53 protein-coding genes, 1 tRNA gene and 1 pseudogene (2 of these 55 cut by a window edge) are annotated in these 57,671 nt (G+C 46.6%); 23 read left to right on the top strand and 32 right to left on the bottom strand.

Annotation, left to right across the window (positions count from 1 at the left end; genetic code table 11):
• The 3 genes from GS501_RS04895 to GS501_RS04905 all read right to left on the bottom strand — a co-directional run.
• Positions 1-1,059, bottom strand: partial view of a hypothetical protein gene (locus GS501_RS04895; RefSeq protein WP_160830766.1) — the 5' portion only. The gene continues 78 nt to the left of window position 1, outside the view; 1,059 of the gene's 1,137 nt are visible here — the first part of the coding sequence; it begins with the start codon at positions 1,057-1,059; the stop codon falls past the left edge of the window.
• On the bottom strand, positions 1,059-1,679 hold the full coding sequence (locus GS501_RS04900; RefSeq protein WP_160830767.1) for a hypothetical protein: 621 nt from the start codon (positions 1,677-1,679) through the stop codon (positions 1,059-1,061). Before GS501_RS04900 ends, GS501_RS04895 begins: the two co-directional genes overlap by 1 nt.
• Before the next feature lie 167 nt (positions 1,680-1,846).
• Positions 1,847-2,617, bottom strand: coding sequence for a phage baseplate protein (locus tag GS501_RS04905; protein ID WP_160830768.1), 771 nt, complete (start codon positions 2,615-2,617; stop codon positions 1,847-1,849).
• A 98-nt stretch (positions 2,618-2,715) separates the two neighbouring features.
• On the opposite strand from GS501_RS04905, the gene GS501_RS04910 reads away from it, so the two are divergent.
• Positions 2,716-3,381, top strand: a complete 666-nt coding sequence (locus GS501_RS04910) for a hypothetical protein (RefSeq protein WP_160830769.1) — start codon at positions 2,716-2,718, stop codon at positions 3,379-3,381.
• A gap of 12 nt (positions 3,382-3,393) precedes the next feature.
• Here the strand turns inward: GS501_RS04910 and GS501_RS04915 are convergent, their stop codons facing one another.
• Positions 3,394-4,296: a hypothetical protein gene (locus tag GS501_RS04915; protein ID WP_160830770.1), complete on the bottom strand. Its 903-nt coding sequence runs from the start codon at positions 4,294-4,296 to the stop codon at positions 3,394-3,396.
• An 84-nt stretch (positions 4,297-4,380) separates the two neighbouring features.
• Between GS501_RS04915 and GS501_RS04920 the strand changes: the two genes are divergently transcribed.
• Entirely contained in the window at positions 4,381-5,061 is a 681-nt protein-coding gene (locus GS501_RS04920; RefSeq protein ID WP_160830771.1) for a hypothetical protein, read from the top strand.
• 4 nt (positions 5,062-5,065) lie between these two features.
• Here GS501_RS04920 and GS501_RS04925 read toward each other — a convergent pair whose 3' ends face one another.
• On the bottom strand, positions 5,066-5,947 hold the full coding sequence (locus tag GS501_RS04925) for a hypothetical protein (protein ID WP_160830772.1): 882 nt from the start codon (positions 5,945-5,947) through the stop codon (positions 5,066-5,068).
• 84 nt (positions 5,948-6,031) lie between these two features.
• Here GS501_RS04925 and GS501_RS04930 point away from each other — a divergent pair, with 84 nt between their 5' ends.
• Positions 6,032-6,697 carry a hypothetical protein gene (locus GS501_RS04930; protein ID WP_160830773.1) on the top strand — a complete coding sequence of 222 codons (666 nt, stop codon included), beginning with the start codon at positions 6,032-6,034 and terminating at the stop codon, positions 6,695-6,697.
• An 11-nt stretch (positions 6,698-6,708) separates the two neighbouring features.
• On the opposite strand, the gene GS501_RS04935 is transcribed toward GS501_RS04930, so the two are convergent.
• Complete coding sequence (locus tag GS501_RS04935; protein ID WP_160830774.1) at positions 6,709-7,341, bottom strand: hypothetical protein; 633 nt, start codon at positions 7,339-7,341, stop codon at positions 6,709-6,711.
• A gap of 353 nt (positions 7,342-7,694) precedes the next feature.
• Between GS501_RS04935 and GS501_RS04940 the strand changes: the two genes are divergently transcribed.
• On the top strand, positions 7,695-8,360 hold the full coding sequence (locus tag GS501_RS04940) for a hypothetical protein (RefSeq protein WP_160830775.1): 666 nt from the start codon (positions 7,695-7,697) through the stop codon (positions 8,358-8,360).
• Between the two features lie 12 nt (positions 8,361-8,372).
• On the opposite strand, the gene GS501_RS04945 is transcribed toward GS501_RS04940, so the two are convergent.
• From GS501_RS04945 to GS501_RS04990, 10 genes are all read right to left on the bottom strand, one after another.
• Positions 8,373-9,524, bottom strand: a complete 1,152-nt coding sequence (locus tag GS501_RS04945; RefSeq protein ID WP_160830776.1) for a hypothetical protein — start codon at positions 9,522-9,524, stop codon at positions 8,373-8,375.
• Entirely contained in the window at positions 9,521-9,820 is a 300-nt protein-coding gene (locus GS501_RS04950; RefSeq protein WP_160830777.1) for a phage baseplate plug protein, read from the bottom strand. The genes GS501_RS04945 and GS501_RS04950 overlap by 4 nt, the downstream gene beginning before the upstream one ends.
• Before the next feature lie 4 nt (positions 9,821-9,824).
• Positions 9,825-10,580 carry a phage baseplate protein gene (locus GS501_RS04955; protein WP_160830778.1) on the bottom strand — a complete coding sequence of 252 codons (756 nt, stop codon included), beginning with the start codon at positions 10,578-10,580 and terminating at the stop codon, positions 9,825-9,827.
• Positions 10,581-10,582: 2 nt separating this feature from the next.
• Entirely contained in the window at positions 10,583-11,962 is a 1,380-nt protein-coding gene (locus GS501_RS04960; RefSeq protein ID WP_160830779.1) for a hypothetical protein, read from the bottom strand.
• A 123-nt stretch (positions 11,963-12,085) separates the two neighbouring features.
• On the bottom strand, positions 12,086-12,547 hold the full coding sequence (locus GS501_RS04965; RefSeq protein WP_160830780.1) for a phage tail assembly chaperone: 462 nt from the start codon (positions 12,545-12,547) through the stop codon (positions 12,086-12,088).
• 9 nt (positions 12,548-12,556) lie between these two features.
• Positions 12,557-13,036, bottom strand: a complete 480-nt coding sequence (locus GS501_RS04970; RefSeq protein ID WP_160830781.1) for a phage tail fiber protein — start codon at positions 13,034-13,036, stop codon at positions 12,557-12,559.
• 2 nt (positions 13,037-13,038) lie between these two features.
• On the bottom strand, positions 13,039-14,202 hold the full coding sequence (locus GS501_RS04975; protein WP_160830782.1) for a DUF3383 family protein: 1,164 nt from the start codon (positions 14,200-14,202) through the stop codon (positions 13,039-13,041).
• Positions 14,199-14,783, bottom strand: coding sequence for an LIC_12616 family protein (locus GS501_RS04980; protein WP_160830783.1), 585 nt, complete (start codon positions 14,781-14,783; stop codon positions 14,199-14,201). Before GS501_RS04980 ends, GS501_RS04975 begins: the two co-directional genes overlap by 4 nt.
• Positions 14,784-15,485: 702 nt before the next feature.
• Entirely contained in the window at positions 15,486-17,780 is a 2,295-nt protein-coding gene (locus GS501_RS04985) for a hypothetical protein (protein WP_160830784.1), read from the bottom strand.
• Positions 17,781-18,281: 501 nt separating this feature from the next.
• The gene (locus GS501_RS04990) at positions 18,282-19,613 is read right to left on the bottom strand and encodes an MFS transporter (protein WP_160830785.1); all 1,332 of its coding nucleotides are present in this window, start codon (positions 19,611-19,613) and stop codon (positions 18,282-18,284) included.
• Between the two features lie 95 nt (positions 19,614-19,708).
• Here GS501_RS04990 and GS501_RS04995 point away from each other — a divergent pair, with 95 nt between their 5' ends.
• A complete protein-coding gene (locus GS501_RS04995) occupies positions 19,709-20,035 on the top strand; it encodes a hypothetical protein (protein WP_160830786.1) in 327 nt (108 codons plus the stop codon).
• 13 nt (positions 20,036-20,048) lie between these two features.
• On the opposite strand, the gene GS501_RS05000 is transcribed toward GS501_RS04995, so the two are convergent.
• The 5 genes from GS501_RS05000 to GS501_RS05020 are packed head-to-tail and all read right to left on the bottom strand — an operon-like array spanning position 20,049 to position 27,952.
• The gene (locus GS501_RS05000; RefSeq protein ID WP_202405321.1) at positions 20,049-20,834 is read right to left on the bottom strand and encodes an HpcH/HpaI aldolase/citrate lyase family protein; all 786 of its coding nucleotides are present in this window, start codon (positions 20,832-20,834) and stop codon (positions 20,049-20,051) included.
• On the bottom strand, positions 20,831-22,051 hold the full coding sequence (locus tag GS501_RS05005; RefSeq protein ID WP_202405322.1) for a type III PLP-dependent enzyme: 1,221 nt from the start codon (positions 22,049-22,051) through the stop codon (positions 20,831-20,833). Before GS501_RS05005 ends, GS501_RS05000 begins: the two co-directional genes overlap by 4 nt.
• On the bottom strand, positions 22,048-23,829 hold the full coding sequence (locus tag GS501_RS05010; protein WP_160830787.1) for an IucA/IucC family siderophore biosynthesis protein: 1,782 nt from the start codon (positions 23,827-23,829) through the stop codon (positions 22,048-22,050). The genes GS501_RS05005 and GS501_RS05010 overlap by 4 nt, the downstream gene beginning before the upstream one ends.
• Positions 23,826-25,013, bottom strand: a complete 1,188-nt coding sequence (locus GS501_RS05015; protein ID WP_160830788.1) for an MFS transporter — start codon at positions 25,011-25,013, stop codon at positions 23,826-23,828. Before GS501_RS05015 ends, GS501_RS05010 begins: the two co-directional genes overlap by 4 nt.
• 11 nt (positions 25,014-25,024) lie before the next feature.
• Positions 25,025-27,952, bottom strand: a complete 2,928-nt coding sequence (locus GS501_RS05020) for an IucA/IucC family protein (RefSeq protein ID WP_160830789.1) — start codon at positions 27,950-27,952, stop codon at positions 25,025-25,027.
• A gap of 271 nt (positions 27,953-28,223) precedes the next feature.
• Between GS501_RS05020 and GS501_RS05025 the strand changes: the two genes are divergently transcribed.
• A complete protein-coding gene (locus tag GS501_RS05025; RefSeq protein ID WP_160830790.1) occupies positions 28,224-30,395 on the top strand; it encodes a TonB-dependent receptor domain-containing protein in 2,172 nt (723 codons plus the stop codon).
• A gap of 32 nt (positions 30,396-30,427) precedes the next feature.
• On the opposite strand, the gene GS501_RS05030 is transcribed toward GS501_RS05025, so the two are convergent.
• The 4 genes from GS501_RS05030 to GS501_RS05045 all read right to left on the bottom strand — a co-directional run bounded on the left by GS501_RS05030 (position 30,428) and on the right by GS501_RS05045 (position 33,667).
• A complete protein-coding gene (locus GS501_RS05030; RefSeq protein ID WP_160830791.1) occupies positions 30,428-31,177 on the bottom strand; it encodes a hypothetical protein in 750 nt (249 codons plus the stop codon).
• Between the two features lie 141 nt (positions 31,178-31,318).
• Positions 31,319-32,161: a tetratricopeptide repeat protein gene (locus GS501_RS05035; RefSeq protein ID WP_160830792.1), complete on the bottom strand. Its 843-nt coding sequence runs from the start codon at positions 32,159-32,161 to the stop codon at positions 31,319-31,321.
• Between the two features lie 15 nt (positions 32,162-32,176).
• The gene (locus GS501_RS05040) at positions 32,177-32,512 is read right to left on the bottom strand and encodes a hypothetical protein (RefSeq protein ID WP_202405323.1); all 336 of its coding nucleotides are present in this window, start codon (positions 32,510-32,512) and stop codon (positions 32,177-32,179) included.
• Positions 32,513-32,632: 120 nt separating this feature from the next.
• Complete coding sequence (locus tag GS501_RS05045) at positions 32,633-33,667, bottom strand: CynX/NimT family MFS transporter (protein ID WP_237442433.1); 1,035 nt, start codon at positions 33,665-33,667, stop codon at positions 32,633-32,635.
• On the opposite strand from GS501_RS05045, the gene GS501_RS05050 reads away from it, so the two are divergent.
• The 3 genes from GS501_RS05050 (at position 33,666) to GS501_RS05060 (ending at position 36,069) form a co-directional block, all read left to right on the top strand.
• A complete protein-coding gene (locus GS501_RS05050; RefSeq protein ID WP_237442434.1) occupies positions 33,666-33,974 on the top strand; it encodes a MarR family winged helix-turn-helix transcriptional regulator in 309 nt (102 codons plus the stop codon). The genes GS501_RS05045 and GS501_RS05050 overlap by 2 nt on opposite strands.
• Before the next feature lie 350 nt (positions 33,975-34,324).
• Positions 34,325-35,515, top strand: a complete 1,191-nt coding sequence (locus tag GS501_RS05055) for an MFS transporter (protein WP_160830795.1) — start codon at positions 34,325-34,327, stop codon at positions 35,513-35,515.
• Positions 35,516-35,559: 44 nt separating this feature from the next.
• Positions 35,560-36,069 (top strand): hypothetical protein, encoded by a 510-nt coding sequence (locus GS501_RS05060; RefSeq protein WP_160830796.1) that lies wholly within the window; start codon positions 35,560-35,562, stop codon positions 36,067-36,069.
• A 12-nt stretch (positions 36,070-36,081) separates the two neighbouring features.
• On the opposite strand, the gene GS501_RS05065 is transcribed toward GS501_RS05060, so the two are convergent.
• Positions 36,082-37,161, bottom strand: a complete 1,080-nt coding sequence (locus GS501_RS05065) for an oxidoreductase (RefSeq protein WP_202405324.1) — start codon at positions 37,159-37,161, stop codon at positions 36,082-36,084.
• Between the two features lie 276 nt (positions 37,162-37,437).
• Between GS501_RS05065 and GS501_RS05070 the strand changes: the two genes are divergently transcribed.
• Positions 37,438-37,920, top strand: a complete 483-nt coding sequence (locus GS501_RS05070) for an Hsp20 family protein (protein ID WP_160830797.1) — start codon at positions 37,438-37,440, stop codon at positions 37,918-37,920.
• 338 nt (positions 37,921-38,258) lie between these two features.
• Positions 38,259-39,581 (top strand): DUF2130 domain-containing protein, encoded by a 1,323-nt coding sequence (locus GS501_RS05075; protein WP_160830798.1) that lies wholly within the window; start codon positions 38,259-38,261, stop codon positions 39,579-39,581.
• 119 nt (positions 39,582-39,700) lie between these two features.
• On the opposite strand, the gene GS501_RS05080 is transcribed toward GS501_RS05075, so the two are convergent.
• Both GS501_RS05080 and GS501_RS05085 read right to left on the bottom strand, forming a co-directional pair.
• Positions 39,701-40,105: a GNAT family N-acetyltransferase gene (locus tag GS501_RS05080; protein ID WP_160830799.1), complete on the bottom strand. Its 405-nt coding sequence runs from the start codon at positions 40,103-40,105 to the stop codon at positions 39,701-39,703.
• Positions 40,106-40,247: 142 nt separating this feature from the next.
• Positions 40,248-41,642, bottom strand: a complete 1,395-nt coding sequence (locus GS501_RS05085) for an ABC transporter ATP-binding protein (RefSeq protein WP_160830800.1) — start codon at positions 41,640-41,642, stop codon at positions 40,248-40,250.
• A 447-nt stretch (positions 41,643-42,089) separates the two neighbouring features.
• On the opposite strand from GS501_RS05085, the gene ada reads away from it, so the two are divergent.
• From ada to GS501_RS05105, 4 genes are read left to right on the top strand one after another with little or no spacing between them, the layout of a single operon-like run.
• The gene (gene ada, locus GS501_RS05090) at positions 42,090-43,178 is read left to right on the top strand and encodes a bifunctional DNA-binding transcriptional regulator/O6-methylguanine-DNA methyltransferase Ada (protein WP_160830801.1); all 1,089 of its coding nucleotides are present in this window, start codon (positions 42,090-42,092) and stop codon (positions 43,176-43,178) included.
• Positions 43,175-43,891 (top strand): 2OG-Fe(II) oxygenase, encoded by a 717-nt coding sequence (locus tag GS501_RS05095; RefSeq protein WP_160830802.1) that lies wholly within the window; start codon positions 43,175-43,177, stop codon positions 43,889-43,891. The genes ada and GS501_RS05095 overlap by 4 nt, the downstream gene beginning before the upstream one ends.
• The gene (alkB, locus tag GS501_RS05100) at positions 43,878-44,522 is read left to right on the top strand and encodes a DNA oxidative demethylase AlkB (protein WP_160830803.1); all 645 of its coding nucleotides are present in this window, start codon (positions 43,878-43,880) and stop codon (positions 44,520-44,522) included. The genes GS501_RS05095 and alkB overlap by 14 nt, the downstream gene beginning before the upstream one ends.
• The gene (locus GS501_RS05105; RefSeq protein ID WP_160830804.1) at positions 44,519-45,106 is read left to right on the top strand and encodes a DNA-3-methyladenine glycosylase I; all 588 of its coding nucleotides are present in this window, start codon (positions 44,519-44,521) and stop codon (positions 45,104-45,106) included. Before alkB ends, GS501_RS05105 begins: the two co-directional genes overlap by 4 nt.
• 21 nt (positions 45,107-45,127) lie before the next feature.
• Here the strand turns inward: GS501_RS05105 and GS501_RS05110 are convergent, their stop codons facing one another.
• Positions 45,128-46,078 (bottom strand): alpha/beta hydrolase, encoded by a 951-nt coding sequence (locus GS501_RS05110; RefSeq protein WP_160830805.1) that lies wholly within the window; start codon positions 46,076-46,078, stop codon positions 45,128-45,130.
• A gap of 213 nt (positions 46,079-46,291) precedes the next feature.
• Here GS501_RS05110 and GS501_RS05115 point away from each other — a divergent pair, with 213 nt between their 5' ends.
• The 4 genes and pseudogenes from GS501_RS05115 to GS501_RS05130 all read left to right on the top strand — a co-directional run bounded on the left by GS501_RS05115 (position 46,292) and on the right by GS501_RS05130 (position 49,120).
• Positions 46,292-46,699, top strand: a complete 408-nt coding sequence (locus tag GS501_RS05115; RefSeq protein WP_160830806.1) for a hypothetical protein — start codon at positions 46,292-46,294, stop codon at positions 46,697-46,699.
• A 272-nt stretch (positions 46,700-46,971) separates the two neighbouring features.
• On the top strand, positions 46,972-47,634 hold the full coding sequence (locus tag GS501_RS05120; protein WP_160830807.1) for an AraC family transcriptional regulator: 663 nt from the start codon (positions 46,972-46,974) through the stop codon (positions 47,632-47,634).
• 66 nt (positions 47,635-47,700) lie between these two features.
• A pseudogene (locus GS501_RS05125) lies at positions 47,701-48,177 on the top strand (DMT family transporter).
• Positions 48,178-48,214: 37 nt separating this feature from the next.
• Positions 48,215-49,120, top strand: coding sequence for a dihydrodipicolinate synthase family protein (locus tag GS501_RS05130; RefSeq protein WP_160830808.1), 906 nt, complete (start codon positions 48,215-48,217; stop codon positions 49,118-49,120).
• A 623-nt stretch (positions 49,121-49,743) separates the two neighbouring features.
• Here GS501_RS05130 and GS501_RS05135 read toward each other — a convergent pair.
• On the bottom strand, positions 49,744-50,208 hold the full coding sequence (locus GS501_RS05135) for a hypothetical protein (RefSeq protein ID WP_160830809.1): 465 nt from the start codon (positions 50,206-50,208) through the stop codon (positions 49,744-49,746).
• A 450-nt stretch (positions 50,209-50,658) separates the two neighbouring features.
• On the opposite strand from GS501_RS05135, the gene GS501_RS05140 reads away from it, so the two are divergent.
• The gene (locus tag GS501_RS05140; RefSeq protein WP_160830810.1) at positions 50,659-51,612 is read left to right on the top strand and encodes a hypothetical protein; all 954 of its coding nucleotides are present in this window, start codon (positions 50,659-50,661) and stop codon (positions 51,610-51,612) included.
• Positions 51,613-51,886: 274 nt separating this feature from the next.
• Here the strand turns inward: GS501_RS05140 and GS501_RS05145 are convergent.
• A tRNA-Cys gene (locus GS501_RS05145) sits at positions 51,887-51,960 on the bottom strand.
• A 165-nt stretch (positions 51,961-52,125) separates the two neighbouring features.
• Between GS501_RS05145 and GS501_RS05150 the strand changes: the two genes are divergently transcribed.
• Both GS501_RS05150 and GS501_RS05155 read left to right on the top strand, forming a co-directional pair.
• Complete coding sequence (locus tag GS501_RS05150) at positions 52,126-53,616, top strand: TolC family outer membrane protein (protein ID WP_160831088.1); 1,491 nt, start codon at positions 52,126-52,128, stop codon at positions 53,614-53,616.
• A gap of 87 nt (positions 53,617-53,703) precedes the next feature.
• Positions 53,704-56,397: a valine--tRNA ligase gene (locus GS501_RS05155; RefSeq protein WP_160830811.1), complete on the top strand. Its 2,694-nt coding sequence runs from the start codon at positions 53,704-53,706 to the stop codon at positions 56,395-56,397.
• 86 nt (positions 56,398-56,483) lie between these two features.
• Here the strand turns inward: GS501_RS05155 and GS501_RS05160 are convergent, their stop codons facing one another.
• Complete coding sequence (locus tag GS501_RS05160) at positions 56,484-57,002, bottom strand: phenolic acid decarboxylase (protein WP_160830812.1); 519 nt, start codon at positions 57,000-57,002, stop codon at positions 56,484-56,486.
• A 129-nt stretch (positions 57,003-57,131) separates the two neighbouring features.
• Between GS501_RS05160 and GS501_RS05165 the strand changes: the two genes are divergently transcribed.
• Positions 57,132-57,671 carry the 5' portion of a LysR family transcriptional regulator gene (locus GS501_RS05165; RefSeq protein ID WP_160830813.1) on the top strand. It continues 396 nt past the right edge of the window, so the window shows 540 of its 936 coding nt (coding positions 1-540); the start codon lies at positions 57,132-57,134; its stop codon lies off the right edge, out of view.

Below are 57,671 nucleotides of genomic sequence, written 5' to 3' on the forward strand. Positions count from 1 at the left end.
ATCTTTATTGGCAATCGGCAGACAGATAGGCGCCTGATATCGGCCAACAAGCCCGGCATCAATCGGGAAAGCTTCAATCGTAATCTTCGTATCCGCAAAAGCACCAGCAGGGCCAATATCGTTATAAATCCCCAAGGTCTCGCCATAACTACCCACACGCGCATCCCATTGCTTACGGGCAAGCCCTGCCGTCCCTTGCAAGACACCTTTCGCTGTCGGTAATGTCCCCCAAGAAAGAGTAGGGTTATTCGGGTCAGAATTTCCTGGATCAACCGCATAGGTAAAGGAGGTTTCATCCGCCCCTAAGAAAAGCGTGTAAAGCGGCTTCTCGCCTTTTGAAGGGTTACTACCGAAAGTCCCACTTACCGCGTTTTCTGTCACACCATGAAAGATGCCGTTCTGATCGGCCAAATAGATCGGGTCCCGGCGGTTTTGCTGGGTCCGCACCCCGGTTTTGACGATCGCCGTGTCATGGTAAATGTCAGAAGGGCTAGAGACAAAGTGATATTGAGGAATACCGTTATTCTGTAATTCACTATACCCCAACTCGCCCTTTTGGTTAAACGTCAAGTAAAGATCCGGCGCCGTCTGTGGAGCATTGGGCTGCTGAGCGGGTTTAAGGTGAATATACGTCCAAGAAGGACCTTGAGCATAGGTATCACCTACGCCAAGAGAGGTAGAAATCCCACCCGCATAGCTAAGGTAACCCTTAATCACATCGCCATCATTCACATGCCCTCTCGTCTCCCAGTCTGGGGAAAGGGGTACACTTACGATACTGTTCTGATGCTGAACCGTTGGCCCAGTAGGCCCTTGGTCCGTGGAAGGAGGGCGGTCATAAGGGGCAATCTTGTTCTGATACACTTCTTTAGGCGTCTGAGGCGACGCCATCAAAGCCGCCCAGGCATCATCTGTAATCGTGAGACGAACCGCCTGAAACCCCTGCGCAGCCTGATAAGGTGGGGAGGACATCGGCTGAGAAACCCACCCCAAAACAGGGGCCGGCTTTGATAAGTCATCAGTACTATTAACGATTGCGTAATAAGCCATTTGTTCCATTAATCAATACTCCCAATCGCCAATATCGCAATCTCACCCGGAACATTTGCGGATGTACCGTCAGTGTAAAAACGCGACAATCCAAAACCGTAACGATTTGTATGCGTAACCCCACATAAAGGCGGGGACCATGACCCAGACGAGGACGGCGTTTTTGGCGTGATAAACACCATCACGTCATCTGAGGTGTAATAACGGGGGAAGGGAATGGTATCCCCATCTTGAATATTTTCTGCCAAAAAGTTTTGCACCAACGTGCGGCGCTTTGTCGGCATTTCAGGGACAACATTCCCCATATTGGTTAAGTAAAGGTTTGAAGCATTACTTCCAAGTAAATTAGACGAATAGATTTGAGAAAATGACCCATAAAGCAAGGTAGGATAATCCCCTCCATCCCAATGCGCCCCTAAGGCTGGCAGAGATTGTGAGGTTAAATTCAACGTTCCCGATACAAACTCGGAAAGCATATCCGTTGTTGCCAGGTTAGGCGGAAGCGTCGCCGCCTTTCCAGGGGGAAGCTTAACGTTAACAGAAGTAACATTCCCATTTTCATCTTGTCCCAAAAAGGTCGCGGTGGACGCTTCCCCTGGGACAATAGGGGATTGTGATACAAGTTTCATGATGAATACCTTATTTCCGTAAAAGACCTATCATAGAGAAGGAAGAGAGAGCACGCGCAATAAATTCTACAAAACTCATTAAGTATTAATGGAGTAATTACTTGATATATACTAGGAATTATATGTATAAATTCTGATATAATGACATATCAATTTATGGATAGAATTTATTGCGGTGCCTCAGTTTTGTCAGTCCCAGCCTTCACACCAGGATGCACATGGTTGGTGAGGGAGATCTTGCCCGCCACAACGTCACCCGTTGCGTGGATATCCCCCAAAACGGACAGATTACAGCCAACCGTCATGGCAGAAGCCTGCACACTCACAGGCCCACCCGCCGTAACGGAGACAGTACCAAGCGCGGTCAAAGACGCATTGCCTTGAGCCGTGATGGACGCACTCCCTTGGGTTTGAATGGTCGCATCACCACCCGCCTGCACCTCAACCTTTCCAGGTGTGATAATGCGGATGCCTGTATCGGTAAAATGCACATATTGGTTCGGTCCGTCATTGAGAAAGCCCCCAACATATACACAATCTTGCACGGCAAAGAGGCGGGAAGAGGCCGGCGGGGCCGGGGCCCGGTTGACCACCACATGAGAGTGATCACGCCCAGAAACCACAATAAAGCCAATATCTCCCGGTTTAGGGTCCACAATCAGTGCAGAATTACCTCCCTGAATACGGAGATACGGCACATCATACACAATCCCACGTGGATGCGGCCGACCAAGTCCATCTTGTTGATCAATTAACAGACGGACATCGACTTTCCCAGTCAAAGCCACTCCACCACCATGCACAGCCTCCACACGCACCAACATAGAAGGGCCAATACTGCGTAAACTATCCGCAATAAGCGTATCAAGACTATCACTCAAATTACTACGCGCTGTATTACGATTGAGATAGGGAATATTATTGGATGAAGAAGACATCAGAACAACTCACATTCAATGATGAAGAGAAGAAAGACAAAAACGGCCAAACCCGTTAAGGATAGAAAGAGAAGGACGAAGAAGGAAAGGAACACGCCATGAAGAAGAAATTATTCGCCATGTCTACCATGGCGCTAGCCTTAATAGGGGTGGCGTGGCCGAATGTCGGGGCTGCACAATCCTATGATCAAATTAGAGCTATTCAACGTAGTAATGAGCTAAGATATGAGTCTGAGCTCCGTCAAATGGGGCTAGAGGCTCGCTTAGCGCATAATGCCATTTGGGCCATGAATAACGTGCCGGATTCAGCTTGTGCAACCACGGCTGGTATTCTCCTGATGGAATACGGCAAGTGGTCCGAGAGTAAAATGAATAGTGATCGCATTGCCAATATGGAAGCCGGTGGCGTCTGCGAAATGAGAGTCATCAAACGCCCCCCACCCAAAAAAGAACCTTATGATCCAAAGAAAGATAGTACGTATCAAGGAAAATTATTTTTTCAAAATCATCCTGAGGAAGCTTATGAGATATTTCTCAAAGAAGGTGTTTCACTTACAGAACTGAATAATATTGCCACACTTTTTGCCCATGGAACTTATTATTCTCCCGGATGCACAAACCTTGCCGGACAGATCCTTTTACTTATACATAGAGGAACAGGAGGTATGCCTCGCGAAGTAGACATGCCCCTTTATAGAGATAGTTTAGACGACCTTAAGGATGAAAGTGAAGTCATAGGCTGTAATCCTTATCATTATCACTAATCTAACCCCATATCATTTTTTCTCTTTCCCTTCGTCTTTAGGTTTATCCTTAGGAATATAGGCGGGACTTACATCGCTTCGTTGGCATTGCACATAGGTAAACCAATTGCCACCATCAGGGCCATCTGGTTTAAAAGCGACGGGATCAGCAACTTCGGAGGTCAGATAATAATCAATGCGCTTGGGAAGCCATAAACCATCAAAATTTTTATTAGCTGCTTGAATATTTTGCCCGTCTTGATTAGTTTTCGTGCCCTTTACTAGTTGCCATGCTCCAGGAATATAAGCACTATCGATATGAATAGGCCCGTAAAAAGAAATGTCGGGCCGGAAAAGGGTAAAAAAATTAATACCGCTTGCTGAATATTCTGGGTAACCAATCATTCCTGTGCTGGATGAAATAACGGGAATATTTTTATCATTTTTAATGTGCTCCTTGTCATCTCGTTCCTCATTATAATGAGGTCCCCATATAAGTAATTCTCCTACAGGAGAATTACTTATATCGCCTTCAGTCGCAGGGAATGGAATATAATTGAAAGTCGATTTTACGGCGGCAACAATTTTACTAATTTGTGTTAAAGCTGTGCCTTCACTGTAGTGGTTTGTCAGGGTTCGATTTTTCCAACCCCCATGATCTACCAATATTATATCAGCCCTTTTGCATATATCGGCTAAAAGAGAAGAAACAAGGACTGATCCTCGTCGACTGAAAGGAGGGGAGAGAGTTTTTGCAAGTAAATTAATTGTGCTGGCTTTTACTTTAAAGGTACTAGACCCTCCAGAAAAAGAAGCAAAAGCCTCGGTAATAACGCCATAAAAAACAGACACAAAGGTCTGCTTTCCTTCTTCTCCTGCCAAAACCGTAACGGTGGTTTTGGAAAAATCCCTTATCGTAACGATTTTCTCACCCATATTTTCCTTAACCAGCCACCATTTTATTTTCCTCTCTTTTGATCTATATAGAAAGTTCATGGAGCCTCTGGAAAGGAACACGCCATGAAGAAGAGATTATTCGCCATTTCTACCATGGCGCTAGCCTTAGTAGGGGTGGCGTGGCCGAATGTCGGGGCTGCACAGTCATTTTATGACCAAGTTCAAGCCAATGAACGATATGCCATGAAAAGAAGCGAAGTTGAACTTCGTCAAATGGGCTTAGATGCTCGACTGGCGCATAATGCCGTTTGGGCCATGAATAATTGGCCCGCTTCAGCCTGTGCTACATCAGCCAGTTTATTGCTTGGTGATTATGAAAGCCGGTCCACCATTTCACGTAGTATCAATTTTGATAATGACCGCGTTGCCGATATTGAAAGCAGTGGCGTGTGTGAGATGAAAGCTATCAAACGCCCCCCCCCCAAAGAAGAGCCTTATGATCCAAAGACGGACTCTCAGTATCAAGGAAAACTTTTTTTTCAGAACCATCCTGAGGAAGCTTATGAAATCCTTCTCAAAGAAGGCGTCTCACTTATAGAACTCAATAATATTGCTACAATTTTTACACGCTCAACATATCGTTCGTCTGGATGTACAACCCTTGCTGGCCTGATTATTTATCTCGCACGTAAAGGAAAAGGAGACACACCCCGCGAAGAAGACATGGCTCTTTATAGAGACAGCTTGGATGATCTTAAAGGAGCCCCTGAAAATAGGGGATGCAATCCTAATCATTATCCTTGATTTATCATTTTTTCTTTTCCTTATCATCTTTGGGTTTCTCTTTAGGAACGTAGGCCGGGCTAACGTCGCTACGCTGACACTCTATATAAGTGAACCAATTTCCACCAGCAGGCCCATCTGGTTTGAAAGCAACTGGATCGGCAACTTCAGAGGTTAGGTAATAATCAATGCGTCTAGGCAGCCATAAACCATCGTAATTTTTATGTGGTGCTTGTATCTTTTGCCCATCTTGGTTCATTCCCGTACCGCCTTTTACCTGCCATGCGACTGGAATATAACGGCTATCAATACGAATAGGCCTATAAAAAGAAAAATCAGAGCGAAAAAGAGTGAAAAAATTAATACCTTTTGGCGAATATTCTGGGTAACCAATCATTCCTGTAGTTGATGAAATAATAGGCGCATTCCTATTACTTTCATCAGTCATCTCATTATAATGAGGTCCCCATATATGTAATTCTCCCGTAGGGGCAGCACTGCCATTCTCTTCGGTCGCCGGTAACGGAATATAGTCAAATGTTGATTTCACAGACGCAATAATTTTACTAATCTGCGTTAGAGCAGAACCTTCACTATAATGGTTGGTTAAAGTTCGGTCTTTCCATCCTCCATGATCTACTAATGTTATGCCCGCCCTTTTACAGATATCAAACAAAAGAGAAGAAACAGAACCACGCCGACTATGGGGAGGAGATAGAATATTTGCAAGTAATGTAATGATATTTGCTTGCACTTTAAGTGTGCCAGATCCTCCAGAAAAAGAAGCGAATGACTCAGTGATGACACCATAAAAAACAGACACAAAGGTCTGCTTCCCTTCTTCTCCTGCTAAAACTGTAACAGTGGTTTTATAATAATCCCTTATCGTAACGATTTTCTCACCCATATTTTCCTTAACCAGCCACCATTTTATTTTCCTCTCTTTTGATCTATATAGAAAGTTCATGGAGCCTCTGGAAAGGAACACGCCATGAAGAAAAGATTATTCGCCATTTCTACCATGGCGCTAGCCTTAGTAGGGGCGGCGTGGCCGAACGTTGGGGCTGCACAATCCTATGATCAAATTAGAGCTATTCAACGTAGTAATGAGCTAAGATATGAGTCTGAGCTCCGTCAAATGGGGCTAGAAGCTCGCTTAGCGCATAATGCCATTTGGGCCATGAATAACGTGCCAGATTCAGCTTGTGCGACTACAGCAGGTATTCTCCTGATGGACTATGGCAAATGGTCCGAGAGTAAGATGAATAGTGACCGCATTGCCAATATGGAGGCTGGCGGCGTCTGCGAAATGAGAGTCATCAAACGCCCTCCACCCAAAAAAGAACCTTATGATCCCAATACAGATTCTCAATACCAAGGTAAGCTCTTTTTTCAGAACCACCCTGAGGAGGCTTATGAAATTCTCCTCAAGGAAGGGGTGTCGCAGGAAGAAATTAATCACATTGCCATAATTTTTACACGTGAAGGCTATCAAATATCTGGATGTACAGCCCTTGCCGGCTTAATCATTTATCTTGCACGTGAAGGAAAAGGAGATACACCCCGCGAAGAAGACAGACCCCTTTACAGAGACAGCTTATACCAACTCACTGGTGAACCTGAAAAAGTAGGATGTAATCCCAGGTATTTCCCTTAGTCTATTATCTTCTATTTTTTCTTTTCCTTGTCATCCTTAGCTTTATCTTTGGGAATGTAGGCTGGACTTACATCGCTACGCTGACACTCTACGTAGGTAAACCAATTTCCTCCATCGGGACCATCTGGCTTGAAAGCGACGGGATCAGCCACTTCGGAGGTCAGATAATAGTCAATTCGCCTGGGAAGCCATAAGCCGTCATAATTTTTATATGGTGCTTGAATATTTTGCCCATCTTGATTCATTCCCTTACGACCTTTTACTTGCCACGCACTTGGAATATAACGGCTCTCAATACGAATAGGCTTATAAAAGGAAAAATCAGGGCGGAAGAGAGTAAAAAACTTGATCCCGCTTGGGGAATATTCTGGGTAGCCAATCATTCCTGTAGCTGATGAAATAATAGGAATATTCGTATCATTTTTAATTTGCTCTTCGTCGTCTCGTTCTTCATTATAATGAGGCCCCCACACATGTAATTCTCCTATAGGAGAATTACTTTCGTTATTTTTTGTTACAGGAAATGGAATATAATTGAAGGTTGATTTTACAGCGGCAATAATTTTACTAATTTGCGTTAAGGCTGTTCCTTCACTATAGTGGTTCACTAAAGTTCGGTTTTTCCAACCACCATGATCTACCAATATTATACCAGCCCTCTTGCATATATCGGCCAAGAGAGAAGAAACAAGGACAGATCCACGCCGACTATAAGGAGGAGAAAGAGTTTTTGCGAGTAAATTAATCGTATTAGCCTTTACTTTAAAGGTACTGGACCCTCCAGAAAAAGAAGCAAAAGCCTCGGTAATAACGCCATAAAAAACAGATACAAAGGCCTGCTTTCCTTCTTCTCCCGTAAGACCGTAACAGTAGTTTTGGAAAAATCCCTTATCGTAATGATTTTATCACCCACATTATCCTTGACCAACCACCATTTTATTTTCCTCTCTTTTGATCTATATAGAAAGGTCATGGAGCCTCTGGAAAGGAACACGCCATGAAGAAAAGATTATTCGCCATTTCTACCATGGCGCTAGCCTTAGTAGGGGTAGCGTGGCCGAATGTCGGGGCTGCACAATCCTATGATCAAATTAGAGCTATTCAACGTAGTAATGAGCTAAGATATGAGTCTGAGCTCCGTCAAATGGGGCTGGAAGCTCGCTTAGCGCACAATGCCATTTGGGCCATGAATAACGTGCCCGATTCAGCCTGTGCAACCACGGCTGGTATTCTCCTGATGGACTATGGCAAATGGTCCGAGAGTAAAATGAATAGTGACCGCATTGCCAATATGGAGGCCGGTGGTGTCTGCGAGATGAGAGTCATCAAACGCCCTCCTCCAAAAGAAGAACCTTATGATCCCAATCAAGACAGTGATTACCAAGGTAAGCTCTTTTTTCAAAATCATCCTGAAGAAGCTTATGAAATTTTTCTTAAAGAAGGCGTTTCACTCACAGAACTCAATAATATTGCCACAATTTTTACGCGTGAAGGCTATCAAATATCTGGATGTACAAGCCTTGCCGGTCAGATCATTTACCTTTTACGTAGAGGTAAAGGAGGCGTGCTTCGTGAAGGAGACATAGCTCTTTATGAAGATAGTCTGCACCGTCTAAAAAATGAATCTATAACGAGAGATTGTAATCCCAGGTATTTTCCTTGATCCATTCATTTTCTATTTTTTCTTGTCCTTATCGTCCTTAGGTTTATCTTTAGGAACGTAGGCTGGGCTTACGTCACTACGCTGACATTCCACATAGGTAAACCAGTTGCCTCCATCGGGGCCATCTGGTTTAAAAGCGACAGGGTCGGCGACTTCGGAGGTCAGATAATAATCGATGCGCTTGGGAAGCCATAAGCCATCAAAATTTTTATTAGCTGCTTGAATCTTTTGCCCATCTTGATTAGTTTTCGCGCCCTTTACTAGCTGCCATGCTCCAGGAATATAAGCACTATCGATATAAACAGGCTTGTAAAAAGAAAGATCAGGGCGAAAAAGGGTGAAAAAATTAATACCGCTTGGTGAATATTCTGGATAACCAATCATTCCTGTAGCTGATGAAATAATAGGAATATTTTGATCATTTTTAATTTGTTCCTCATCATCTCGTTCCTCGTTATAATGAGGCCCCCATATATGTAATTCTCCTATAGGAGAAATGCCTTTATCGTTTTCTGTCAGAGGGAATGGAATATAATTGAAGGTTGATTTTACAGCGGCAATAATTTTACTAATTTGAGTTAAGGCTGTGCCCTCACCATAATGGTTTGTCAGGGTTCGATTTTTCCATCCCCCATGATCTACCAATATTATCCCAGCTCTCTTGCATATATCGGCTAAGAGAGAAGAAACAAGGACAGATCCACGCCGACTATAAGGAGGAGAAAGAGTTTTTGCGAGTAAATTAATCGTGCTGGCTTTTACTTTAAAGGTGCTGGACCCTCCAGAAAAAGAAGCAAAAGCCTCGGTAATGACACCATAAAAAACAGATATAAAAGTCTGTTTTCCTTCTTCTCCCGCCAAAACCGTAACAGTGGTTTTAGAAGGGTCCCTTAATGTGGCATTATTATCATCCACATTATTATCCTGAATATGGGACAACCGATCCATATAAAATTGTTGTATACCTTCAATCGTTAGTTCTAATTGTGCTCCACTTTTCATCCCCATTTTAGAAATATGCGCTTTGATACGATGGCCAACATCTAACGTAAGCGTTTCCCTTGAATTATCTAAATTGACCATATGGAAAATAACTTTTAGCTGTTTCCGAGAAAAAGAATTCGGTACAGCAGAGAGAGTCGTGCGTGGTTCATAATCACTCATGAGGAACGCTCCGTATAGATGAGCAAGTAACGGTCCCCCAACCCAGTATAATCTGGGTCTTGCGCCCCTTGCTGATCCACCACCATCAAAGTTCCTGGAAGTGGGGAAGCAGGGTTTTGCAAAATATCGACATTGTTCCGGCAAAGGCACCCGGAAACAATTGCATTTTGATTGACCCAAACATCAATATAAAGCCCCGTCGCCAGCTGACGCACCCAAAAACGACACGCTTGCCCGCTTAACGTGCATGAGGTTTCCTGAGAAGGCAGAGCATCCAATGGGATAGAATAAATCATCTTTTTATGACTTCGCTAACATGGTCGGTTGTGTGCTGCCATTATTTTGCACTGGTGCACCTTGTGGATATTGTGATTCACTATTCCTATTTCTAAACGACTGTGTACTTCGAACTTCTTGCATTGTTAATTGAATGGCCAGCATATCCACACCCAATTTAGGGCCATTAGGGTTAGCTATGCCGCGTTTCACTTCATATGCAATAATATTGGCGTTTCTATAAATTTTTTCCGGTGTCGAAACGTAATAAAGATTTGTATCTTGTACGAGGAAATCAAGCGCCTCAATAATCTGCCTTTTAATAGCGGGCGCCTCACGGCTTTTACCACGCAAAAAGAAAGGCAGAAGGTTTGCCCCAATATTCCCTGTGTCCGACCCATCACAAATCATATCAATGGTAATCGTATAAGGTGACATCACTTTGTTATAAGAAACAAATGATCCATCCTCTTGTGGGGCCGTGCTGATGGCGGATTTTCTGGTAATATCCACATCGCCAACATGGGCCGCAGAAAGGATTTTACGGATTTTAACATTATTGCCACTGCCGTCATTAAACTCCAGCTTTGTCCCATTGGCCGGCACGTTCGGGTTTGCTTGGTCTCCCTGCGCAATTTGTGTGTTAGATACCTTGTTTGAATTATCCGGCACGCGCGCAAAAACACCCCAATGTTTCGCACTGCGGGTAATGGCCCAGGCATCCAAAGCCTGCCCCCCAAAAGAGGTGAGGGTGCCTTCAAGTGATGAAAGTATTTTCATGATTATTCCACAAAGAAATCAGGGGTGGAAGAAAATGCATTGGCCAATTTGGTGCGGATTGTATTGGCTGTTTCTTCAGGCGTGCCATTCGTGCCGGAAACATTAATCGTAATAACAGGAGAATTGGTCGTATTATTGGTGGTATAAGCGCGCTCTACTGCCGCCACAGAAGCTGAGTCAGACAATTGCGCCAGGCGGTCCACCATCATTGAATACAGCGTGTCCGCATAATGTTGAGAGTGGATCACTTTTTGCAGAGCCTCCTCACCCCCTAAGGTGGGCACCGTCTGGCGTGTTCCTGCACTGACAGAAGCCCCACCATTTCCCAATACGGAAACGGGGGGAGACACCGTGTCAGAGTACAGGTGAGACTGCACAATATCACGAAGGGCTGCGAGAGAGGATTGGGATATATCACCCCTTAAATTTTCCCCAGAAAATGAGCCATTTCCCGCCTGGTTTAGCCCGGTTACTCCGCCATCTTGGAAGAGATGCGTGATCATACGGTTTGAGAGGCTGCCATCCCCACTACCAATCGCATGACGTAACCAATCAGCCAATGGGCGGTTCTGTTCCCCTGTCTCATGCAAGCCAGAAACAGCCTCTGAGGAGGTGAGGGAAGAGACAACACCACGCGCTGTTATCATGGCGGAAAGGGACGCTAAAAGAGCCCCATTCTCCCCACGCTCAAGCCCTTCTAAAGAAGAGACCGTCTCAAGAGAATTCAGTGCTTTTGCAAAATTGTCGAGTGATGGTTCAATATCCCGAAAAACCTTTGCCATAATGGCATCAGCCGTTTCCTGCAGTGTCGCCCAATCCACGCTCATCCGCGCTTTTTGCACCAGCTGCGTGTAGGATGGCGCTGTGACCAACGTCACAATCCCAGCAGAACCACCAATGGGATGGAGGAGGGCGCTTTGCTGCTCCTGGCTCTGCTCTCTAAAGCGAGGGGAGGCATGGAGTTGGTCCAACACATCCCCACGCACACGCGCTGTATCATCCAACAGCTCCACCCCAAGCTGCTGTGAGGCCTGTGCGAGGGTCGCCCGCCCCTCGGAGGTTACCTTAAGCGCCTGGAGAGCGTAAAAGAGTGTATCCACATCCCCTGGCGCAACACCCACACTCTGCGCCGCCTGGCGTAATTGAAGAAGCGTCTGGGGAGCAATCTCCACAGAGCGCGCAATCTCCCCTAAAGAGGCCGTTACTTGCGTGATGTCATAAGACAATCCCGCAAGAGATTTCCCTCCCGTAAAGAGAGCCAAAGCCCCCATTGTCTCCCGCCGCAACGCTGCAAAACCATCCGCCTCTTGTTGGGCCGCATGGCTGAGAGCGCCAAAGTCTAGCCCTGGCGATGTTATGAGTTGATCAAGAATTGTTGCCATTGACACGCTCCACAGCCGCGACTTCCCACATCAACCACATATCTTCAGCATCATAGAGCGTTTTAAGCTCGTGCAGCGTGGCCATCTTTGCCCCCAGCACAAGGGCCATCGGGGCGGATAGATTTACGCATTTGGCGCTTGATGCTCGCTCTCTGGTGTTCTCAGTGCTTCGACCAGAGGATAAATTTGGGAAATCGCGGCCTTGAAAAAATCCACATTCAGCTTAAATGCCTCCGCCCGCAAAGCCGGTAGGGTCGTGGCATCACTAATATCAAGTTCAGTTAATTTACTTGCCTGCACCTCAGCATTTCCTGGGTCACGATCAATCATGACGCAGTCAAGCAGGCCCTGAAATGCCTTTTCACATTCATCATCTGTCAAATGGCCAAATAACGCCATGGATTGCCCTGCCAGCCCAGCAATTCCCACTTCAAGCGCTTCTTTTGGTGTACGGCTTCCAGCACGCGCAAGGGCGCGCACAATGTCGCGCGCCCATCTGTCGGCCGTAAAGGCCGACATGCGGGTGATGATGAAGCGTTTTCCGGCATCCTCTCCCGTGGAGGGAGACCATTCCAATGACTTCATGACCATTCCTTATAGCTCAGCCGAAAGAACATTTTCCCACTGCAAATGAGCCTGCAAATCCCCCAGCACATTGCCCTTAGGCGCAGGGAGCGGGTTATAATCGACCAATACCCCGTTGATGAACGTGTATTTCCGGTTCAACCCTTTTAACGTCAATTCACCATTGAGCGTATAAACCGTCTGTCCCTGACGGGAAGCGGTAGCAACGGCGTCAAATAACGTAAATGTCCGTGAGTTAGGCGCAAAATTTAGCGTCATATCAAAGATGGAATTAACAAACCCACGGTTCAGCTTCCCATCAAGAGAAATCTGTGTTTCTGCTAAGGTAATCGGTTTAGACACCCAAGCCGAAGAGGTGGACCATCTATCCAAGATGATCGGCGCATTGAACAATGTCTGAACCGTCATAACAAAAACGGCATCAGATGCTGTAATATGCGTTGTAACAGGCGTGGTGACGGGCTTTGTGACAGGCGTTGGAGTAGCCATGATTATTGTACCTCAATGCTCGCAAGGTTAATGGACTGGACAGACTGTCCATCGGTGTACCAAAAGCGGCATGGCGGGCTGCCGCGCTTTACGCGTGTGGCTGCAGGAGTTGCAGAAGCGTTAGGCTGGAAATACCAACCACGGGACTGCACCGTGCTGCTGATGGAAGACCCAGCCGTGCTATCAATCTGCTGCTGCTGTGCTTCTGTAAGCGTCACACCGGCACGAATAGCCCCAAAATTAACCGCCTGATTGATCGTATCCTGCACAGAAGCCGAGATCAGCGCATCACCCTGCGTGTTGTAGGGGATCTGCCCGACACTGAGCAGAAGATTAATCAAATCAGCTTGGAAAGACGCATTCAGCCAAATCTGGTTAATATAGCTATCCGCCCAGAGGAACTGACCTGATACAGAGCCATCTTCAAGGAACTGGAAAGACCCTAGACCATTGGCATAAGCCCCATAGAAGGAATACCCCTTTTTCTGAAGCGTATCCGCATCCTGCGCATTGGAAACCGATGGTGTAATCAAACCATTCTGGCGTCCTGCCAACGTGGTGCGACCATTCGTGGCATCAAAGTCCAGAGAAGCCATCCATCCCAAGCACAGAGCAGAGACGAGCGGGTCTTTATAAACAAGGGTTGTCCCCTCTAAAGACTGCGCCTTGAGCCATGTCCCAAAGCTCGCATTATTCTCAGCGGTTAATGCCTGCTCGTCCGTATCCCATGGCACATACCAATAACGGTCAGCCTGGGCGCCCGTCCATTGCGCAAGAACTTGTTTCTGCGAGAATGAAGGCTCAAATGATGTCGTAATCCCAACAAAATCCTGCACTTTGTTGATGACATCATTCATATAAGCAGCCATGTCTGCTTCACTCTCGGCACTAATGCCGGCGAAATAAAGCTTTGATGGTGTCTGGAGTGACCCACGATAACTGCTGAAATAAACAGCCGCCATCTGTGCTTCCACGCTCGCAGGCGTAAAAGCTTTTGCAACATCACTGCTCGATGTAAAAGACTGAAAAGAACGATCCGCAATAACAGATGTATTATTAGTGACGATCAGGCCATTAATAAACGAAACCCCGCCAGCAGCTTCAAGTGCAGACGGGGTCACTTTGACCAGACGTGAAATGGGGATAGACCCCTGAAAAGTACTCATGATTGAGGTTCCGTTGTAGAGGTAACGATATCGGTTTTAATGACAGATTTCGCGGGAATATTCAGTTCAATGGCGCTTTCTACTGGCCGTATGATCTGAGTATTGACATTAAGCATAAGGTCTATTGACCAAATATTTTCGTCATTCTGCTTTGCTGTCATCACGGCATTTTGACGGGGGTTGGTTCCATAAAGCGGCGCTGTTTGGGGGAGCGCCCTTCTAAAAAACGTCACCGCGTCATCATCACACCAGACGGTATTGAGCTGCACCGCAGCATCTCCCGCACCGGCGCCGAAAAGCGTGATCTGTATCCCCATAATAAGCGGTTGAATAATCGTAACCGTTTGTTTGCCGTACTCGTAAGCGTTGGTCGCTGTGCGTTCACGTGTCACCACTTTTACTGTCGCAAAAGGTGGTTCCGGAGATGACTCATCACCATGCGGATCTTGCTCAAGAGCCCAGCCAGAGGGAAGGGTGTCCATAAGCCAATCCCGCATCACCGCCAAAATTTGGGGCTCTGTCGGGGTTAGAAAAAGTGTGGATGTTGTTCGAGTGGCGGTGTTTATATCATTTTGCGCCATTGGCCATTTCCCATTTCTAGTATGTCTCTGTGCGTCAGGCCGTTTTTGTTTTGTGGCAAACCAAGGCCGCCGTCATGCTGTGCTAAGCACAACAGGGGTCTAAAATTGCTCTTAAATCACAGGGGGAGGGTGAAGGGCTTTTCCATCCAAAGCACATATTTTACCGCATGCCGGCATGTAAGGAGCCGCGTCGTCACGTGAATGACAAACACACAACACCCGAACGTTACGATCGGCGCCCGAGGCAAACCATAGTGGGCTTGGGAAGTTCTTTGATATAATCGGAGGGAAGAAGAACAGAGAAGGGGGGAGGGGGGAGCGCCTCAATCTCACACTCTGTGCAGAAAGCCGCTTTCACGAGCAATGCATAGAACAACCGACTATATTTTTATAAGACCATAGATGTGGCACACATGCAAGTTCTTTTTTTATCAATATCGCAATTTTAAAAATAAATCTCCTCGCACCCATTGTACAACACTCATCCTTCATTGGTGGTTAATTGATGGTTATTAAATAGAGACAGGACATTCTGTCACTTTGACATGACAGCGTGTCTTCATGACATGACAGACTGTCATGAATAAAAGAGAGAGAAACATAACAAAATCCCCCACCGTAATGTCACAATGGGGGAAATATGGCTGTCATATTCATCTAAGAATCGACGTCTCACTCGACGCCCAATAGACGAGACGAAACTTACCGGGTTAGGGTGTTATTTTGGCTGTCCGTCCATAAGCCCGCATGGGCATGCCAATAGACTTCTGCGCCCTGTACATGGTTTACAACGCAATCAGAGCACCATAGATGCGCACCATCCGTTTCATTCGCTGTCGGTAACCATGCCAAAACATAGGAAGCCTGAGCCAAAGCACCACCGCCAGGCGTGTTGACTGTCGTACTCCAATTTCCATTTCCATCCGCATGGAGACCAGAAACGCGGTTAGACCCATTTGTTCCCTGTAGATCACCACTAACAGTAATCTGCCCCGCTTCAAGATGACCTGGGGACCCTGCGTTCGTTGTTAAAAGGACTGTCCCTGGGTCTGTCCCCTGCATCATCGCCGCAGGAACGCCCTTTTGCCGCGGCCAGAAAATGAAATTTTGCCCATTCCCTAAACCCGCACCGCCAGAAAGAAAGGCCGTTCCATTAAAGATAGTCTGCCCAGAGAAAATCGCTTGGTTGGAAAAATTGGCTTGATTAGAAAATGCCGTCTGGCCTGAAAAAGTAGTTTGTTGAGAGAACGTCGCTTGGCCCGTAATAGCCGTACTTCCATCTCCATGAACCGTCAGCCCACAATTATGCGCGTAGCCACAAATCGACAAACCACCATATTGCCCAGCATAGTTCCATTCTAGATCTGCCTGTTTACTCCCCCCTGGTTGACCTGTGACCTGGGCTGGGCCATCAACCGTTGTGCCAAAATGAACGACCGCTTCTTTCCATCCCCAATTTCTTGGGTCACTACTGCCAATAAATTCATCCCACAAGACCGTCCGCATGGTGTTCAGCCCACGAACGGGCTGGTCCCATTCTTGTGATGTCTGCCCAACTGTTGAAGGATTAATGCCAGAAGCACCCGCAACAGGGACATATACCCCATCACCATCAATATCCCAGTTTCCCGGGCCACCATTAAGCATCAGATGATGTTTGATTACACCGCCAAGAAAGAGCTCATGGCTTGCATCAGTCAATCTGTCGGGCTGGTTCCCCGCATTCATATTAATCCCACTATAGAAAATAGAATGCGGTTTAATCGAGCCTGGATTAATCACATTAAGGTCAATCTCAAGAGGGGTAATCTGATGGATCAAAGACCCTGCTTGATCTCCATATTGGTTCCCATCTATTTGCGCGAACCAGTTATGAGCAAACTGAGAGCCCGCGGCACCACCCCCTAGAAACACAACAGGCTTTCCATAATTGGAGTAATCATGGTCAAGCATCTCAGCCTCTGTCGATGGGGTTTGACCATTAGCCCCCGTACCACCTCCAGGAACATCCCACTCAATCACATGAATAGCCGTGTCACCTGCCTTGGGCGCATCACTGACATAGCCAGCAAATAACCGTCGAGTAGGCAGACCATCACCATTCCCGATCCCCGGTGCGATAAGAGGACTGTTTGAGTTTGTCGTAATATACATATTGGGATGAATCTGTGATGCTTGGGCTTCCGTTAAAGGCGCAGCAAGATGCACAGCAGCATGATCCCCAATGAGTGGATTATGCCCGTTACTTTTGGCACTAAATGTAATCACACCGCCCTGGTTTGTGTGCGTAAAACCGGAAGCAAACATGACATTCCATGCGCCGTTTTGAGACGACACCGACGTGACAGGCACATCCTGCAAGACGACGATATTATTCCCATGTTCATCTCGATACGATGCTGTCGCGGTATAGGTGTAATGAGCAGTATCAAACACAACAGGCCCACCAATATGAAGGCGGTTTTGCCCTTGTGCCACAGAGGAATATCCAGTGCTATTCGTATAAGTAGCAGGGGGCGTATAGCCTTTTACATCCAGAATAAGACGTGCTCTCGTATTGCCATACAAGGTGCAGTTTGCAACGGTGTCAAACCCGCCCACATTCACCACACCAGGTGCTCCGCTCCATGGGTTTCCTTCAGAAACAGGGTTCTGTTGAGTGTAAGTTGACCCTGTATTTACGGCCAAACCACACCCGGTATTATAAGGACCGTAAGGGTCTGTCTGAATGAGCAGCTGCCGCGGGATGACAGAACCATCAGCACGGGCTTTCCACCCTCCCAAAAGGTCACTCTCATAGCCGCGATTGGGATCAAACCCTCCTGGGAAATTATTCGATAGAAAATCACCAAAAGCATCGGCCGAAATCAGAGCACTTTTTGTTGTCACGCTTGGCACCACGACAGCACCGGCCGCAAACGTATTATCACCATAGAGGGAACCTACAAAAAAAGCCGTTCCCATGAGCAACATGTTCAAAAAATGATTTGAACGCATATTTTTTCTCCAAAATAATCACAAAATCTAAAAATTTATACTTTGTAAGCTTACAATTATAATTTATTTATTTCTTGATCGATACATAATAAATATAATATCAAATAACATTTTTGTGATTATTTTAATAAAAACATAAATGGAATTAACATTACATACCTAAATATATCAGGTAATTACATTGGAACTGAGAAAATTTGTTGCTATTTCTTCCTAATACCAGTAAGGCCCCCTATAACTTTTTCTCACCCAATAATTAAGAGTGAAACGCTTTATGTACTTGCCTACAAATTCATATAACGGCTAGGATACGAGTGGGTAACAGCAAGAATCTCCACTTTTATAAGGGGGAACAAGGGAATGACCGGTAGATTTATCCATTATTGGCGTGAAAGACCCTCTCGTCTTGTTGCAGCTATAGCCATGCTGTCTATTGCAGCGTTGCTCGTTCAGTTGGTGCATGACGCCTCTGTATAACGAGTGCACAGACAACCACCGCCGCTAATGACAATGTCCCTCAGAAGAAGGGATAGTGGGCCATGAGTGATGGAGGTCATCAATCACGAAGGCATGTTTATGACGTTTGTTATGAGCGCCCTGTAGATGGGCGTGCCCCTCTGGCAAATCGTTATGATCATGGAAGAGGTCGATCGGGTCATAAGCAGGCCAGATGCGCCACGCCATAAGCACAGACAAAGCGGCAATCCCTGCCAGTAAAAGGGCAGACTTCTCCAACCCGAGGGAGGCGCCCACGAACCCGGCTAATGGATAGGCGATGAGCCAACAAGCATGGGATAATGCAAATTGAGCCGCAAAGACAGCAGGCCGGTCCTCTGCGGTTGAAGAGCGCCGCAATAAACGCCCCGAAGGCGTTTGCGCGACGGAATAACCAACCCCAAACACGCACCATAGCGGCAAAAGCCACGTATATGATGATACCGTAACGGAAAGAAAAGCGCTTATTGTGAGCACACCGGCACCCAATAACATCACATTACGGTCATGAAGACGGTCCAATAATCGCGGGAGGCCAAAAGCCGCGACCATGGAGCCAGCCCCAAAGAAAGCTAATGCCAGCGCCGTCGCACTTTGAGGTAGCCCAAACTGCCCTTGCACATAGATCACAGTATTGACCAGCACAATCGAAGATGCTGCCGCCACAGCGAGATCAATCGCGAGCAACCCACGCAAACGTGGCGTCGCCAGATAGAGTTTCATGCCGCGTGTCATACGCGTAGCGATGCTACGTGGCTTGCTGGGTTTAGGGCTTGGCAACGTCACGGACATAACGAGGAGGGCAGATCCAATAAACCCAATAGCCGTCCCCACAAACAACATATGAAAAGAAATAACCGTCAGCAAAAGCGCCGCTAAGAGCGGGCTCACGACACTTTCCATGTCATAGGCAACACGAGAGAGAGACAAGGCATCCGTATAATGTCGCTCATCGGGCAGAATATCAGGGATTGTTGCCTGAAATGTTGGCGTAAAAGCCGCCGAAGCCGCTTGCAAGAGAAAGATGAGAACGTAAATTTCCCACACTTCTGTCACAAAAGGCAAACAGGCCGCCACACCGCAACGTACAAGATCAAGTATGACCAACATGTTCCGGCGGGGAAAGCGCTCGGCAAACGCAGCTGCAAGAGGCGCCACACCCACATAAGCGAGCATTTTAATGGCTAATGCTGTCCCTAAAACCGCACCTGCATGATGTCCTGCCAGTTGATAAGCTAGAAGCCCAAGAGCAACCGTCGCCAATCCTGTCCCGATAAGCGCAATAACTTGTGCACTAAAGAGATGCCGATAGGTTCGATGTTGCAGAACTGCGAGCATTGCCCAATCTCCTTACGTCCCCTTGTCAGCCCCCTTCATAGCGCTCATTATGGGAGAAGTGGAGGGATTACATCATGAAGAAAATATTTCTCGTCATGTCTACATTCATTCTTATAGCCGCGGGAAACGCCAGCGCGCAGGACACGCACCCACAAAAAGCACCGCCGCCCTCAATCACGACCATCTCTGCTCAAAATGAGCACTATCTCCAACAAATGGGCCTGACTCCTACAACCGCCAATAACGCTATGTGGGCCATACAGCATAAGCCACATTCACAATGCGCTTTTCTCGCAAAAACGCTTATTGGGGATTATACCATCAGCCATGTCGCCCCAGATCTCATTGATCCGAATGATGATGGTGAGACGGTGCTTAGAATTGAAAAAAGCCATATGTGCGACCGTGCCAACCTTCAATAAGGTTGGCACTCACTCACAGTGAGGTGGACGAGGCCTCTTGTGTTAAAGAACTACGATGGGTTTTGAGAGCACGCACAAGAAGGCCACGATCCTCCCCCGCAAGAAGGAAAGGATGGTTGCGCTCAGCCCAATAATGACGTTGCGCTTGATCTCGTGGGTTGGCGATAAAGGGCACGCGTGCGGCATCGCACATATCAGCCATTTTTTGAATCATTCGGACAGTTTTGGGATGAAAAGGGTCCGGTCCTAATCCAAGATCAAGCGCGAGATCAACAGCACCTTCTAAAATAGCAGCAATTCCTGGAAGATCCACAATATCGGGAAGAAGATTATAGGCGTCTTGTGTCTCAATCATCACAATCAGGAAGGGGCGCTGATTAACACGTTCTACATAATCATTTAAAGGAAGTGCCCCAAACCTCGTCACACGTCCCCCTGTAATACCACGCGTCCCATGAGGGGGGAAATGCGTAGCTGCAAGCGCACGACGAACACTCGAGAGGTTACGGCATTGCGGGAGCACAATAGCATCAGCACCATGATCAAGCAGCCGACCAATACGTTTCACATCGGCATCAGGAACACGCACCCAAGGTTCAATTCCTGCATGATGGCACAATTCTATAGCCCGTGCGATATCGGTTTCTGTTTGGAGCGTATGTTCCATATCCAAAATAACATAGTCATACCCAGCCGCCGCCATCATCTCACATAGTAAAAGAGACGGAACAGAATTTAATAGCCCTGTTATGGGAGAACCATCATAGGTTTCCTGCAAAACAGAGTGAGAAGACATCATATCTTTTCCTCCCAGATCCGGTCTTTCTGAATAAAATAATGGTGCGGAGGAGGGTGCATTAAGAAATCATGATGCGAAATACTCCACCCATAGGCTCCTGCCATCGGTAGAAGGAACACATCACCAGGGGCCAGAGCCTCTATTGGGACATGACGCGCCAACACGTCTTTTGGCGTGCATAATTGACCAGTTACGGTAACCTGTTGATGCGTTATGTCAGGGGGGCGTGACGCACGCACAACATGGATAGGGTGACTATGGGCTTGAGCGGACGGCAGACGAAAATGATGAGTCCCCCCACGCGCAATAGCAAACCACTCTCCATAACTCTGTTTGAGGTCAATCACTTCCATCGCATAGACCCCACAAAAGGCCGTCATAAAACGCCCCACTTCGAAGCGAAAATGCCGTTCCCTTCGTTCGGTATTTGGGAGATTCTGGAGCATCTGGCAGAAGGAGGGCCAATCAAAATGATGGTGCGGCTCCTGATACGCAACCCCCATACCACCTCCCAAATTAATGATCGGGGCATGAAAAGAAAGGCAATCTTCAAGTTCATTAATATGGCGAAGGAAGCCGCGTAACATGGCTCCATGCTCCGCAGCGTCACATTGATGTGACTGAGCATGAAGGTGCAATCCTTTAAAAGAGAGCCATTTTGAGTTCCGGATAACGGTCAGTGCTTGTTCAAAATGAGCCTCATCAATGCCAAAAGCACTCGGTGTCCCGCTCATAACAAGACGCGTAGCCGCTCCATCACCTCGCGGGAGGTTTAAACGCACCATAATAGGCGCGACACACTGTTTCTTCTCAGCGATGTCATGGATGAGCTCAAGCTCATGCAGGCTCTCAACATGAAGCGCCTCAATAGGCGGGAAGAGCGCCGCTTCCAACTCACTTTCTAACTTCCCAGGCCCGCCAAAGAGTAAACGAGCTTGTGGCTGGTAGCGCCGAATATGAGCCAACTCTCCTCCCGACGCGACTTCAAACCCATCACAAAGAGATGCCAACACGTGTAAGAGAGGTGGTGCGGCATTGGCCTTAACCGCGTAAAAAAGCTCGCAAAAAAGAGGGAGAGCATGCCGCATGGCTTGAACATGCCCAGCCAACGCATCGAGATCATAAAAATAAGCACATATCGGCTCTGATCGCTTGTGCATTTTATGGCGAACATGGCGAATAATCGTCGGTGTTGGCGTTGTATGAAGCGGCATCATGCGGCGTGCCTCACTGGGAAAGGGCTGGCAATGGAGACAATGTCAGCATTCTTATCCGCAACATGATGAAGTCGCGTCAGAAGATTTCCTTTGGCAGAAAGCGGCCGCCCGGCCAGAAGAGCCGACAACCACGCCGTATCGTACCCACGCTGTGTCAGTTGATAATGATGGTGATGAAGAACCTCCTCAACATCAGCCCATAACGTCTTTTCATCCATATCCGCAGCCCAGGCGATATGAAAAAGGGCTTCCGCCAGATGGTTTACAAATAAGCAATATTGAGTGCGATATTGACTTTTTTCATCATCATATAGAAGAGACTCTCGAACATCCAAACTCGTGAGCGAGGTGAGGCTTTCTTCCCAATAGGAGCGAGAAAGCTTTGTCCCCTCCATATCGCGTATCCACACACGGCATGGAAGACCACGATCATCCGTGCCAACAAGAACATTTTGCAAATGAGGTTCCATGATAATGCCATGGATAATATGAGCCTGTAAAATCCCCCCCGCAAGCAGATCAACATAGCGTGTTACCCAACGGCGCGCCGCTTGTTGAAGCGTCACACCTTCTGAGAGGCCCACCTGTTGCAGCAAGGAAAGGCAATAAGGATGCCGATCTAGAGAAGCTGTTGGGGAGAAAAGCGCTAAAGCAACATGAGGCTTCGTCATAAGACGTTCTGATAAAGGAATGGATTTGCGATACAGAATACCAAAGCTTTCTGTGAGATGACGCATCGCCTGAACGTCACCATAGGAAGAAAAATCCAATGTGGTGGCCGAGGGTTCTTCCAGCACAGAAAAACCTGGGATTTCGCGCGAAATCGCCTTGAAATGAGGGCGTAAAATCTCTGTCAGCAAGACAGCACTTTCAAGCTCATACCAAGCATTTTTACGGACACAATTGGTTAAACGCACATGAAAAGAGAATTTTAAATGCTCATCCAATTCCGGGTGACACACCGTGCGAACAGAGGATGTGGAAAAGACCTCTTTCCCTCTCAAACCCACCGGAACAATGACACCCTCTTTTTGAGCCTGCTGAATAACAGGGTCTTGCAGAATACGCTCAACCTCCCAAGGGTGGCAGGGGTAAAGATCATCTTCTTCAGAAAGAAAACGGAGAATAGCGTTCTGATCTTCTCCTTGTTGCTTCACGAGATGGAGCGCAACACGAAACCAAAAGAGAGGAAAATGAGCTCCCGTTTCGGGAGAGGCCTGTAAAAGCGCTTCTTGGGGTACCCCTTGGCGGCTCTTCGGGGTCGGGTGTAGACTATGCCCCCAGACAAGCCCTTGCTCTGACATGATAAGACTATCATCATGAGGATGTCCTTGCCGTTGATCCCATGATGTTAAAAATAATACGATATTAGAATGATTATTATTGAGTTGCTCCAAAAATTCATCATGCGTACCGTGAGGAGCAAGTGTCTGGAGGAGAGCCTGCGCAAGCTCCATTAGGGATAAAACATCCCAATGAAGCTGTTCTTTTCGTTTAAGAAAAACAGGGCTGTTTATATGGCACCGTTTTAATGCGCTGACCCGTTCAACTCCACAACACGCCACTCCATCAGAAAGTGTTAGAAAGAGAAGATAAGGAGCATTACCACGTAACGGAGGTGGAATAATATCTGCCTGTGCAGCCTCTATAATGTTGGCATGATGGGGCCACGCATATTCACGCAAAAAACAATTGACCAAACATTCACTCTCATAGCGTTCTGCCGCAAGAGACATCGGATCAGAAGACGCATTGGGAAGAAACGAAAAGAGATTCATGAAGGTGTCTTTCCTAAATTTTTCAGAGACATTGTGAGCGGGATGGCCATAAGGCTAAGGATGGTGGCCGCACTGAAAGGGGATAAAATCCCTTGAGACTGAACAAAAATACCTGAGCTTATCCCCGCAGTCGCACCGGCCCATTTCCCCGCAGCATCAAAACGACTGAAAGCACGTCCCGCCCGGGAGGGGATGATCATACGGCTCAAACAGACATTCAGTCCCGTAAGCGCCATAACAAGACCCAGCCCCATGATGAGACGGAAAACACTGAGCAAGATGATGAGTTGCCAAGGGGGATAAAGGGGATAGAGCGCAAGGATAACGTGTCCCAAACAGGCTCCACCAAGTGTGAGCAACCCTAAAGGAAGAAGAAAACGGTACGTGCTGTGACGCAGCCAAGGAAGGCCAATCAAACACACAATATGTGGGAGGGCGTAGAGAAGACCCGTTTCTGTGCCCGAACCGATACCAAGCGTGGCACAGTAAGGCATAAAATAAGGGAATGTCAGAACGGGAGCCGCACTCACCACTGCCTGAAGCATCAATAAGGCGGCCCAGTGCTTGACGGTTGTTGGTGGCTGCGTCGTGGATGATAGAGACGCATGATGATCTCCAATAATGGGATCAGCAGGGAGGAAGAACGTGCTCAAAAAAGCAATAAGCGGGAGTAACCCCAACCAAAGATAAAGACGTGTCCCTAAACCAAGATCGAGTAAGCAACCAATGCTTGCAGGAGCCATCACCATCGCCAAACGGGCGGATAATTGGGTCCCCGCTAGAATAGCTTGGATATAAGAACGGTTAATGTGCGTGGTGAGATAGGCATTAGACGCCGCCATCGCCCCACCAAAGAACCCCTGCACCGCAAGCCCAAGGATGAAAACACCCAAATAGGATGTGCTCCCAGCCAGGGCAAACCCCAAAGCAAGGCCAAGATGAGCCCGCTGCAAAGAGCGCTTACGCCCATAATGGTCCGACACCCATCCCCAAAAAGGGGCAGCTAATGCTGTCATGATCGTCGGCAAGCAAAACAACATCCCAATAGCCCAATGGGGTAGAGCAGGATGCAGCATGGGCAAAAAGCGCGGGAGAAAGAGCGGCGCCCCCAAAACCGTAAAAGCCGACAGGAAATGCCCAGCCATAACCAAAAACACAAGGCGATGATGTGAGAGCAAGGGCATCACTAATGGCCTTAACTCTGGCTTTCTTTGAGGAAATTCGGTGCGCTATAGCCGTAAAATTTGTTAATATCGCTCACACCAAGCAATTCCTTAGGGAAGAGACTTCCCGCACTCATCAAATATTTTGCAGGAAGATAATCCGCCTCAAGGAGGAGGGCACGCGCATGCGCGGTGGGCCACCCCTCACGCTCTAACTGACTGAGAGTTATGTGGATTTCATCACGTAAGATACGAAAAAGCTCATGACGTGACACATAACCAGCGCGAGCAATCATCTCGAAAGGTACAGCCAGACAAAGCTGTAGGGTAATCGTGCAAAACATCTCGCCTAATGCACTGTCATTCTCCGCCAGAAGACGTTGGTCACGAAGCGTATCAATTAAAGGCTCCACTTCTGGGCAGGCTTTAAGAAGCTGGTCCGACCAAAGACGCGCGGCATCATTATCTTTCATTAAAAGACGTGGCGCTTCCAAAGCGCTGTATAACAGAACCGCATTCTGTTGATTGCTCTCCAGGGCAATCCCATAGTGAAGCCACAGACGAAGATGCACTGTGAGAAAGAGCTGCGTGTACTGGCGCGCCCATTCCAGCCAGTCACCTCCATGAAACTGCTCAACAACCCACGCCACTAAAAGCCGTCCATCTGCTAATGGGCTTGTCAGCGCCGCAACGGGCACAGGGGTCGTGTGGCTCAGCTGTAATGGGTAATGGCGGACCAAAAAAGCAAGGCTTGGCATATTATGGGCGAAGCCATAGCGGCTTTCATCAACAAGGACGATGTTTTGCCGTAATTCTGGGTTTTGGTCTTGCAAACGTGCCAAAATTTGACTGACCGTATAGCCATCATGGAGCGTTGTCGGCTTGATAAAGCGAATATTACGCGCCCCTAATGTCGCTATTTGTAAGGGGACTTTAATATGCCATGCAGGGTCCGCACACAGCGCAACAGTGCGGACTGAAAGCGTAGGGGTCACTTCTAAAAAAGGACATGGCGCAGGATGAGCCGTTGCAGGCAGGACTTCACTCTCTTCATAGGTCGCCCATGTCAGCGGGTGAACAGGAAAGAGAAAATGCGTCGCCTCAAGTGACTCTGGGAGACCAACATCACGCATACGCGGCCAGAAAGGCGGAACACCCCCTTCTTCGTGACTATTAGACCGTGGGAAAGCGACCCAACGGAGGTAAAATTGAGGACAAAATTCTGGCGCGTAACGCGTAAGATCCTCAGAAGTGAAGCCATTTTTCGCACGGGCTGTCGGATAAAGCGGATGGTCTGTATAGCTGGCGATACGATCAATCCCGAGTAAACGTTGACGCCAATCCGAATGCGTTAAGGCATGGCTTAAACTTGGTAGATGTTTTTGTGCGGCTTCGTAACAATGCTGCGTATGGTTAATCGCACAGCGTATTTCATGACCATAAAGTGCAAAATTCTCCTGAACGAATGGCGAAAGGCCTTCCGAAAGATGCGACAAGAAACTGTCAGCCTCTTGTTCCACGCACAGCTTCCCGTGACGATCTTGCCACCACCAATAAGGCTCATACATACGCCATGTCTGCATGAAATGTTCAGGCACAACATCAAGCCATAATGTCCCACCTGAAAGATGCTGAACACATAAGCGCCAAACCCCATCACGTGGGGAGGGGGAAATATCCCCTTTCGAGACAATCTGACAACAATCTTCCCTCAACGCCGCATCAAGAACACGACGAAGAATGGTAGAAGACGGCCCTTCAAAGGCCTGGAAAGACGTAAGACGAGGTAAAAAACGTCTTCGGAGCGAAGCAAGCGCTTCTGAGGTCGCCGCTGTTAAGGTAAGAATTCCGAGTGTATCTTTGTTTGAATGAGAGAGTTTAATCATCTCCCCTGTTGTTTTAAGGGAATGATAACGCGCCTCACCACCTGGTATTTTCTCGACAAATTCATCAGGAAGCACCATAAGACGCCCCGATTGTTCTGCAAGATGGTAGTAAATTGCACAATGGCGATCTTGAAGATGACGCGGTAAAAGCGGGCCGACAGGCTGGCCTAAATGGAGAGCAATAAGCCCCTCAAACCACGCACCATCGCACAGGCGATCAAGACAAAATTCACGACCATCCCCAACCGAGCGGTAATTAATCTCGACAAGAACAGGCCCTGAGAGTGTCGCAATAAATTCGCTATGACACACACCCAACCCAATACCAATTTTACGCAGTTGCTCGAGCGCTTTATGGCGATGATGACGGCTAACAGGGCCATTCCATAGAGCTGAACGTTCAATAAAATAAGGCGGGGGCGACAAGGTTACATCAAACCCACCAATAGCGTGTAAGTCCTGACCATCGCCCCATGTTTCGATCGTGAAAAGAGGGCCTTGAAGATACGCTTCTAACTGTAATGTTTGGGGACGACGCTGGATCATATCGTCTCGAAAAGCAATTAGCTCATCCACGGTCTCACAAAAACGTACATCAAGACTAGCAACCCCTTCAACGGGTTTCGCAACAATAGGGAAGGGGATATTCTCCGGCAGAGGGTCATGCGTCGCTAAGGTATAGAACCAAGGCGTTGGAAGGCCCATTTTACGTAAATATTTCCGGGTTTCTCCCTTATGTTTTGCAATAAGACAAAGGCGCCAATCTTTCCCCGGAAGACCGAACCTAGCCGCAACAAGCGCTGTGCTGGTTTGGAGATGATCGCTATTTGATAAAACACCACGAGGCTGAATATGCTGGTCACTCAATGTGCGAATAACGGCCAGTGGATTAAAAACATCACAGCCTATAACCGTTGCGTCCTTAGGGGAGAGGGAACGCTGATACGCCGCAGGGTGATCTGTCAGAATGACAGGATGAAGACCAAATTTTCGGCAAACAGGGACAAGGCCTTGCGTTACAACAGGGTGCATCACATGAGCAAGAATGGTTAGAATCTCGTGCGATGAGGACATAAGAAAGCCTCTGATAAAGAAGGGCTGTTATCACGTTAATAATAATGCGAATCATTATCATTAACGCCATTAAAGACAACATCCTTTTTTTAGCAAGCGTAAATTTATGCTTAAGACGCAACATAAGATCAGGATTACCGATAAGATCTAAAAAAATCAGATTGCATTGTTGCGAATCATTATAAATTTCATCTAACTGAAAAACTTCGTTCCTCTTTCGTGATGAGGGACCTTTAAACAAGACGATAAAAATGACAGGGTTCTGCCAGGTATGATACTCTTCCATCACCCAAGGGGATTAAGCCGTTTTTCTTTACTGGCAGGCACAACCCTTCTCCTCATACCGTTTTATAGTGCTTTCGCTGAAAGTAAAAAAACTCATCCTACATCCATCAAACAACCATCCAGCAAGGTAGAAAATATCGTCGTACAAGGAAGCGTCATTGGCCAAGCCACACGCGATGCTGTGCGTCATTATGCGGGTGGACGCAGCGTCATTAGCCGTCAGCAATTGCGCGAAGGGGCTATCCGCTCATTGGATGATGCCTTGCAGCGTTCTCCCAGTGTGAAGATTTTTGATGAGACCGGGACGGGAGCTTTGCCTCAAATCATGATGCGTGGCTTATATGAAAGCCGCAGTGGCCGTGTCCAAGTGCTGGAAGATGGCATTCCACTCGCTCTCGCACCTTACGGCCAGACCAGTATCTCTCTTTTCCCCATGACGATGGATATGGTGGACCATATTGATATCGTTCGCGGTGGGGCCGCAGTACAATATGGCCCCAACAATATGGGTGGGGTGATTAATATTGTAAGCCGTCCTATTCCTAAAAAATGGACAACCAGCATTGGAGAACGCCTTCAAGTGGCAGGGAATAATGGCCACTCGCTTTTTAATGAAGATTTCAGCACAGGTGGGCATATAACAGAACGTTTTTCAGCCCAATTAGACGCTAATTTTCAAGACGGCCATCAATTCCGAGATTCCAACAGCCATACAGATGTTCACAATGTTCGCCTACGCACACGTTATGACATCACCGATGATGACCGCATTCTGACAGATTACGCCAATTATGCGATCAATACAGGGTTACCCGGCGCTTTAACCCCCGATCAATATCGCGAAGACCGCTATAAAGCGACCCGACCACTCGATCAGGTCAAAGGATCAACTAACCGTGGATCACTGATTGCACAGCATGATTTCCACAAATGGGCTTTTTTAACGGGTGGACAAGCAACCATCACCTTCTTTGCCGATGAAGCAAAACGTAACTATACCAGCGGCATGGGCAGGACATCCGCCACAACGTGGGATTCCGGCTTAGCCCCACAAATGATGCAAACCGCCCCACGAAATTTCACCGTTTATGGTGTTCAGCCCCAAGTGGCTCTACGAACAAAGCAATGGGGTATTTCTCACGAAGTTAGTATAGGCGCCCGAGGGGTCTTTGAAACAATTGATTATAAGGTCAATCGACGTAATCCCATTCACTCTCCTATGAAAGTCTTCCGTGATTGGAAGTTCAACAACAAAGCTTGGTCCACTTTCATTAGCGATAAAATGGGCTTCTTTCATGACAATTTGACCATTACCCCAGGTTTCCGCTTCGAGCATGTTGATGAAGCCTATACAGATCGCCGCACACATACACGTACAGGAAATGGCAATCGCGACATTCTTCCTGGTGTTACATTAGGCTATAGCATCCACAAAACAGGCTATATCTTCTTTGACGCGCAAAAATCAATGCGGCCACCACAATCCACAGAGATTGTGTATGGGAATAGATTACGGTCTGAAAAAGCATGGAATTATGAGACAGGAGGGCGGTGGTTCCCTACAAACCGCACAACATTGGGCGTCACATTCTACCGGATCGATTTCCAAAACCAAATCAATTATGACAGCACCATGGTCAATCCCTTGGGGACAGCCGGCGGCTATGTCAATTTAGGCGCAACACGCTATCAAGGCATTGAACTTACCGCTGAATGGTCGCCTAAATTCGTTCCAGGCCTTACCTTAAGTGGAAATTATTCCTTTCTCGATGCACGCCAAAAAGACGGTGCTCATGCCGGAAGGCGGGTTCCTTATACGTCCAAACATCAAATTACCGGAGATGTTCGCTATAAAAGGGGCAATACGATCTTCGATTTCAGCGGCTATTATTTCTCACAATCTTTTACAGACGCTGCCAATACCTCACAGGAAAGCCCCACTGGGTCTGTCGGGCGTGTGCCAGGTTATGTGGTGTTTAATACGCAAATCACCCACACATTCTATAAAAATCATAATGGCGTAAAGCTGGATGGTTCACTCGCCATTATGAATATGGGCAATGAGCACTATTATTTCAGAGGGATGGATACAAGCCCTTGGGGACGCGAACCAGCACCAGGGAGAACCTTCCAAATCGCCTCAAAAGTCACATTTTAGGGTAGGGGAGAGCGACATCTGATACGCCTCAACTAAATGATCGAAACAATGTTGATATTTTTCTGACATGAGAGCGATTTAACCATGGGCCCATGATGATCCGCACCTGTAACAATAACGACACGTTTACAAAAATGCGTAACAAGAAAATTTATAATATTATCGGATAGTTTCATGTCTCTTTCTGTATAGAAATCAGAGAGCTTCTGATATTCGGTTCCTGCGGTAAGTTTTTTAAATACGGCATAATATGATGCCGCAACGCGATCATAAGAACCATCCATCATCTGAGGCAGCGTTGCTCTTTGAGCTATCGCTAACTGTTCTCTTGAAAGTTTTTGAGACTGCAAAAGTAGAGGATTTGTCTTAAAATAACTGTCCACAGAGCGTTCAAGAATTTTAATCTCACTTCTTTTTCTCCACCAATCATCGGGGACAGGACGTCCTGCAAGATCATCCCCCAACCAGTCAAACCCAAAAACATGTGGCGCATAATGATGAAACAACTCGATCATTTCCTGGGGATAATTATCGCCAAGGTAATGATCCCCTAAAGCCAAATCCTCTTGCCTTATTTCCACCCCAACGAATTGCGGACGAAAATTGTCAACAGCGCGATATAAATCATCATAAGTATAATGTTTATTGACTCGATGAAAATGGTGCAAAGACGGAATAACAAGCACATCCGTTTTGTGTACCGCCTCCTGTGCCCAAAGAGACGATGGCGTGCTTACCGCAAGAGCCATCCCCATGAAATGTCGTCTATCAATATTGAGCATCACTATTGTACTTTCGTATGCGACGTATCACGGAAAATTCCTATTTTTTACTCTTCACAAAACACGAGTAGATATACCTACAGACAAAATATCTCATTCCTTTACAGAAACAAGAGAACTCCTAAATTTTTATAATAATCTCTATTGTTCATTGGAGACCTTCTGCAAAAAATCCTGCGCTTGAGTATCACCTTGACCGGCAGATTTTATCATATATTCAATCGCTTTTTCATTGTCTTGTGTTACTCCCCAGCCGAATTCATACATTAATCCTAGCTGATATTGAGCTTTTGCAGATCCAGCACTTGCCGCTTTTTGATAATAGCCAAAAGCTGCCCCATAATCCTTCTGCAGGCCTAAACCCATTTCATACATAGACCCCAACTGATATTGGGCTTCTTCATCTCCGTTATCTGCGGCTTTCTGATAATATTCAGCCGCTTTCTGGTAGTCTTTTGGGAAACCTTTACCCCATAAATACATGGAGCCTATTTGATATAATGCCTTTTTATAGCCACCAGCGGCAGCTTTTTGATAATATTCAAAGGCTTTCCCATAATCATTAGGAACACCTAAACCCGCCGCATACAAACTCCCAATATTATACCATGCCCCAGCCTCTCCATTTTGTCCCGCTTGTTGATAATACTCGAATGCTTTTTTGTAATCCTTTGAGACACCTAGGCCCGATGTATACATCCATCCTAGCGTAGCTTGCGCTGTCGCATAGTTTTGATCAGCAGATTTTTTCAAATATTCAATAGCTTTCTCATAATTCTTGGGGACACTAATACCATTTAAATAAAGCAATCCCAATAAATATTGCGCTTTTGGGTACCCCTGATTGGCTAATTTTTCAATATTTTCTCTTTTTTCATTCGTAATGATGGAAGAAGGATTGTCCTTATTCACAGAAGGTTCGCTCTTTGCCGAAACCAACGAAACTCCAAGAATAAGCAAACCAGTAGCAATATGTTTGTTCATCTTCATCATCCCATCTTAATAAGATGTCTTTGTGCCAACCTTATCTGTAGATGGGTTCCGGTTGCCTCGCACGCTCCAATTATCTTGTTTGGTAGAGTCTGGATTTGTCGCATGATATCCTCTCACATAGGTGCCATCTCTGCGAGTATATCCTGATGTATAATGCTCACCAGCATATGAACGATAGGAATAAGCGCGAGGGGATGAGGAGCGATATGCTCTTGAGGTGTGACTATGTAATGAATAATGGCCCGGCCGTCTTCCTCGCGCTGAAGCATGGGTCATAGCCGATGAGAACAGCGCAACAATCATGATGGAAGAAATAACAATCCCAATAAATCGGCTCATCATTTATATTACCTTTTATATTTAATCATGAATATAGACAGTTAATTACGGCTCCTTAAAGTAATTTATTTCATAAACTCATGTTTTTTCCACTCACATCAAAATAACATGCCTTCATAAGATTTATGACAATGGCTGTTTTATCCCTCGGCAGAGCAGAAAAAGTATCGGGCAGAAACACAGCATCACACCCCAAATGCCGGAAGAACTCCCTGTCCTATCGTGAAGAAGGCCGCCAAAATAGGGCATACAGGCTGCAATAATATACCCACCACCTTGAACAAACCCAATAAGGCGCGCCATGTCTCCCGCATTCTTTGAATAATCTGCCGTAATAACAAGGCTCAAAGGGAAAAGAGCTCCAACCCCAAGCCCCAAAAGCACGACTGTTGCCCCATACCATGCCGGAAGCACCAACATCGTGATAATTCCGACAGCAAGAACCATTGTGGATATAACAAACAGTGGGCGTCTGTCCCGAAACTTTCCAAGTGCGAGAGAAACAATAAAGCCTGCCACAACCTCTATCGCTGTCAAAGTTGCTAAGAGATACCCTGCCTTACTTTCTGGCCATCCCTGTCTGACATAAAAGGTAGGAAGCCAAGCCAATATCAATGTATATGCAGCTGTTCCAATCCCGAAGATGGTCATTAACCGCCACGAATACCCATCAATGGGGCTCTTCGGAGCATTATCGGAAGCCTCTTGAACATTCTGTATCCTCAAATAAGGCACAGAAAACCATACACATAAAGCGATGAGCGAAAGCCATCCCCATGATGAAAGAGCATGGCGCCATCCACTCCATTGGGTGAGGGGGCTCGCCAACGCAGCCGATAAGGCCGCACCCATCATAATACTCGTGCTATAAAGGCTCATAACAACACTGCTAGAGCGCCTAAATTGAGTTCTAATGAAAACGGGGATTAAGATTTGCTCAAGTGCCACCCCAATACCACATAGGAAAGCTGTTGCGATAAGACTATCACCATTTCCATCAATCCCTCGCAGGAATAAGCCTCCACTAATACAGATTAAACCGATGATAATTCCTTTATTCGTCCCCAGGACATGTTGAATTTTGCCACCAGCAAGAGAGAGAATACCCATTAAGACGATAGGAATGGTCGAGAGCAGCCCAACTTGCTGATCACTCATGGCTAAGCTACGTTTAATCTCCACAACCAACGGTGAGATAGAGGCCAAACATGGTCTCAAATTGAGGCCTGCTGCAATGACGTCACGCCTTCGTCGTCTTGCCGATGCGGGTTTTATCGAGCGCTTCCAAAATCCAGCCGATAAACGAGGCTATTATGTGCGCCTCACAGAGAAGGGAAGAAAAGTGATGAAAGACATTATACCCCTTCACATCGACAATGAACGTCAATTATTATTAGCCTTATCCCAGGAGGATCAACACACGCTCAACAGGCTATTGAAACGCCTAACGAACCATTGGGCATAGAAAGGTCTCTGCCGCTGCCTAATGTAGTTACTCGACTATCAAAGATATCCCTCTCTCCATAAAATAGAGATAGTATAAAATATTAGTATAAACATTGGTTGCGCCAAGGTGGATCATGGATCAACTCAATGAGACACAAGATAACGTCTGACCATGATATAATGCTGTTCTTCCATTAGAAGAATACGTCGTCCGTGACTTCACTCATATCTCTATATTAATCACCAATAATGAATTTATGCTTTAATTGACCGTATAAAAATGTCCATAAATTATACGAAAGTATCGTATAGAATTATTATCGATATCGAAATATAAATAAGACAATTTTACAAACAGGAACCCTTAATATGACGATCGATCGAATAAAAAGTGATGTGATAATATGTTGCGTCGGGTCATTTATTAATATTATTGCCATGACGGTCATCATGCCTTTTCTCCCTGAATTTATCTCCACTATGGGGCATTCAGGCGGTATCTCGGTCTTGGTCTGGTCGTCTCTTTGTTACTCGGCCACATTTCTCACCGCAGCGCTTCTCGCTCCCTTATGGGGGAGGCTTTCGGACCATTATGGATCACGCCTTAATCTTATTCGGGCAAGCATCGGGATGCTCATCAGCATGACGCTGACGAGCTTTGCCCAGACACCGCTTGAACTTTTCATATGCCGTGCATTGGTCGGTGTTGCAGGGGGATATACGTCCGGTGCAGCCATTTTAATTGCCAAACGAACAGGCGGAAGAGGCGGCCTCTCACAAGGGGTTCTCTCATCAAGCATTTTACTGGGGAGTTTGATCGGCCCACCCGCAGGCAGTTGGCTTGCCTTAAAGGTCGGCATGGCGGGATCGTTAAGAATAGCCGCCTTGATGATTTTCTTTAATTGTGTTGCGACCTATTTTCTCGCCAAGGATACAACCATCTCCTCGCGTAAAAAGACGCGTTCAACGGCTAATACAGCTGATCTCTCCTTTTCAATTGTTTATCTGACGGTCATCGCTGTTGTGATGGCCGCCAGTATCTCATTAGAACCGATGATCAGCACATATGTAAAACTTTACAGCCATACACAGAATGTTCTTCAAGGCGCAGGTTTGGCACTTTCAGCCATTGCCGTAGCAAGCATTATATCCGCAACCTTATTGGGCTATCTTGGTGACAAGATAGGGTATAAAATTGTCATCATTATCAGCCTCATGGCAGGGGCTTTTGTTTTGATTTTACACGCCTTCGCCCAGTCCGTATGGCAAATTGTAGCGGTTCGCTTTGCCTTAGGGCTCGCCCTGGGCGGCATTATTCCATGCGTTCGCGCTTATATAAAGTCAGTCGCTAAACCTGACCATATAGGGGCTCTTATTGGTTTAACGACATCGGCTCAATATGTTGGTCAAGTCGTCGGCCCTGTCAGCGCTGGCTTTATCGCCGCTCAATGGACTCTTAATATCGTTTTTTATAGCACGAGCCTCTGCGTCTTGGCCGCCGCTTTGTTCGTTTGTTTTAGTCAAACAGAAAGATCTGATACAATAACTCATGAACAATAGAGAAGGGACTTCCCACATTCTCGATCTGTCCAGGAGATAGAGACATGCTATCCATCAACACTATTCTGTCATCAGTTCCCTTATTTCTTCTCCTACTATGCTCACCCTCTCTAGCGCACGCATCCAATGGCCCAAGTGGAGCGTTAAATCGTGGTGCTCTTCGAGGGCAAAATGGTGGTTATCTCGGCCAAATCGATCGTTCCGGCACTGTGACAGGGCAGAATGGCGGCTATCTCGGCCAGATCAATCGCTCTGGCACTGTGACAGGACAAAACGGCGGCTACCTCGGTCAGATCAACCGCTCTGGCACTGTGACAGGACAAAACGGCGGCTACCTCGGTCAGATCAACCGCTCTGGCACTATGAGAGGGCAGAATGGCGGTTATCTCGGCCAGATCGACCATTCCGGCACTGTGAGAGGACGAAATGGTGGCTATCTCGGCCATATTGACAGTGCGGGAAATGTGAGGGGACAAAATGGCGCGTATCTAGGCCACGTCCCCCCAGGGAATAACGCCGCTGGATATGGATTGATAACCCATCAGTTCCAGTAACCGCTTATAGGATTATGATGCCGACGCCGTGTGCCACTCACGGCGCTCTTGCTCTGTGAGTGGAAGCGCAACCGTCTCCCCATTACGAAAGGATGTTTCTCCCGCTTCAATAACGGCCATTACTGCCAAGGCCTCTATGGGGCGGACTGGGTTTTCTTCTCGCTGCGCTAACGCGGCCGCAAGATGGGTATAATAACGCCGCTGATCCCCCTTAAGGGCGGTTTCACGTGTTACAGGCTGATCTTTCTTGTAAATCACGAGGGGATCAGGATCGTCTCCCCATCCGACTGCACCTGGTGTCATCCCTTTAAGAAGTTGAGGCTCTTGTTGGTCCGGCTCTTGCTTGACAAGACTTCCTTCCGTGCCATGAACCACAAACCGTGCAGACCCACCTAATGTCAGCTTACTGCTTTGCAAAATGACGCGCTTCTCACCATAGGAAAGGATCGCATGCGCCCAATCTGGCGTTACAGAATGGGCACGTTGTTTCGCAAGCGAGAGCGTGACATTATCCGGTAAACCAAAAAGTTGGAGCACTTGGTCAATCAGATGAGGGCCAAGGTCAAACCATACACCGCTTCCGGGTAAATTTTCTTCGCGCCAACGTTGCCGAACCTGAGGAGAAAACCGATCTATCTTTGACTCAAAATGCGTCACCTCACCAACAAGGTTCTGCTGAAGAGCCTGTTTAATTGTAAGATAATCACTATCCCAACGGCGGTTCTGGAACACACTTAACAGGCGCTTTGTCTCACGAGCGGCAGATAACAGCTCGCGGGCTTCCTTAAGATCTAAGGTAAATGGTTTATCGACAACAACATGCTTTCCCTTGCGCATGGCTTCTTTTGCCAGCGGCGCATGCGTCACATTGGGCGTTGCCAACACAACAAGGTCAATCGTTTCATCGTCAATCAACCGCTCCGGCGTGTCATAAACCGTCACATGCGGCAAATCCGCATGCACTTTAGAGGCATCACGCGAAGACACAGCCACTAATTGCAATTCAGGCACAGATTGGATCAAGGGAGCATGAAAGGTTTTTCCAACAAAACCATATCCAATAAGCCCTACACGAAAATGAGATGTCATCATGGAACCAGTCATCTATGTGTCGATTAAAGCTGAGAACCTATACCATGCCGATAAAAGATGGCTTATCTAACCTTTAATTTAATCCTGATCATTCAGATGATACCACACCACACCTGAATGGCCCTTATAAGCTCAATAATTACGTCTAATATTTTTGTCTAAACCACCTTGAAAAAGGGAGAAATCTACCAAAATATATCTTGTTGGTCGCCTGGTGAGGGGCCAGCAATTCGACACGTCTTGTGTCCATGTTGCTCAGTGAAGGAGGATATGGTTATGAGAAGTACCGTTGATTTTTCTCCCTTATTTCGGTCGAGCGTAGGGTTTGAGCGTATCTTAAATGCTCTAGAAGGGTCTAATCGCCTTCAAGCAGAAGATAATTGGCCGCCTTACGATATTATGAAAACCGGTGAGGATGATTACCGGATCGAGATGGCTATTGCTGGGTTTAAGGAGAGTGACCTTACCCTTGTGCAAGAAAGAAACGTGCTCGTGGTTGCAGGACGCAAGACCGGAGAACCACAGGAAAACGTTGAATATCTACATCGCGGTATAGCGGGGCGTGAGTTTGAACGGCGCTTTAACTTGGCCGATCATATGAAGGTAATACGTGCCTGTTTCGAAAACGGTCTGCTCACGATTACCTTAAAACGTGAAATTCCAGAAGCGATGAAGCCACGGCATATTGAGATTATGTCGGCTCAAGCGCCTTCTCGATCTGACACGGCGAAAATTGAAGCAAAAGAAAAGGCCGGTTAGGCTTTAAGAATTGAGGAAGTATGGAGCTCGGTTTGTCTCAATAGACAAGCCGGGTTACCTATGCCGTGTTTGTTCCATAGCTCCAGCCCACAGAGCTGTGCTTCATATGCTCCCACTTTTGAACGGACCAGAAGCGCCATTGATCTTGACCTGCTGTCACTCCGCACGAGTGAGGCCATTCAACGCGTTTTCAGACAATCCCTTATAACGCAAACTATGCAATAGAGCTGAATAAAGCGAGACGTCAGCATACACACCATAAGGATATAACGCGTGCTATAGGTGGAGCCACCGAAATACCCTAAACTGTTCCCATCAAGGCAGAAGGAAACATCAATATGCACGACATCATGTGTCCACACTGTAAAAAAGCCTTCAAAATTGATGAAGCTGGGTATGCAGATATTCTTAAGCAAGTGCGTGATAGCGAGTTCGAGCAGCAGTTAGAAGAACGGTTGAGATCTGCGGAGAAGGACAAAAAAAACGCACTCGACCTAATGGAAATGAAAATTACCAGCGAAGTTCAGAGAATTGCGTCTGAAAAAAATGCTGAAATTCAAGAATTACAATCAAAGCTTCACGGCAGCGAAACTGAGAAAAAATTGGCCGTCAATGAGGCATTAAGTAAAATAGAAAGAGATCGGGATGCCCTGAAGGTGGCCTTGGAAAGAGCCGAACGAGAGAAAGACATTGCCTCTCAATTGGCCGAAGCGAAGCGTCAAAAAGATGTGCAACAAGAAGCCACGATGAAGGACGCCGAGATCTCACGTTTGCAAATCATACTCAAAACCGCAAAACTTGAAAAAGAATTGGCGGAAAGTGCGCTAAAAGATAAGTACGAGACTCAGATTAAAGATCGCAATGAGATTATCGAACGACTGCGTGATATGAAGGCACGATTATCGACCAAGATGATTGGTGAAAGCCTCGAACAACATTGCGAGACTGAGTTCAACCGCCTTCGCGCAACGGCTTTTCCTCAAGCTTACTTTGAAAAAGATAATGACGCACGCACTGGTAGCAAAGGGGACTATATCTTTCGCGATAGTGATGCTTCGGGTACCGAGATCGTCTCCATCATGTTTGAAATGAAAAATGAAAGTGACGAAACCGCCACGAAGAAGAAAAATGAGGATTTCCTCAAAGAACTTGATAAGGATCGCCGTGAGAAGGGATGTGAATACGCCGTGCTCGTCTCTCTGCTTGAACCAGAAAGCGAGCTCTATAATTCAGGCATCGTGGATATGTTCCATCGTTATCCAAAAATGTATGTCGTGCGGCCCCAATTCTTTATTCCCATCATTACGCTATTACGTAATGCCGCCATGAAATCTCTTCATTACAAATCAGAATTAGCGTTAGTGAGAGCACAAAATGTGGATATTACTAACTTCGAAACGAAACTTGATGAGTTCAAAAATGCTTTTGGGCGCAACTGGCGCCTCGCTTCTGATGGGTTTGAAGAAGCCATCAAACGTATAGATGAGGCCATAAAAGATTTGGAAAGAACAAAATCAGCCTTACACAAATCTGCAAATAATCTCCGAATTGCGAATGACAAAGCGGATGACCTCACCATTAAAAAGCTAACGCGAGGTAATCCCACAATGTCATCTAAATTCGCTGAATTAAAGCATCAGAACAATAAGGAAACGGAATAGATTATATTCTTAGCGTGTCTAATCTGAGGGGATAGAGCCAAGTTTGCCGCTCTATATAAACCAGGCTACTTATCCTATAGCTATGACTCGAAGAGAGCAGGGGCCGTTATAATCATGCGTCAACATTGGCGTTGATAAAGAAAGGCATTGTCCGGCTGTGGCATACCAAGTGCTTTATAGAAAGACACAGCCCCTGGAGAAGCAAGCAGGAGACACATTGTTTCCGGCCCCGCATGCTCTCGTGTCGCTTCAATCAATCTTTTACCAATCCCTTGGCCTTGATAATGTATATCAACGGCAAGATCAGAGAGATAACAGCAATAAGAGAAGTCTGTAATTGATCGTGCAACACCAATGATTTTCCCTTGATGCGTAGCACTAATGAGTAAGTCCGAATTTTTAATCATTCGTTCAAGACGTTCAACATCATCCACAGGCCGTCGAGCTCCCAACCCTGATGCTATAAGCACGGACTGAAAATCAGCAACATTCACATTAGTTACACGTTTGATTTCAATATTCATTGTTATTCCAATATGGTTAGATTTTTCTCTAAGAGTTAACTCTGCCTTCTTGAGGATTATTTGACAATCATGAGTGACCTAAATCAGGGCGTTTATATATCAACAAAGCTCCTAAATACTTATAGACACCCAACCAAAACATTTAAATTTTCCTATGACGAACCTCAATAACCGTTCTCTTGTGAGAGATCTCCTCTATCATTCGATCGAGTTTTTCAGTGTTTTTGTCATCCAAATTGGCATCCCATTCATCTAAAAGAATGTATTTAATGCTCGGATCTTCCAATAATACATATAGTTCTCTTCTTTTTCGTTCCCCTGTTGATAAGCCATGGTCACTTTCTAGAGCTACAAGAACATCAGACGTAGCGGGGAGGTAAAAAGCATCAGAGCCCAAATAATCCTTCAATTTTAGCAAGAGCGTTGTTTTCCCTGCTCCATTTTGGCCTTTTATAAGATATCTTCCCACACTACCTTTTTTTATGAGAGTAGCGATCTCTAAAAAAATATTCTTTAACGAAATGGATTCTTGATTAAAATAAATGTGAATCAGATTATACGATATATTGTTTTCAGGATATTTTTCATGATCAAAAAACGTCTTTAAAACCGTAAGTCTACCAATATACTTACTTGATGCGAAAATAAGCCCAGAAAAATCAACAAGCATTGTCAATAATTGAAAAATTCTAGGAGATGAAGCGAATAGAACACCCAAATAGGCAATATGACCTCTATGCGTAAATATAAGATATGTCATTGCCAACGTCGTAGGAAGCAAACTGATCATCGCCATTGAACAACCAGAAAATCCTCTAAAAATTTCTTCTTTTTTAAAAAGGACAAGAAGTTTCTCAAACTTTGCTTCAAATAAGTCTAACCAAAATGTATTTGAAAGACGATTGCCAAGCGTTATATGAGGCCAAATTGTGAAAGCATGTGCCGTTAAATCGACACGCGCCTTTTCCGTTAAGGTTGTTCTGTATTTCGCCAATCCAGAAAAATAGACATTAAATAAAACACACCCTAGTAAACTCACACTATACGATAATGCGATTAAAGGAGAGACAACAACAGCAACCGCTATCATCGTCATGATGGAATTAAGGCCACGTCCTAAAAAATTTTGGATGTACAAACACCCATCTATAATCAGAGAAGGACCCGTATTTGCAAATATGGCAGATTTTGACTTTCCAATGTCTATTCTGCTGAAATCTTTTGCTGTGTAAGGGGAATAAGGGATGGCACTCCTTTGGAAGGAACCAATAAGATCTATCGCCCAAACATCAAAAAAATAACGTGAAATAAATCCAGGAATATACGGAAAAACTAACGCAACAATGTACGCTTCAAACCAGAACAAGACATTAGAAGAACCAAGAGTTAACTCTGAAACAGATTTTTCAAGAAAAAATACGGACAAAGCGACAACAATTTGTTGTACAAACAAGCTGATAAGCCCTATTAAAAAATTCTTATTTTTAATAGAAGCCCTTTTATAGAGGGTTTTCCCATCGAGAATAGTCATTGTCATTCCAAATAAACGATTTTTATATGAGAATTTCTCTCAAATAAGAGAAATTCCTATCAATTCATTTGAAAATGATCTCTAAACCGGCGTAAAAACAACCTCAGATGACGTCGCTAACACTATCAAACAGCCGGTAATATTCTGCGTTTCTTCAATAAGTTTTGGGGCGAGGGAATACCCCTTGGCCCTTACAGCACAACTCCATAAATTTCCGATAATTATAGAGCTGCCTTCAGACATCACGTCCCCTCATAATGGCGTTGCATCGCCAATTGTTACTCTTTCAAAAAGAAATTATTCTGTCAATAATGATCCGACATGTATGTTTTTATGCTAGCCCTACAAGTTACAACCACTCTATGAATGAAGCACTGCGCGTTATCATCCAATTTCCAATTTAAAAGTAAGAAACAGAGCGCAGGACCCTGGAGAAGTAAGCATCCTCATCCCATGACGAACTCAGATCAACCTCCTCAGGATACAGCACATGATCCCCGTTGGGCGAGGATCATAACTCGCGATAAAAGAGCGGATGGCTCGTTGTGGTACTCTGTTTCCACAACCGGTGTATATTGCCGTCCATCTTGTCCTTCCCGCATGGCTAACCCTAAAAACGTCACCTTGCATGATACGTTAGAAAGCGCACAAGCAACGGGATGTCGCCCCTGCAAGAGATGCCATCCCAATGGATGTTCACCCGATGCGATCACTATAGCTCTTATCGAACAAGCCTGTCGTCAGATCGAAACATCAGAAGAAATACCCTCACTACAAGCGCTTGCGGCGTCAGTTAGACGCAGCCCAAGCCATTTCCATCGCCTCTTCAAAGCCCAAACAGGCCTTACGCCAAAAGCCTATGCCAATGCGCATCGTGCGCGTAAAGTTCGCGATGGTTTAAGCCATGGTGCTAAAATAACTGACATTCTCTATGAGGCAGGCTTCAATTCCAACGGCCGTTTCTATGGCCAATCCTCCGCCATGTTAGGCATGACGCCAAACCATTATAAAAAGGGCGGTCTGAATGAAGTCCTTCATTTTGCCGTCGCTCAATGCTCACTCGGTGCCATTCTCGTTGCCTCAAGCGAAAGAGGAGTAGCATCAATCTTGCTTGGCGATGATCCAGAGAGACTTGTACGAGACCTTCAAGATCAATTCCCCAAAGCAGAACTGATCGGCGCTCATGCGGACTACGAGCAGAAAGTCGCCCACGTCATCGGCTTTATCGAGGCACCTAATACAGGACTCAATCTGCCGCTTGATGTACGCGGAACCGCCTTTCAGCAACGTGTCTGGCAAGCCTTACGTGATATCCCTGCAGGGAAAACAGAGAGTTATGCGGATATTGCTCGAAGGATCGGCCAGCCCACAGCCACACGTGCCGTTGCTGGGGCCTGTGCGGCTAATCCGATCGCTGTCGCAATCCCATGCCATCGTGTCATTCGCCAGGATGGCTCTTTGTCTGGTTATCGATGGGGGGTTGAACGCAAGCGTCATCTCTTATTACGCGAGGCTAAAACTATAGAAGAAACAAACTCATGACCGATAATACTCTGTCCTCACATATTGATGCGTATGATTGGCCTGCATTCTCTGACGACATTAATCGGGAAGGGTGGGTTATTCTGCCCAATCTCTTTATGCCGCATGAATGCCAGGCTCTGATAGACCTCTATGGACCAACAGACACCTTTCGTAGCCATGTTCGTATGGCTCATCATGGCTTTGGGCGTGGTGAATATCGCTATTTTTCCTATCCGCTCCCCCCATTGGTTGAAACCGCAAGGCGTGCGCTTTACGCACATCTCGCGCCCATTGCTAATAGCTGGAACGACCGTATGGGGATTAAGGCACATTTCCCCAGAGACCATGCGGCATTTCTGGACCGCTGCCATGAGGCGGGCCAACCTAAACCAACACCTTTGCTGCTAAAATACAAACAAGGGGACTATAATTGCCTGCATCAAGATCTCTACGGAGAGCATGTTTTCCCGCTTCAGGTGGCCGCGCTCCTTTCTGAGCCTGGTGAAGATTTTACGGGTGGTGAGTTCATATTGACTGAGCAAAGACCCCGCATGCAATCACGAGCCAGTGTTGTCTCTCTTAAAAAGGGAGATGGTGTTTTGTTTGCCGTTAATGACCGTCCACATCGAGGCCCCAGAGGCGATTATCGTGTTAAAATGCGGCACGGCGTCAGCACAATACGTTCTGGATCGCGCCACACAGTGGGACTTATCTTTCATGATGCAGCCTGATCTCTTTGCTGATGAAAGACGCACCCTTCCACTTGGACCTGACGCCGCCCTTTTAGGAGGGTTCGCCACGGAAAGCGCTGAGGCCCTTATCAGCCATATTCAACACATAACCGCCTCTTCTCCATTCCGCCATATGGAGACACGCAGCGGGAAGCGTATGTCCGTCGCCATGTCCAACTGTGGCTCTTTAGGGTGGGTGTCGGATCGCTCAGGATATCGCTATGACGCTTTAGACCCCCTAACAGGGAATCCCTGGCCACACATGCCGCGTTTATTTCGTGAGCTCGCTGAACATGCGGCACGTAGCATCGGGTTTCACAATTTCACGCCAGAGGCCTGTTTGATCAATCAATACCGTCCAGGGGCACGACTATCTCTCCATCAGGACATGGATGAACAAGACCGCACAGCACCTATCGTGTCCGTCTCCCTCGGTCTACCGGCGACATTCCTATGGGGCGGGCACCATCGCGCATGCCGGCCGAAAAGATATTCTCTGATCCATGGTGATGTTGTCGTGTGGGGAGGGGCCTCTCGCATGATTTTTCACGGCATTGATGTTCTAAAAGAGGGGAAACATCCTCTTACGGAAGATGTTCGGTTTAACCTCACATTCCGGAAAGTAAGATGAACAATCACCCATATCGTTGCGCCTGGGCACAGACCGACCCCATAATGCGTGACTATCATGATAAGGAATGGGGCATACCCATTCGAGACAGTCGTACACTCTGGGAAAAGCTCATTCTTGATGGCTTCCAGGCGGGATTATCCTGGCGTATCATTTTGTTAAAGCGCGAAGCATTCCGCGAGGCTTTTGACGGTTTCATCCCTGAAAAAATCGCACGTTACGGAGAAGATGATATCAAGCGGTTGCTTGGAAACCCCAATATTGTTCGCTCATCTGCCAAAATACGCGCAGCCATCAAAAATGCAAACGCCTATCTCGCCATGCAAGAACATGGTGAAGACTTCGCATCATTTATTTGGAATGAAGTCGGCAATAATCCCCTCAAAGGAGACGGCACAGGATCGACCACACGCTCCCCTTTGGGCGACAGGCTTTCAGCCGCCTTGAAGAAACGCGGCTTTAGCTTCGTCGGGCCCATTATCGTTCACGCCTGGTTGCAAGCTACCGGCGTGATCAATGACCATGAAGATCGTTGTTTTCGTTCCGACTCCCTTATAAAAGGAAACTTCATTACAATCTTCTGAAAAGACACGCAAAGAAGCGTCTTACCCCTTAATGAGGCTGATCATCTTTGATACCGCCACTTCTGCTTCGGGGGAAGGGAAGACAGCCCAAATATGGCACTGTTCAGGAAATTCAAAGTAATTTACAGGAATATTCTCATCTTCAAGTCGAGCAACTAATTTGCGACTATCAACAATGAAAATATCGTTCGTGCCCTGAAAAATGGAAATCAATGGAAGTTTCTCAAAATTTCCATATTTCGGGCTAACTTTTGGGTTTTTAGGGCTTAGATCACCCGCATAGGCAAGACCAGCTTGCACAAGGCCACGCGACCCCAATAGATGATCACGGTCCTCAACAGCATCAATCTCCAAGTCGTTGAGTGTGACATCCAACCATGGAGATAAAACAATTACTTCCTTAGGAAGAGGTTTATTCTCATCACGCAATTTCTGAACCAAGCCGAGGCTCATGCCACCGCCAGCAGAATCTCCCATCACAACAATATCATGATGCGCGTAACGACGAACAGTTTGGTCATAGGCTTCTTCAACGACCGCATAGGCCTCAAGACATTTTGCCTTTGGCGCCAAAGGGTAGTCTGGAACAACAAGAATTGCATGCGTTTCGCGGCATAAATTTTCCAAAAAATCCCAATGTGGACCACTAATATTCAGCAGGTAACCACCACCATGAATATAGAAAATAACTTTATCCGAAGGATGTTCCTTAGGCGTAAAACACCATACATTTCTGCCTTGTATGTGGTCCGTAGTCAGATCACAAAAATCCGTTAAACTATCTGAAATGGCCGCAGGCACCGTAATATCATCTGTTCCGGCTATCTTTTTGAGAAAATCTGAATCAGCATTATTTGAAACAATGGCAGAGAATAAACCTTTGGCACCCATTTCAAATAATTTTCCCTGGAATTCACGAGATTCCTGGCTTACTTCCGCATCATGAATATAGCGAATGCCGCGATGACTCATCTTTATTTCTTTCTGTATCTAAAGACATTAATCACAATGCCACGTTAGCGGATGGACCGCTCACCCTAGGCGCATTCCCTTTCAAAAATCAACGTATCCTCACCTTAGTTTTCTTTTCAATTAACAAGAGCATATTTTACCGTAAAAGAACACTATATCCTTTTTATTAATAAATTTTTTGTAGAATATCTGAAGTAAATAAGGAGTCTATCCATGAAACGTCCTTTAATAGCTCTTGTCATGGTGTCTGCCGTGATGATTCTACCCCTTTCGGCCAAAGCGCAGTCAGATAATGACCAAACCGAAGCCCTCTTGCGAGCTATGCAAGCCACAGCCAATCAAGACGAGGCAGAAAGCACAAAAAAAAGTGCTCAGCTCAACAAGGCTGTCAATGAGAAAATCACTGGTATTTTAAAGTTCTATAAAGGCCCCCAAACGAGGGCCGCCTTTAAAAAAGCTCTCCATGCATGGCTCGTCTATCAAAAAGCCATGGGAGAGGCTGTCGAAATCTCCTTCGCGGAAGGTGGAGGTCACGGAGGCCCGGCTGCTGCAACACATTGTAACCTGATGACAGAGGAGGATTTTTTAAAGACGTTGAATGAATTTCTCGCTAGTGACTAGACATCTCGCCACTTGCCTATCAAACCCACCATGCCATCTTCGTCGATGCGGGAATGGCATGGGTATCGCCTATTAATACTCAGTTTTAACGGGGCAGGGGACAGCGTTTTACATTCTCAACACCAAGCCTCGTAACGATTATATCCTACAGCCTTTAATCTTATAAGTCCTGGTGTTTCTCAGCATTATCTTATTGAAGATTTTTATATTTTCCTTAAAACTTGGGTCCTTCTTACTTTCCTCATAGAATATTGACCCGGTAGAAAACAATCATGTTCTCACCCCAGCGTCCTTGGAGTTATTGGCGTACAGAGCGCCCTCTTGTTCGAGAAATGAGCCTTGGGCGCGGAACATCACTGGCTCTTCCCATCCATTTCCATACAGAAGATCAAATTTCTTTGGTCCTAGCAGGGTGTCGTTTTTTCAATTTCATGGGGGAATCTGTCCCTGTCTTTGCCCGACAAGCCATAAGGATTCCAGCTGGAATACCCCATTCATCACGTGACTGTGGTGATGAAACCCTTTGTATCAACCTCTATAATCACCCTGGCTTCTACCAAGACCCCAGCGATATCGCTGCACTCCTTCGTGACATCGTTAATGAAGACCCCATATCAATTGTACAACATCCATTCATTTTGACTGCAAAACTTCTCACGATACTCCCCGGCGATCCATCACGGGTCATAGATCATGCTCGCTCCCATAATATGAGCCGTGAGGGATATTCACGCCGCTTTCGCCGACATTATGGAATTTCGCCGCAAAATGCCCAAATTCTCAGTAAACTTAATACCGCCAAAATACTCCTTCGCGATGGTCATAATCTGGCCGATACAGCCTTTGCAGCAGGCTTTTCCGATCAAAGCCATTTAGGGCGCCTATTCCGCCGCACGTTCGGCACAACCCCAAGATGCTATCAAAAAGGCACTTAATTTCTCATCGAACGCAGTCACATTCGTTCTATAATCCGCTTCCTGTGGTGTTTATCTTCCCTTGGTATGAACATAGCAGCCTCTTTCATTCCTTGGATAGCATCGTGCCTGCTCATCACCGGAGCAGGCGCAAGCCTCACCCTCCAACAAGTCCTGAATACACGCCTACGCGCTGAACTGATGTCACCATGGTGGGCAGGTGCAGGAAGTTACCTTGTCGGAACAGTACTGATGGTCACCATCGCTTCCACCAGTACCTGGCTTCATCCAAGCCAAAAGTCATTATGGGCGCTTATCCGTTACTCATCCCCAATATCATGAGGAGGGGGAGTTTTCGGGGCCATCTTCGTCGCTACCGGAATTCTCATAGTACCGCGCATGGGAGCCGCTACTGTTTTGGCTTTTATCGTCGTTGGTCAAATGGGTGGTGCCCTCTTATTCGATCATATTGGCTTTCTAGGGATCCCCATCCATCGTCTTGATGCTGTCCGGGTCATCGGTGCGCTCATGCTCATCTTAGGCGTGGTGCTTGTACGTCACTAAAAAATAACATCTGCTATAACTATGGAGAGATTACCCAATGAGTATCATTTTCAAAGGCTTAAGCGCCTTTCCCATCACGCCTCTCACTGATCGTGACATCGACGAAGCGGCGTTCATCCACCTCATCACACGTCTGACGAATGCTGGTGTGGATTCCATTGGTGCTGCAGGCTCTACGGGAAGCTACCCCTTTATGTCACGGCAAGAGCGAGCACGCGTTGCTCAGCTGGCGGTGAAACATGCAGGAGAGACACCTGTTCTCGTTAGCATCGGAGCTATTCGCTTACGCGACGTCCTGCAATACGCAGAAGACGCTCAAAAAGCTGGTGTAAAAGCTCTGCTTTTACCGCCTATGTCTTACATGCCGCTTCGTGAGGAAGAGGTTTTCGCATTATATGAAACCGTTAGCCAAAATGTTTCTGTCCCCATCATCATTTATGATACACCAGGAACAACACAATTTCACTTCTCCGATGAACTAACACAACGCATCGCGAGGCTTCCGCACATTTCATCAATCAAAATCCCCAGTGCGTTCCCAACACCTGATGCAGCCTTAGAGAGGTTAAAACGCTTTAGGGAAGGGGGAACACCTTCCTCTCTCACGCTAGGTGTCAGTGGAGACCCCACAGCAGCGGAAAGCCTTATGGCGGGCGCTAAGATTTGGTATTCAGAATGGGGTGGCCTTTTCCCCAATCTAGCACGCGCCCTAACCGATGCTGCCATCACCCATGATAAAGAACGTGTGGCATCTATTCAAAAAACCTTCCACCCCTTCTGGGAAATGAGCCACCGCTATGGAGGCTCCCTCCGCGTTATTGCGTCATGCGCAGAAATAATGGGCCTCACAACTCAGCCTTGCTTGCCACTTCCCCTGCAAGGCGTATCCGAAAAAGACCGTGAAACCCTCGCTCAACTCATCAAAAGCCATCAACCATCGTAGAGAGAGTGCGATACGTCCTGGCCAGAGTGATCATTCTGGCCAGGACATATTTCTGGTCCAATAATCTGCCTCATTTTTAGGGTCTGTTAGAGTTTAAAGAATAACGTTTCTTCTCATATGGAAGGGGTTAATGTAATGGAGAGTGTCATTTTTGACAGAATGTGGCTCTGCCTTAATTCCTTGTTTCTTGATTGAAGAGTATCACCATCTGAGACGAACTATTTCAGCCATTTCTTCGCGTCATCAGAATAACACGAAATAGCGTGCCATTCCTTCCAACCTAGGGCCTTGGTGGCTGGCTGCCCAATTGTTTATCCGCTGGTCGAAACAGAGTGTCTAGCAGAAGCTTCTTCATCATCTTAGCAAAGCTGATCCAGCTTTGAGTATGATTTGTTTTGGTAGAACTGTCATACATGCCTACCAAAAAATAGCTTCATCTTTCATATCCGTGTTCTACACTACTGCTTCAGTTGACTACCTCAAATTCTAACAGAACCTAATCACAGTCTCTCCATACAACGCTCTTTTATGAGAACAGCACCTTGAGGAGGAAAGGGAGGCTCTCGAACAAGAGCCTTTCCCATAAGGTAACTCATACAAAATATAAGATAGATTTATTTATATTAAACATTTTGTGATTTTATATAGTTATATTTCATATTTTCATCTGCAAGATCATTCAAGCAATAATTTATATAGAGAACGTTAAATAAAATTGTGTAAAAAGAGTTCATTTTATATGAAAATCCAAGCTCTTTTACTGAATAAATTTCTATCTCTCTTTTTGCTTGAAATGACCAATAGGCGAACATCCCCCACAATACGAAAGAAAGCAATTGCAATAGAAGTCCGATAAAAGCATTTCTATTGAATGTATTTTCTCCCGAAAGTAATATATAAAAAGAAGTTATTACTTGCAGAGTAATCTTAAATTTCTCAGAAGAAATTTTTTCTCCAGAGAATGATTCTATGAGAGATGTCATGACTGAAATTCTCTCGAGAGAGAATATGCTTAGCGTAACGAGATTCAATAACAAAAATTTGCCTGTTCCAAGGTTGTTTTTTTGTTTTATTTCTTCTGGAAGCATTAATTTTCTCTCTATTGCGTCATTATCGTTTTGAATATGTACTAAGTTCTTAAGTTATGCACGATATTTTCTTGAAAAAATCTCGAGAACCATATCCATCTACAGGCGGGTTAATGCAATGCATCCCTGGCAAAAAGATGATCATTTTAACGCTTCCTTCACATCATAAAGGGATCTCTCAATAAGAGCACAAACTCAAAAGCACTCTTAACCCTATGCATAGTTAGAGGAAATGACGCAGAGGATAAGGTCACGAAAATATATGACCTTAAGGGAAATTTCTGCGAGAAGGCCAAAGCATCAAGTATATTAAATTAGAAATTTGTGCCTAAAAAGTCACAAATTATGATTTATTTACAACATCCATCCATAAAACACTCAAAAAAAATATTGCGTTCTGATAATCATACCCACCCCAATTACCTAATATGCGGAATTTATAATCTAATAATGGCCTTCTCCTTCGTTCTTAAGATTGTGAATAGTTGTCTGCTTTCAACGTTATTCTGTGGCTCAGCTTTTGCTCAATCATCCTCAATGCCCTGGTATGACCTCCCTTGGCTAGGCACACCTAAGAAAACCACTCCTGTCATCGCTTCGGAGCGTGAAATCTCCATCATGGGGGATGGAATGCTCGGAAATTACAAAGAATTCCCCCGGCATAACCCGTACGCTCGATATCAACCGCATGATCGTGAGCTGGGTTGGACACCAGGGCTAACGGTTAAAGGCTCTATAATCTTTGATTTTTATCAGTTGCACGATCTTTATGTGAGTGGACAAGGCAACTTCGATATTGGTCACGTTTCTTACCACGGGGCCTGGTCTGATCGCCTCGGCTACGGCGGGGCATCCAATACTCAGACCAATCAACAAAAAGCATATGGCCAAGGAGAACTTGGGAAAGCGTGGCGCTTAACTCATAATCTACTCTTAATTACAGCGTTTCAGGGAGGATATGGCTACTGGTATCGCAGCATAAATAGTGGGCGTAGCAGCGTTTACGGATATCCTGGGATCAGTGTCCATGTTCATGGCTATGATGAGCGCTATCAATATGATTGGGTGGGTGGCGCTGTCCATCTTGATTATGCCATCACACCACGCTTTGTGGCTAAATTAAATGGCTTCGTAGGCAGTACTTTTGGTGCACATATGGACGCTGGCAATGCGGAACGTCAATTTCATCTTGGGAGCCGCTTCCGCTATGAAATTGGCGCAATGCTTGATTACCGTCTCACACAACGCTGGCACTTATTGGCAAACATTGATTATCAAGATGTCAAATTTGGTTCCTCTTCCCCCGTTCGCGCACGAGGAGGACGTCATGCCGGTTATCTATATGAACCGAGCAGCATGACACAACAGCTTCATATTGGCTTAGGTGCTGGCATCAGTTTCTAAAATCATCTCTTAAATTTACCAAAAAAGGCCGGGATGCAGCGTCCCGGTCATCCTCAGTATAGAGCTCGTTAGCCCACCTTTTAACCCTAACGTCAAATACCCCTTGAATACACCACAAGTCGGTATCAACCAAAACGGGCATGATACCCCAAAATATCCCCAAACTCACGGGATGTAACGCTATTTTGTGGGAGCCATCGGAGGGTATGAAACTCAAAAAACGGGATTTTTTAGTGGGTTTTAGGAGTTTTCGGGGGGGAGTGATAACCACGCCTGGAGGTCCGAGCGGGAATCGAACCCACATACACGGATTTGCAGTCCGCTACATAGCCATTCTGCCATCGGACCTCTAGGCGTGGACGACGCCCTTATGGACAGTTTGTGCCGGATGGTCAAGGGGGAACTTTTATAACGGAAAAGATTTTTCTTTCGTGAAGAAAAACGATAGTATAACAAACAAGCACGGGTGGTTCAGCCATTCTGTTTTCAGATAATTGCAGGTAGCTGATCGTGATGGGCACAGAACATTTTTACTCTTTTAAAACACGCTGGACGTTCCCCCTCGGTATAGGTGTAGGGGTTGCATCATCACTGATACCTTCAGTTTCTTTTGCCCAAAAATATGATGGAAGTGGGTCCCCCAATTTTGTTCCTCACACATTGCGTGAGGCGATGGCGGCGGCCTATCTTACCAACCCACAACTGCGTGAAGAACGTGCTCGGCTCCGTGCGGTTGATGAACAAATGCCGGCAGCCCAAGCCGGATGGCACCCGACCATTCAGGGCACGTTGGGGCTGACCTATTATAAGGGAAACTCTAACTATACCAACAACACGCCTATCGGAAATGGGCAGTCAATCGCAGTCCCCAACACGCAGCGCTATAGCAGCACGGGATATACCGGGGGCGTCACCCTGACCCAACCCATCTATCAAGGTGGGAAAACCGTTGCCAATATCCGAATGGCAAAAAACCAGATCATGGCTGAGCGTGCTCGTTTGATCGCCATGGAACAGCAAGTCTTACTCAGCGTTGCCAATGCTTATATCGGCGTTGTGGAAGATGAGCAGCTTCTGCAAATCAGCATCAACAACGAGCGTGTTCTCCGGCAGCAGCTCGATACAGCCAATCGCCGCTTCCGCTTAGGGGAATTAAGTCGAACCGACGTCGCACAAGCACAAGGCGCCTTAGCTTCCGCCTCAGCTCAAAGGCAGCAAGCAGAAGGGACGTTACAATCAGCCCAAGCCACTTATATGCAACAAGTAGGCATTGCCGCGCCGCCTAATCTTGTGCCGCCTCAACCTCTTGATCTTCCTGTGAAAGAGGAGCGGGAGGCCGTTGCAATGGCCGTTCATAACAACCCTAATGTTGTTTATGCGCTTTTCACTGAAGCTCAGCAGAAGAGTAATATCTCGACCCAAATGGCAACCATTTTGCCCAAGATTTCTGCCGTACTCGGCTATCAACATACGAAAGACCAAGCAGCCGAACATTCACAGCAAGATTCCAAATACGCAGAGCTCCTCTTTCAAGTGCCCATTTATCAGGGAGGGGGAGAGTATGCCAGTGTCCGTCAAGCACGCCAAAGTGCTGAAAGTGCGCATCACGAAGTGGATGTACAGCGCCGTGTCGCCTTACAGCTTGCCTCTTCTAACTGGCAAAATTACCAAGCCTATAAAGATTCCATGAAAAGTAACCGCATCGCTGTGAAGGCGGATATCGCTGCTCTTGCAGGGGTGGAGCGTGAAGCCCTCTTGGGGACGGCCACAACCCTATCTGTCCTTCAGCAGCAGCAAACACTCTTGCTCGCTCAGCAAGCACTCGTTCAGACAGTTGCGTCACTCGTGAGCTCTACTTACACTATTGCCTCCGCCATTGGCCGTTTAACGGCGGTAGATCTCAGGCTTTCCGTGCCGCTCTATGATGAAAAAGCCTATTATAAAGCCGTCAAGAACCGTCTGTGGGGGATCAGCGATTACGCTGTGAACGAGCCTGGTCGATAAAACCTTACACCAAGCCTATCGGCTTTCGTAAGAAAAACCGATATTATACAGACCACATAGCGTTATTATCTTATCATCTGGGACATCATGGCCGAGCAAAATACATCTACTGCCCCTCTCGAAAAAACGTTTAACCCCAGCCAATATGAAGCGCCTCTCTATCAACATTGGGAGGAGAGTGGGGTCTTTACCGCTCATCCAGAAAAAGAGGGCCGTGCCTTCTCCATTATGTTCCCGCCACCAAATGTGACAGGAACACTCCATCTCGGGCATGCGCTCAACTTCACCTTGCAGGATATCCTTATCCGCTGGCAGCGTATGAACGGTGCGAATGTGCTGTGGCAGCCCGGAACCGACCATGCCGGTATCGCAACCCAAATGGTGGTTGAACGCGCGTTGGATAAAGAAGGCATCAGCCGCACGGCGCTCGGCCGCCCTGGATTTATTGACCGCGTCTGGGATTGGAAAAAAGAATATGGCGGCACCATCGTCCGCCAGCTTCGCACCCTTGGCGCCTCGGCTGATTGGTCACGTGAACGCTTCACGATGGATGACGGTCTCTCCAAAGCTGTCCGTAAAGTCTTCGTTCAGCTCCATAAAGAGGGGCTCATTTACCGTGACCGCCGTCTCGTAAACTGGGACCCAGCCTTCCGTTCTGCGATTTCTGACCTTGAGGTCGAAAATCGCGAAACAAAAGGCTCCATGTGGTATATTCGCTATCCGCTGGATGATGGCCGCACCATCACTATTGCCACGACACGCCCTGAAACAATGCTGGGTGACGTCGCTGTAGCGGTCTCACCGGAAGATGACCGCTATCGTGATATGATCGGCCAAGAGGTCACACTTCCACTCACAGGGCGCAGAGTGCCTATCATCGCCGATGAGCACTCAGACCCCGAAAAAGGCACAGGGGCGGTTAAAATTACCCCTGCGCATGATTTTAATGACTTTGAGGTGGGTAAACGCCACAATCTCGCAGCGCCCACCATTCTTGATGAAGGTGCGCATATTTGGCTTGATGACATTGAATCAGAAATAAAAGTCGTAGAAGGCCTTGCGGACCCAGCCTTTGTCCGAAGCCTTGCCGGCATGCATAGAGACGAAGCGCGTAAAAAGATTGTTGCTGAACTTGAGCGGCTGGAATGGCTTGAGAAAATAGAACCCCATACATTACAAGTACCGATTGCAGAACGTGGTGGTGCCATTGTAGAGCCACGCCTGACGCTGCAATGGTATTGTGATGCCCCTAAGCTCGCAGGCCCCGCTGTTGAAGCGGTCCAGAATGAGAAAATCGTGTTTGAACCCCGCCAATGGGAGAATACCTTCTTCGCCTGGATGCGGGAACTACAACCGTGGTGCATCAGCCGTCAGCTTTGGTGGGGACATCGCATTCCCGCTTGGTATGGCTCCGATGGTCAGACCTATGTTGCCGAAACAGAAGAAGACGCACAAGCTCAAGCGGGGGAAGGGGTCATTCTCACACAAGATGAGGATGTGCTCGACACATGGTTCAGTTCAGCTTTGTGGCCTTTCTCAACCCTTGGTTGGCCTGATAATACTGAGGCCTTAAAACGCTATTATCCAACCAGTGTTCTCGTTACAGGGTTTGACATCATTTTCTTCTGGGTTTCCCGGATGATGATGATGGGCCTCCATTTCATGGGAGAGGTTCCTTTCCATAAAGTCTTGATCCATGGCTTGGTACGCGATGAGAAAGGGCAGAAAATGTCCAAATCTCGTGGCAACGGCCTGGACCCGCTCGAGCTTGTCTCAGAATTTGGGGCTGATGCGGTGCGTCTTGCCATTTGTGCAGGGGCAGGGCTAGGACGTGACATTAAACTTGGTCGTGGCCGCGTTGAAGAACATCGTGCCTTCATCACCAAACTCTGGAACGCTTCGCGCTTCCTACAAATGAATGGTGCCGCACCTGCCGCACAGTTTGACCCAACACAGGTCAAAGGCACACTTTCACGTTGGATCATACAAGAAGCCCGACAGGCCACAGAAAACGCGCAAGCGGCTCTGCAAGCTTCGCGCTTCGATGATTACGCTCGTTGCTGCTATCACTTCGTATGGAATATTTTCTGCGACTGGTTTGTTGAATTTGCAAAACCTATTTTCAATGCTGGCGGAGAAGAAGCCGCTGAATTGAAAGCGGTGAGTGCCTATGTTCTCGGCATTATTTTGCGCATGATGCAGCCCGTTATTCCATTTGTCACAGCGACACTCTGGCAAAAACTGGGTTATGAAGGGGAGTTCGCCACAACTTCCTGGCCCATCGTGCCATCTATAGCTGAAGCGCAAAAAGCGGCTGATGACGTCAATTGGTTGGTACGCCTCATCACAGAAGTGCGTGTGGTGCGGTCTGAGATGAATGTGCCGCCTTCCCAAAAGGCGCCGCTTTTATTCCGTGATGCTAAGCCTGAAACCATTGAGCGTGCTCAACAATGGCATGAGGCCATTAGCCGCATGGCTCGTGCGTCCGAGGTCAGTGCGCTGACAGGTGAAGCCCCACATATGGCAGCGCAGATCGTTTTGGATGAAGCGACGATCTTCCTGCCACTTGAAGGTGTCATTGATCTCGATGCGGAACGAAATCGCCTCCGTAAAGAAGTGACACGCCTTGAAACAGAGATCGAAAAAGTAACGAAAAAACTCAGTAATGAGAATTTCGTCTCGCGCGCAAAACCTGAAGTGGTACAGGAAAACCGCGACCGCTTGAGTGATTTCGAGCACGAACTCACACGCCAAAAAGCGGCTCTCGCGCGTTTAGACTAAAGACATCCATGATAGCGGAGATGTAAGAATCTCCGCTATCATGGATGGTTTCCCTGGTAACGACCGCATATAAGGGCGGCATTATTTCAATTCCGGCGTGCGGCGTAACCCTCTGGGAGTTCGGAAGCAGCGCAGGAAATCACGCTTTCATCATTGGGTGAGCAGCTTTCTAGAAAGCTAATTGTCGCGAATTCATCAATAACCAATTTAGGGTAGGTTGGGCCCGCATCGCGATAGGCTAACATCTGGTCAATGTGATCATTCTGAAAACATACGGTCTTTTTAGGATCAAGCGCCACCCATCGTGGGAAGAAAATAACACCATGCAGTTTGCGGTCTGCAAGATTCACCGCAACACTCACGGTCGTCCCCGTTGGTTCATCCCAGGAAATCTTATAAATATCTGTTCCTAAACGAACAATATGCGCGACCTGGTCACGCACCCAACGCCCTCCGACCATTCCGCTATGAATGCGATAGTCAATGGTCCGATCATTCTTCACATATATCTCATATTGCCAGCCATTATCGTATGTATAGATAAAGTGGCGACCGACGAAGTCAGTTAGCTCTTCAGGTTTGGTTGATTCAAAGTCATTGGACATCGTCTTTTCCATTCATACTGTTACATCACCAGAAAAACATCGAATAATGTGAATGAAAAGCGCAATTTTTCACGCTATATGATCGAATAATCCGATAGGAATGCCAAATTCTACACATTAAGGGTCTCTATGAACCGTCTTCCACATTCCACGATTGAACAATGGGCTGTTCTCCGCGCTATTGTCGAACATGGCGGTTTCGCTCAGGCCGCTGAAGCACTCCATCGAAGCCAATCTTCCGTAAGTTATGCGATCGTCAAGTTGCAGGAACGTCTCGGCGTTAAGCTGCTCGAACACCAAGGACGGCGGGCCGTACTCACCATGACAGGAACGGCACTTCTCGCAGAAGCTATTCCACTCATTGATGAGCTAACACGCCTCGAAGAGCGAACGCACTTGATCGCAAAAGGCGATGTCTTACATATCCGTTTGCTGGTCGATAGTGTCTTTCCAAAAGATCGGTTATTCGACGCACTACAGATATTTGCGACACGTCATCCCCATATCGAGATTCACTTACGTGAGACCGTTCGGCAAACTATACGTGAAATACAGGATGAGGAATTTGACCTTGCCATTCTCATCGCTGAGCCAGGCGCAAAGTTAATCCAACCAATCGCTCATGTTCCGCTCATCGCCGTTGCCCACAAAGATCACCCTCTGACACAG

The organism is Saccharibacter sp. 17.LH.SD (assembly GCF_009834805.1).
Classification (GTDB): Bacteria; Pseudomonadota; Alphaproteobacteria; order Acetobacterales; family Acetobacteraceae; genus Saccharibacter.

Excerpts from the sequence above, each read along its gene's own strand:
- GS501_RS05020 (WP_160830789.1), bottom strand. The coding sequence starts at position 27,952 with ATGTCCTCATCGCACGAGATTCTAACCATTCTTGCTCATGTGATGCAC.
- GS501_RS05075 (WP_160830798.1), top strand. The coding sequence starts at position 38,259 with ATGCACGACATCATGTGTCCACACTGTAAAAAAGCCTTCAAAATTGAT.
- GS501_RS05120 (WP_160830807.1), top strand. The coding sequence starts at position 46,972 with ATGTTCTCACCCCAGCGTCCTTGGAGTTATTGGCGTACAGAGCGCCCT.
- GS501_RS05085 (WP_160830800.1), bottom strand. The coding sequence starts at position 41,642 with ATGACAATGACTATTCTCGATGGGAAAACCCTCTATAAAAGGGCTTCT.
- GS501_RS05110 (WP_160830805.1), bottom strand. The coding sequence starts at position 46,078 with ATGAGTCATCGCGGCATTCGCTATATTCATGATGCGGAAGTAAGCCAG.
- GS501_RS05065 (WP_202405324.1), bottom strand. The coding sequence starts at position 37,161 with ATGATGACATCTCATTTTCGTGTAGGGCTTATTGGATATGGTTTTGTT.
- GS501_RS05160 (WP_160830812.1), bottom strand. The coding sequence starts at position 57,002 with ATGTCCAATGACTTTGAATCAACCAAACCTGAAGAGCTAACTGACTTC.
- GS501_RS04925 (WP_160830772.1), bottom strand. The coding sequence starts at position 5,947 with ATGGGTGAGAAAATCGTTACGATAAGGGATTATTATAAAACCACTGTT.
- GS501_RS04940 (WP_160830775.1), top strand. The coding sequence starts at position 7,695 with ATGAAGAAAAGATTATTCGCCATTTCTACCATGGCGCTAGCCTTAGTA.
- GS501_RS05105 (WP_160830804.1), top strand. The coding sequence starts at position 44,519 with ATGAACAATCACCCATATCGTTGCGCCTGGGCACAGACCGACCCCATA.
- GS501_RS04990 (WP_160830785.1), bottom strand. The coding sequence starts at position 19,613 with ATGCTCGCAGTTCTGCAACATCGAACCTATCGGCATCTCTTTAGTGCA.
- GS501_RS05095 (WP_160830802.1), top strand. The coding sequence starts at position 43,175 with ATGACCGATAATACTCTGTCCTCACATATTGATGCGTATGATTGGCCT.
- GS501_RS04920 (WP_160830771.1), top strand. The coding sequence starts at position 4,381 with ATGAAGAAGAGATTATTCGCCATTTCTACCATGGCGCTAGCCTTAGTA.
- GS501_RS05015 (WP_160830788.1), bottom strand. The coding sequence starts at position 25,013 with ATGCCCTTGCTCTCACATCATCGCCTTGTGTTTTTGGTTATGGCTGGG.
- GS501_RS04975 (WP_160830782.1), bottom strand. The coding sequence starts at position 14,202 with ATGAGTACTTTTCAGGGGTCTATCCCCATTTCACGTCTGGTCAAAGTG.
- GS501_RS04950 (WP_160830777.1), bottom strand. The coding sequence starts at position 9,820 with ATGATTTATTCTATCCCATTGGATGCTCTGCCTTCTCAGGAAACCTCA.
- GS501_RS04970 (WP_160830781.1), bottom strand. The coding sequence starts at position 13,036 with ATGGCTACTCCAACGCCTGTCACAAAGCCCGTCACCACGCCTGTTACA.
- GS501_RS05070 (WP_160830797.1), top strand. The coding sequence starts at position 37,438 with ATGAGAAGTACCGTTGATTTTTCTCCCTTATTTCGGTCGAGCGTAGGG.
- GS501_RS04945 (WP_160830776.1), bottom strand. The coding sequence starts at position 9,524 with ATGAGTGATTATGAACCACGCACGACTCTCTCTGCTGTACCGAATTCT.
- GS501_RS04905 (WP_160830768.1), bottom strand. The coding sequence starts at position 2,617 with ATGTCTTCTTCATCCAATAATATTCCCTATCTCAATCGTAATACAGCG.
- GS501_RS05035 (WP_160830792.1), bottom strand. The coding sequence starts at position 32,161 with ATGAACAAACATATTGCTACTGGTTTGCTTATTCTTGGAGTTTCGTTG.
- GS501_RS05040 (WP_202405323.1), bottom strand. The coding sequence starts at position 32,512 with ATGATGAGCCGATTTATTGGGATTGTTATTTCTTCCATCATGATTGTT.
- GS501_RS04960 (WP_160830779.1), bottom strand. The coding sequence starts at position 11,962 with ATGGCAACAATTCTTGATCAACTCATAACATCGCCAGGGCTAGACTTT.
- GS501_RS05135 (WP_160830809.1), bottom strand. The coding sequence starts at position 50,208 with ATGCTTCCAGAAGAAATAAAACAAAAAAACAACCTTGGAACAGGCAAA.
- GS501_RS05140 (WP_160830810.1), top strand. The coding sequence starts at position 50,659 with ATGGCCTTCTCCTTCGTTCTTAAGATTGTGAATAGTTGTCTGCTTTCA.
- GS501_RS04980 (WP_160830783.1), bottom strand. The coding sequence starts at position 14,783 with ATGGCGCAAAATGATATAAACACCGCCACTCGAACAACATCCACACTT.
- GS501_RS05060 (WP_160830796.1), top strand. The coding sequence starts at position 35,560 with ATGCTATCCATCAACACTATTCTGTCATCAGTTCCCTTATTTCTTCTC.
- GS501_RS05030 (WP_160830791.1), bottom strand. The coding sequence starts at position 31,177 with ATGCTCAATATTGATAGACGACATTTCATGGGGATGGCTCTTGCGGTA.
- GS501_RS05130 (WP_160830808.1), top strand. The coding sequence starts at position 48,215 with ATGAGTATCATTTTCAAAGGCTTAAGCGCCTTTCCCATCACGCCTCTC.
- GS501_RS05005 (WP_202405322.1), bottom strand. The coding sequence starts at position 22,051 with ATGATGCCGCTTCATACAACGCCAACACCGACGATTATTCGCCATGTT.
- GS501_RS05150 (WP_160831088.1), top strand. The coding sequence starts at position 52,126 with ATGGGCACAGAACATTTTTACTCTTTTAAAACACGCTGGACGTTCCCC.
- ada (WP_160830801.1), top strand. The coding sequence starts at position 42,090 with ATGACGAACTCAGATCAACCTCCTCAGGATACAGCACATGATCCCCGT.
- alkB (WP_160830803.1), top strand. The coding sequence starts at position 43,878 with ATGATGCAGCCTGATCTCTTTGCTGATGAAAGACGCACCCTTCCACTT.
- GS501_RS05155 (WP_160830811.1), top strand. The coding sequence starts at position 53,704 with ATGGCCGAGCAAAATACATCTACTGCCCCTCTCGAAAAAACGTTTAAC.
- GS501_RS05055 (WP_160830795.1), top strand. The coding sequence starts at position 34,325 with ATGACGATCGATCGAATAAAAAGTGATGTGATAATATGTTGCGTCGGG.
- GS501_RS05045 (WP_237442433.1), bottom strand. The coding sequence starts at position 33,667 with ATGAGTGATCAGCAAGTTGGGCTGCTCTCGACCATTCCTATCGTCTTA.
- GS501_RS04910 (WP_160830769.1), top strand. The coding sequence starts at position 2,716 with ATGAAGAAGAAATTATTCGCCATGTCTACCATGGCGCTAGCCTTAATA.
- GS501_RS04900 (WP_160830767.1), bottom strand. The coding sequence starts at position 1,679 with ATGAAACTTGTATCACAATCCCCTATTGTCCCAGGGGAAGCGTCCACC.
- GS501_RS04955 (WP_160830778.1), bottom strand. The coding sequence starts at position 10,580 with ATGAAAATACTTTCATCACTTGAAGGCACCCTCACCTCTTTTGGGGGG.
- GS501_RS05010 (WP_160830787.1), bottom strand. The coding sequence starts at position 23,829 with ATGAATCTCTTTTCGTTTCTTCCCAATGCGTCTTCTGATCCGATGTCT.
- GS501_RS05115 (WP_160830806.1), top strand. The coding sequence starts at position 46,292 with ATGAAACGTCCTTTAATAGCTCTTGTCATGGTGTCTGCCGTGATGATT.
- GS501_RS05000 (WP_202405321.1), bottom strand. The coding sequence starts at position 20,834 with ATGATGTCTTCTCACTCTGTTTTGCAGGAAACCTATGATGGTTCTCCC.
- GS501_RS04995 (WP_160830786.1), top strand. The coding sequence starts at position 19,709 with ATGTCTACATTCATTCTTATAGCCGCGGGAAACGCCAGCGCGCAGGAC.
- GS501_RS05050 (WP_237442434.1), top strand. The coding sequence starts at position 33,666 with ATGGCTAAGCTACGTTTAATCTCCACAACCAACGGTGAGATAGAGGCC.
- GS501_RS05025 (WP_160830790.1), top strand. The coding sequence starts at position 28,224 with ATGATACTCTTCCATCACCCAAGGGGATTAAGCCGTTTTTCTTTACTG.
- GS501_RS04930 (WP_160830773.1), top strand. The coding sequence starts at position 6,032 with ATGAAGAAAAGATTATTCGCCATTTCTACCATGGCGCTAGCCTTAGTA.
- GS501_RS04965 (WP_160830780.1), bottom strand. The coding sequence starts at position 12,547 with ATGAAGTCATTGGAATGGTCTCCCTCCACGGGAGAGGATGCCGGAAAA.
- GS501_RS05080 (WP_160830799.1), bottom strand. The coding sequence starts at position 40,105 with ATGAATATTGAAATCAAACGTGTAACTAATGTGAATGTTGCTGATTTT.
- GS501_RS04915 (WP_160830770.1), bottom strand. The coding sequence starts at position 4,296 with ATGGGTGAGAAAATCGTTACGATAAGGGATTTTTCCAAAACCACCGTT.
- GS501_RS04985 (WP_160830784.1), bottom strand. The coding sequence starts at position 17,780 with ATGCGTTCAAATCATTTTTTGAACATGTTGCTCATGGGAACGGCTTTT.